We start from the raw sequence: 56,832 nt of genomic DNA on the forward strand, positions 1-56,832 counted from the left end.
CCCGCGGAGCGGGTACCCCATCGCTGCGCGATGGGCAAACGAACACCCGCGCTGCGCGCGGGTGTTGCGCTCCCGCTCCGCGGGAGCGCTGGCGGGACGCTGCGCTCCCGGAGCTGCTGGGCCTGCGGCCCCGAGGTGGCCTCCGCTGCGCTCCAGCCATCTGGTGGCGCTGCGCGCCACAAAGGCCGGACCCGCTGCGCGGGCCGGCCAACGGGCCTTCGGCCCGAGCACCTACAGGGAGGGGGGTGCGGTGGTTCGGTAACGGGCTGTCAGCGCGCCGGTTGGCGCGGTCGGGGGCGGCCGGCTCGAGGGAAGGGTGACGGCCCTTCAGGCGTGCGCGTGAGGGCGGATGCTTGGCAGCTTGTGCGGGGCGTGGTGCACAGGCCGGCCCGTCGCGGGAACGGCGAGACGCCGCAGGGCGAGACTCGCGGTGACGAGGAGAGCGGTGAAGACCGCCAGGAGGAGGACGGACACCCACATCTGCGCACTCCCCGGGGCCTGCCAGCCGGTCCAGGCCGCGGACCCCGTCCACAGCAGGATGGCTGCAGCGTAGAAAGCGCGGATGCGGCGCAGTTGCCGCACGGCCCGCAGGAACTGGATGCGTTCGGTCTTCGGTGCCATGCGGCACCGTGTACCCCAATGCGCGACGCCCATCAGGGTTACAGAGATTTTGTGGCAGGGACCGGTCGAGGGTCTCGCAAATCCGTATCTCGATGTGATGCAGCATGTAGCATTGGCGAAAAGCGGGGACACCCGGTAGCGGGGATTGAGGGCGTATCGGCCTCGGCGCGTTACTGAGGTTGAACTCGTGGTGTCGTAGGGGCTGACGGCTCGTCGCTCGTGCGGTATCACCGGGGCATGCGGTATCCACAAGGGGGCGGGCTGACCGCCGAACGGCAGCAGTTCCGCGAGGAGTTACGGCTCAAGGCGGCCGAGAGGTTCGCTCGGGGCGAGACGAGCTCGGTGATTGCCAAGGACCTACGGGTCAGTGTTCGTTCGGTGCAGCGATGGCGGCAGATGTGGGACGAGGGCGGTCCGCGGGCGCTGCGGTCGCAGGGGCCGGCGTCACTGCCGAGGCTGAGCGAGAAGCAGTTCGCCCAACTGGAGGCGGAGCTGGCCAATGGGCCGGCCGCGCACGGCTGGGAAGACCAGCGCTGGACCCTGAGCCGGGTGAAGACGGTGATCGGCCGGCGCTTCCACCTGACCTACACGATCCAAGGTGTGCGCAAGCTCCTGGTCCGTAATGGCTGGTCATGTCAGGTGCCGGCCCGACGTGCGATCGAGCGGGACGACGAGTCGGTGGCCGGATGGATCAAGGAGGTGTGGCCCTGCGCGGAAGACTCGCGGCGGTGAGTGGAGCCTGGCTCGTCTTCGAGGACGAGGCCGGATTCTCCATGACGCCGCCGCAGGCGAAGACCTGGTCACAGCGCGGTCGAACCCCGGTGGTGCGGGTCCGCGGCCGCTCCCGCAGACGCATCTCCATCGCGGCGCTGACCTGCTACAAACCCGGCCACCGCTCAAAACTGATCTACCGGCCGCGCCGGGACGACGGCAACCGCGACGGACGTGAGAGCTTCTCCTGGCGCGACTACCGGGACCTGCTGATCGCCGCCCACCAGCAGCTCGGCGGCCCGATCGTGCTCATCTGGGACAACCTCAACGTCCACAAGGCCGCCGACCTGAAGAAGTTAGCCGAATCACGGGACTGGCTGACCATCTACTACTTGCCGCCCTACGCACCCGACCTCAACCCCGTCGAAGGAATATGGTCCCTCCTGCGACGCGGCTGGCTCTCCAACGTCGCCTTCTCCACCCCCGAACACCTCGTCCAGCGCATCCGACGCGGCCTACGGCACATCCAGTACCGCAGTCACCTCATCGACGGCTGCCTCGCCGAGACCGGCCTGACCATCAGGCCCGCCTGAGCAACCCCACGACATCACGAGTTCAACCTCAGTAGGTCCGTGGCCCGTCTGCTATCTGACAGCCACGGCCCAGTGAGGCCGGTGGAGAGGGGAAGGGCGCCATGGGTTCCGATGCGCTGAGGCCGAGCTCCTGGCCTGAGGTGGAGCCGTGGACACCGGCGCATCAGGCCGTGGAGATCAGTGAGTACGAGACCCTCTCCATGCCTGGATGCTGGGGCGGATCCGAACGAGGTGTGCTTCGGGCACACGCTGCTCACTCACGCGATCGACCTGGAAGGCCAAGGCCACGTCCAGGCGAACTACCCGCTGAACACGGCCTCCACAGCGATCCTGCTGGCCTACGGTGCCGACCCACGCCTGCCGGGCATCGACGGCGAGACTCCCCTGCAGATCGCCGAGTACTACCACCACGAGCCGATCAAACGGCTGCTCCAGCGCTTCCTCGTCCTCACACCGGCGGAGACTCCAGGGAGTGCGCATGGCAGATGATCGCGAGTCTTCGCCCCTCGCGCCGGACTCCGCTTACAGCGACGCCTCGATCTACGTGGACGCCGTAACCGCCCCGCGGGTTGTAGCCCGGCTCCAAAACGCCCTCGGCCTCGTCGAGGACGACGGTGCGGAGCTGACCGTCGGGCCGCTGCGCGTGGAAGGCGAGCACAACGACTACGCCACCGGCCGGCACGCCCACCCCCTCGACTTCATTCAGTGGCCGACCGTGCTGGAGTGCGAGGCCCCCGAGGGGACGCCGGACGAGGTGGTGCAGGCTGTCACGGTCGTGCTCGAAGCGCTGTGGCGTGGCGGCTTCAAGGCCGTAGCCACCTGCGACTTCGAGGACGAGCTGCCCGCGCGCGGCGGGATCGAGAGGTACCCCCATCCCTGCTCTGTCTCTGGCGTGTCCGCAGCTTCGTCGGGGTCGTGGTGGAGGAACCTGATGTCACCCGGGAAAAGAAAAGGATGAGTTCTGTGATCAGCCTCCGGGAACATCAGGTGACCCAGAAAACGGCCATTCGGGAATGGGTCAAATCCTTTGCAAGATATTCTGTGTCCGGGCAGGGGGCCCGAGGCACGCTGGTGTCCGCCACCGGATCAGGCAAGACGATCACGGCTGCAGCAAGCGCGCTGGAGTGCTTCCCGGGCGGACGGATCCTCGTCACCGTGCCGACCCTGGACCTGCTCGTGCAGACCGCCCAGGCGTGGCGCCTGGTGGGCCATAGGGCGCCGATGGTGGCGGTGTGCTCGCTGGAGAACGACCCGGTGCTGGGCGCGCTGGGGGTGCGCACCACCACGAATGCGATCCAGCTCGCGCTGTGGGCTGGAACCGGGCCTGTGGTCGTGTTCGCCACCTACGCCTCCCTGGTGGACCGCGAGGATCCGGAGGACCAGACCGGCCAGCAGACGGTCCGCGGGCCGCTTGAAGCCGCCCTCGCGGGCGGGGAGCGGCTCTACGGGCAGCAGATGGCCCCGTTCGACCTCGCCATCATCGACGAAGCCCACTCAACCGCGGGTGATCTTGGTCGGCCGTGGGCGGCGATCCACGACAACGCCCGCATTCCCGCTGGCTTCCGGCTCTACCTCACCGCCACCCCGCGCATTCTCGCCTCCCCCCGCCCGCAGAAGGGCGCGGGCGGGACGGAGGTGGAGCTAGCGAGCATGGCCGACAATCCGGACGGCACCTTCGGGGCGTGGCTTCCCGGCGCCGAGCTGGGGCTTTTCGGAGGCGATCGAGCGGGGCATCCTCGCCGGGTTCGAGATCGACGTTCTCGAGATCCGTGACCCCTCCCCCATCGTCGGGGAGTCGGAGGAGGCGCAGCGGGGCCGGCGTCTGGCGCTCCTGCAGACCGCGCTCCTGGAACACGCTGCGGCGTACAACCTGCGTACGGTCATGACGTTCCACCAGAGGGTCGAGGAAGCTGCGGCCTTCGCGGAGAAGCTGCCGAAGACCGCAGCGGCGCTGTATGCACGCGATGCCTCGGACGGGGACCTGGCGGCCGCCGAGAAGCTGCCCGCGTCGTCGATCGGCGCGGAGCTGTACGAGCTCGAGGCTGGTCGGCACGTGCCGCCGGAGCGGGTGTGGTCAACGTGGCTGTGCGGCGACCACCTCGTCACCGAACGACGCGAAGCCCTCCGTCAGTTCGCCAACGGCATCGACGCGGCAGGGCGCCGGGTCCACCGCGCGTTTCTCGCCAGCTGCCGCGTCCTCGGCGAAGGCGTCGACATCACCGGCGAACGCGGAGTCGAAGCCATCTGCTTCGCCGACACGCGTGGCTCGCAGGTCGAAATCGTGCAGAACATCGGCCGCGCGCGGGCGGACCGCGCGAAACAGCTGACCGCGATCGACCCGGATTGGAACTGCCCCTGGCCGCTGGACTGGCAACGCCATTACGCCGTACTACGCGACCTCGCCGCCGACGAACCCCACGGCGTCCTGCCCGATATCAAGGCCGGCGTGCTCATGGACGGCGACGACATCGGGCGATGGCTCCAGCGGCATAAGAAACCGGGTACGTGGGCGTCACTTTCGGCCGCGCAACAGGAACGGCTGTCCGAGCTGGGCATCAGGCCCGCCGAGGCGCCGTCTCCCGCCCCGACGGCCAAGCGCGCGACCAAGGCGCAGCAGGCGTTCCAGCGGGGCCTGACGGCCCTGACGCAGTGGGTGGAACGGGAAGGCCAACGGCCAGTACCAAGGGGCCACAGTGAGGAGATCGCCGTCCAGGGCGAGGCGGAGCCGGTGGTGGTCAAGCTGGGCGTATGGGTATCGAACACTCGCGCGAGGCGGGACAAGCTCACCCAAGAGCAACTGGAGACGCTACGGAAACTGGGAATGGGCTGGGCATGATCTGGCCCGTGCGTGAGGAGCGCACGGGCCCAGCACGTTCTTCCCTCACGGCTTGCCCGCGCTGCTGGCTATCAGTCGGTGACTGAGGGCGGTAGCAGAATGTCGTAGCGCTGGAAGAGTTCCCGGAAGAAGCCTGCGACTATGCGCGGGCCGTTGTTTCGGTCCAGTTCATGGCCGCCAAAGCGGTAGACGTCGTTGCCGGAAAGGCTCAGCTGCCGGTCCTCCGACACCATCTGGGCGTAGAGCTGTGGTGTCGCTTTGCCGTCGACTGAGTAGTGCTGTTGGCCATCGACCTCCAGGACCACGCGCACTCGGTTCGGCAGCAACAGGAGGAAGTCCATGCGCTGCCGAGCGAGAGGGCCCGGCTCGGCACGGCGCTTCGCCGTGTAGGGGTCGTAGTGGAGGCACACCTGCGGGATCAGGGCGGGCAGTGTATGTCCTTCCTCCCGGAAGTACAACGCCGCGTGGGTGTGGAAGAGGACTTCTTCCGGCGGGGACTCAAGCGACTCCGCAAGTCGTGCACACAACGCCTGGGAGGCAGACGGCTGATCCTTCTGCCCCGTCGGATGCGTCCGCTGCCACCAGTTGACGAGGGCTTCCCACGACAGGCCGGCGGCGTCGAGAGGTCGGGGGTACGTCAGGCAGTATTCGGCGTTGCGGACGATCTCCAGGCGGTTACTGACGGCGTCGCGCAGAACGATGTCGGGCTTGGGGCCGTTGGCCGCGACGCGAAGATCAGGTTCTTGAACTCGCCGTCGACTCCGGTCATACCCAGCGACGCGAGAATCTGCTCCAGCGCTGGAACGTCGTACTCGTCCACCACCTTGCGGGCCACGGTGGTCAGTTCCGGCACGGCCAGCGGACGCAGGCGCGTGAGAACGTAGCGGAACTTGCTCCTGAAGGCTTCGTCTTCTTCACCCGGCGCGAGCCCCAGACGCACGCACTCAGCCGGAACCTCGTAGGACTTCAACTCGCCTACAGCGCTGGCTATAGCGGTGCGCAGCATTTCCGGTTTGACCGCATCTCCCATGGCCGGAGACTACTGGCCCGCGTCCCGACGATCGACCGCCTTGAACGCTCACACAGCCGGAGCCCCGGGCACCATGCCTGATCTCCCGGGACTCCGTCCTGTGGCGCAAGGCGCTACACGAGCGTGCCCAGGGCCTGCTCAGCCATCTGAATGCCGACCTGAGCGGCCGCCGTCGCTCCGGCTCCCACCAGCATGTCCTTGACCTGGGTCGCGAACTGCCTCATCCGGCCCGGCTCGGGGGCCGGCGACGTCGCTTCGGCATGGAGGTCCTGGGCGACGCGCTCCAGTTCCACGCCGGTCCGTCTCGGGCATGCCCAGGGTGTTGCTGATCTGGCCGACGTAACCGGCCAGCCGAATGAACTCGCTCGGGTCGATGTCGGCGGTGTTGTTCTGGGTGACGTTCTGCTGCTCGCCGATGATGACGCCCTGCGCGTTCGGCAGGAAGTTGTTGTAAGTGGCGCCGGGGTGCTGCCGGTTGACGTGGTCCTGCACGCTTCCTCCTGCCAGGGCGCAGCTGACGCCCTGAGGTGTGATGGCGACGGTGACGGGTTCGTTTTCGATGTACTGGATCAGCTGGTGCTCAGACAGGTAGCCGAGCGCTTCGTGCAGCTCGGATTCGGTGGTCACGGCCCCGGCGAAGAACGACCAAGGTGTGTCAAGGAACAGCACCGGGTTGATGGGCTCGCGGTCGCCTGCGGTGTCGAACAGCCACCGGTGGAAGGCGTCCATGGTGTGCCGCAAGCGGGCAGCACGGTTCTTCTGCAGCTCCTTCAGCCGGTGCACCTCGGCCAGGCCCTCATCGCTGAGGTGGATGGCATAGAGGCCGGACCCGGCCCGCAAGGCCCTCACCAGGCCTCGCTGTTCCAACTGAAGTGCGAGGGGAGCCAGGTCCTCCTGAAATTCCTGCTCGATCTGCGACAGGCTGGCGCCACGCCCGCTCCGGGTGTCCAGCAAGAGCAGCAACCGGGCCAGAAAGCCGCTGCTCTCGGTCAGCTCACCACCGGAGACCGCGCTGACGTTGACATCGAGCTGTGCAGACATACGAGCAGGGTGCCGTCGTTGGGCGCGCTCCAGGCTCTTCTTGGTCTCCTTGGCAAGGTTGTCCGTGAGCTTGTTCAGCGCCGTCAGTGAGAATGCGGCGACGGTGCGGGCACGGCCCGTGCCGGGCAGGACGACCAAGAGCATCGAAGGGCTGGTCCACAATCGCGGTGCGGGCCAGCCCTGTCGCGTCAGTTCCTGCGGGAGGGACGGGCGTCCAGCGCCTTGCGCAGGCGCCCCGCGATGGGCTGGTACCGCTGGACGAAGCTGAGGTCCTTCAGCCGGCCGGGCTCGGGGAGCTCCCGGTGCGAGGAAGGCCAGCGCTCGGAGATTGCCCAGCCAAGGGGGCATAGCCCGGCGCGGTTCATGTCCCGGTCGACGCCCGCCAGGTAGTCCTCATCGACGGGCAACTCCCCGTTCGACTGCCAGATCACTCCGTCCAGACGGATGGGCAGATGCGGAGATCCGAAGAGGAAGCCCGGGCACCGTGCACGCAGAACCGCCGCGCTCTGCTCGGGGCTCAGCGGGACACCCATCTCTTCGCCCCCGGGACCCGGGAGCGCGGTCCTGCAGTCGGTGTGCGGAAAGATGCGATCTCCCCAAGAACGACGTGCGCTGTCGCGCTCTCCCGGTCGGGGTAGGACCAGTACCTCGGCAGCAGGACGATCACGTCGTAGGCGTCGAGGGCATCGGCCACCGCCGCCGCGAGCGGACTGCGGTCCGTGCGGGGCAAGCCGCGGTCACTCTCCCGCGCGAGGGGTGGTGGACCTCCCACATGCAGGTGTGGTGCACCAAGACGCCGGGGCCGTCCGGCGAGGCCCGCAGCGTGCTAACGAAAAACTCAGTAATCACTCGTCCGGTCACAGGCCCAGGACCGTCGCCACCAGTTCGCTGCGGCTGCGGACACCGGTCTTCGCGAACACACTCTTCAGATGGTCCTGCACGGTCGCCGGGGTGATGTGCAGTTCCACGGCGATGGTCCGCGACGGCAGACCGGCGACGACTCGCGCCAGCACGTCCCGCTCGCGCGGTGTAAGCCCGTACGCGAGCAGCAGTATCTCGGCCACGTCGGCGGCCGGCGCCGGATGTACCGTCACGGCGATGGCTGCCGGGTGCGGGCCACCACTCAGCGGCGAGGCCTGGACGGAGAGCCACCGGCCCGAGCGGCCGCGGATGCGTCCGTACGCCGGCAGCTCAGCGCCTCTTCCCCGGGCGGCCACCTCCAGGATCGCGGACGGCAGTTCCGCCTGCGACGGGCCCAGCTCGTCCCGCCAGAGTTTCGCGGCCAGGTTCTCCGAAAACAGCCGCAAGTCCTGGTCGAGCAGGAGCACTCCGGCCTCGGACGGGCCCGCAGCGGTGTCGTCGGGTGCCCGGTGGGCGGCCCGGCGCAGGGCCGCACCGACCGGGGCGGACAGCCGCCACAGGACACCGACGTCGGCCGGGGTGAAGTCGGGCCGCCGGCCGCCGCGGAAGAGGGCGACGACGCCCCAGCAGCGGCCGTCCACCACGAAGCCCGCCCGCAGCTCGTGCCGTGCGTCGATCATCGGCAGTACGGTCCGGTAGCGGTGGCTGGATTCCGGATCACCGCCGGTGGCCGCACCGAGCGTGCCCGCGGACACCTCGGAGCGGGCCAGCGCCGCGAACTTCAGGACGTCGTCCACCAGGTACTCGTTGTGCGCGGCGGCCGCGGCCGCCTCCGGTACGAGCCCGGCGCTGACTTGGTCGGCGGTCAGCAGCGTCATCGGGTCGATCGTGCTGAAGCAGTAGGAGTCGGCCGGGATGAGGCGTGTCAGCCGGTCGGCGATCCGGCGGCGCAGTATTCGGGAGTCGAGGTCAAGACGGCAGATCGCCTCGATGTCGCGCACGGTCTCGCGCCGGACCATCGGGGAACTCACCCTTGCCACGGTATCCCAGAAATGCGGGAGGGCCGCCCGACCTTCAGGCGCCTACCGTGGGTCCGAGAAACCCCAGGTCACCGGAGGTACACCGACATGTCCCCGTCCATGCTCAACGTCGGACTGGATCCAGCGCTGGTGGACGACGCGCCCTCGTCACGGGCGGCGTTCCCTGAAATCGACGCCGAGGCGGTCCGGGCCGGAATGGCCGCGGGCCGGGCTCGGCTCGAGGAGCTCGGCCTCAGTGTCGATGTCTGCCTGCTCGACTACGGCCGCACGGCCGAGGCGGTCTTTCGCGCCGCGTTGACCGCCAAGGACTACGACATCGTGCTGATCGGCGCCGGCGTCCGGCTGGACCCGGAGCTGACCCCGCTGTTGGAGGTGCTGGTCAACACCACCCACGAGCTGGCACCCGGCGCGAAGCTCTGCTTCAACGTCAGCCCGACGACGGCTGTCGAAGCCGTCCAGCGGTGGTGGCCCGAACACAAGCCGCTGGTCTAGGCGCTCCATAGCACTCAAGAGACGATTCGATGAACGGGAGGCGGTCTTCCGCCATGTCTGCAAGAGCACTCGAGGACAAGGTCGCACTGGTCACCGGCGGCAGCCGGGGCATCGGCCGGGCGATCGCGGAGCGGCTCGCCCAGGACGGCGCCGCCGTCGGCGTCACCTACGCCCGCGACGAGACGGCGGCGGGCGAGACCGTCGAAAACATCCGCAAGAACGGAGGTCGGGCCTTCGCATTCCAGGCGGGGCTGGGCGAACGCGGCGACGCGGCCCGCCTCTGGGCCGCCTTCGACGCCGCGGGCACGGAGCACGTGCCCGACGGGAAGCTCGACATCATCGTCAACAACGTCGGCATCGGGGATTTCGCATCCCTGGAGTCGTTGACCGAGGACGCCTTCGACAAGGTCTTCGCCGTGAACGTGCGTGCACCGTTCTTCGTCACGCAGCAAGGACTGCCGCGCCTGCGCGACGGGGGCCGGATCATCAACATCTCCAGCTCCGTGGCCCGCCTGGCCACGCCGGGAATGATCGCCTACGGCGCCACCAAGGGAGCCCTGGACAACTTCAGTCTCGCCCTCTCCAAGGAGCTGGGCCCCCGGGGCATCACGGTCAACTCGGTGGCCCCCGGAACCGTCCTCACCGATGCCAGCGCGGCCACCCTGCTGGGCGATCCGCATGCCGAGGCGCAAGCGGCGTCTCTTGCCGCCCTCGGCCGGATCGGGCGGCCGGAAGACATGGCCGACATCGTGGCCTTCCTCGCCTCCGACGACGCACGCTGGGTAACCGGCCAGGTCATCGACGCAACGGGAGGCATGGCCCTCTGACGTGCTAAGGAGAGGAACACCGTCAAACGGCTGATCAACAAGATGAAGGCCTGGCGTGGCATCGCCACCCGGTACGACCCGGTACGACCCGGTACGACAAGTCTCCCGACAGCTACCTCGCCGGCCTCCACCTACGCGCCTCGATGATCTGGCTCAAGGACCTCACCCGAGCCACCCATTGATCGGAACTCAATACGATCCCTAGGCACTGTCTGATAATTGATCTTGTGGTGGGTCGGGGTGAGTTGACGGATGCGGCATGGGAGCGGATAGCGCCCCTGCTGCCTGGTGTTGACGGTCGTGGTCGTCCTTGGCGGGATCACCGGCAGGTGATCAACGGGGTGTTGTGGCGGTTGCGGACCGGTGCTCCGTGGCGTGACCTGCCGGAACGCTACGGGCCGTGGCAGACGGTCTATGAACGGTTCGCCCGCTGGGAGGCGGACGGAACCTGGGCTCGCCTGCTTGAGCAGGCCCAGGTTCGCGACGACTCCGTCGGAGCCGTGGAGTGGACCGTGTCGGTCGACTCCACGATCAGCCGGGCCTATCAGCACGCCGCCGGTGCCCGCAAAAAGGGGCGGCGGCGGGGGACGAACTGGAAGATCCGGCACGCCCGTCGGCTGGCCAGGCGCTGGGCCGGTCCCGAGGCGGGCTGACCACCAAGCTCCACCTCGCCTGCGACGGCCGGGGCCTGCCCCTGGCTGTCGTCGTCACGCCAGGCAACGTCAACGACTCCACCGTCTTCGACACGGTCATGGACGAGCTGAGGGTGCCCCGGACCGGCGCCGGGCGCCCCCGCCTCAGGCCCGATGCGGTCGTCGCGGACAAGGCGTACTCGTCCCGGGCGATCCGCCAGTCCCTGCGACGCAGAGGCATCCGGGCAGTGATCCCTGAGCGGGCGGACCAGAAGGCCAACCGTCTGCGGCGAGGGAAGGCCGGCGGCAGACCCCCGGCCTTCGACCGCGAGCTTTACAAGGCCCGCAACGTGGTCGAACGCTGCTTCAACCGCCTCAAGCAGTTTCGCGCGATCGCCACCCGCTTCGACAAACTCGCCACCCGCTACACGGCCGGAGTCCACCTCGCCGCACTCATCCTCTGGCTCCGCGAACCCAACCAAGATCCTTTGTCAGACAGGACCTAGCGCCCGGCACCGGGCCCTGCCGCTCAGCGGAGACGTCCAGCTTCTCGAGGGGCTGGACACGGGCCGAGCTCAAGGAGCGCTTTCCGTAGCCCCGCTGACTCCGCAGCAGGTGTACGACGTGATGGGCAGGATCGCCGGTACGCCATAGCAGGTGCGGACTTTTCAGGGACGGAATGGACGTCTCACCCCCATCCCTTCAGGCTGCCTGCCCGTCGCCTCGCGAGCCGGTGCCCGACGGTCCGAGGCGTTGGCCCTGCCGAGGTGGGCGACCGCGCTGGTGCGGGCCCTGCTGGTGCTGACCGCGGGAAGTCGCCCGCTGACTGACGGATGACCTTGTCGGTGGACCGGCTGGCAGCGCGCGGCGTCGGTCAGGCACCGCCTGGTACGGCCTCACGCAAGGTGTTCCACAGCCTTCGCCGGTCCGCGGCAGGATCCTCGAGCACGACAGATGCAGCACCATCGTCCAGCCGCATGACGGACCGCCGTTCGGCGTAAGCCGGCCAGTGCGGCAGCCCGCCGCCAGGAGGACGGGCAGCAGTGGGGCGTCCAGTACGGGCGAAGGAGCTCCAGGCTTCCCGTATGCGATCGGATAGTCCTCGGGGAGCGTCGGGCCCGGCAAGCGGATGGGCAAGATTGCCGAAGACAAAGCCGATCTCCGCCATGTGGCAGGCGCCGAGGGCACCATCAGAAGCGGGCGATGGCCACGCGAATTCGTATACGAACGTTTCCGCTCCGTGCGCGGCGCGAGCCTCGGCCGCCCGGAGAGCAGGGATCCGGTAGGCGTAGTCGGTCATGACCCCCGACAGCAGGTCGCCCGGGGTCGCCCCCGGATACGCGTATGCCTTGCAGGCCTCGACGGGGTCGAGGCCGAAGCCGGCGAGGAAGCCGTGAAGCACCTGGTCCGTGATCCGCGGGCCGATCCCCAGCGGAACGAGGAAGAGGCGGAACTCGTCACTCGTCGTGCCGGTGAGCAGATCGATGTCCCGGCTCGCCCCGTCGGCAAGCGCATCGATCGGACGCTGCGGCAGGGTGACTCCGTCCACGACGGGCAGCACCGTAGTGCCGCCGCCGCCCGACTCACCCCACTGTCCGGGATCGGTCGCCTGCGCGATCTCCTGGCCCAGGGCAGCGTCGGCGGCGATGAGCCGCTCGAAGGGCACCGCGGCCAGACTCTCGCGTGTCGGCTCCGCGCCGGCAAGGGCGGCCAGCCGCTCGGTGACGCGTCGGGCGATGTGCTCGGGGTGGCTGTGGTGGCCGGCGCCGCTCTGCGTGATAGCCCGGCGGAACAGGCCCTGAGCCTGCGGCATGGTCATGAGCGCGGTGATGCTGATAGCGCCGGCGGACTGACCGAAGACGGTGACATTGTCCGGGTCGCCGCCGAAGCCGACGATGTTGTCGCGGACCCATTTTATCGCGGCGATCTGGTCAAGAAGACCGAGGTTGGAGGAGCTGTCCGGCAACAGGAGGAAACCCTCCGCGCCGAGGCGGTAGTTCAGCGTGACGCAGACGACGCCGTCGGCGGCGAGCCGCGCGCCGTCGTAGGAAGGCAAGGCGCCAGATCCGTTGCGGAACGCGCCGCCGTGGATCCACACCATGACCGGAAGCCGTCCTCCGGTGCGGCCCGGAGCGGGCGTCCACACGTTGAGGTTCAGGCAGTCCTCATCTGGCGCCACCGCTTCTTCCAGCAGGCCGGTCATCGCCGGGAGGTAGCCGGGCTGGGGCGCGCTGGGGCCGGGGACGAACGCGTCGCGTACTCCGGTCCATGGCTGCGGCGGCTCGGGAGGCAACAAGCGTCGCGGACCGAACGGCGGCGCCGCGTAGGGAACGCCCATGAACGCTGCCACTTCCCCCTTCCAGTGTCCGCGAATGCGGCCTGCAGAGGTGGGGACGGTGATGTGCATGGAGCCTCTCCGCGTGGTGCTCGTACCCGACCATGCTCACCTGCCTCCGAACGGCAGAACAACTCAATTGTCGAGCGGCGGTTCACAGTCGGCAGCAATCAGCGGGCCCGCCCACGGCCAGTTCACCAGACAGCCGAGCGGGGCTGAGGTCGTCAGTCCGCACAGCGTGTGCCTCTGTGCGACCCTTCTCCTTGGGCGGGTCACTGCCGCCTGCGAGGGGCGCCGTACCAGCGCCAGGTCGTGCGCCGGGGCCGCTCAGGGCTGCCGATGCGTCCGGTGGCCCACAGCAGGGTTGACGAGGCGTCGTCGATAATGGGCACCTCAGGAAACAGCCGGACGAGGGCCCGGCGGCTCAGGTCCTCCGTCGGCTTCCCGTCACGTTGGGCCCCCTGGGCGATGTCGTAGGTGTGGACGAGTGTTTCGACGACTCCCATCGCCGCGAAGCCCTCCGGGTCGGAGGCGCCGAAGACGTGCGGGGCCAGCACCGTGGGGGCAGTGCTGTCCACCATCGCAGCGAGCACGCCGCCGCACGCCTCGACGACGGTCAGGAGCCCCTCGGCCCCCGCCGCCGCGTCCCCGAATATGACGTTGACGGGCCCGTCGGCGCGGTCGCTGGACAGGCGCAGGGGCACGCGCCGGACGTCCATGGGATGTCCGAGCCCGAAGCGCAGCGCGTAGGTGAGCAGATCGTCCGCGAGATGCTCCAGGGTTTCCCAGCACGTCCAGTCCAGGTCACCGGCTGGAGCACTCCATCGGGAGGGGGGAACATCGGACAGGACCGCGACGCAGTGAGCGACGGCCTCGCGCACGTGCTTTCCGCTCACCAGCGCATCAGTTACTTCGGAATGTGACATTCAGGCAGGCTACCGGGCACGGTGCCAAGCGGCAGGCTGCAGGACCCGCTGATCCGGCTCGACCGCTCACCGGCCACTCTGCGCAGTCGTCTTGGACAATGAACACATGGACATTCGATCCCCGCGTGTGAACGAGTTGCCTGTTCTGCAGGACATCGAGAGGGCAGCGGGTCAGCGCTTCCGCGACATCGGTATGCGGGAGATCGCCGACGACGATCCGCTCCCCCTCGGCGAACTCGTCCGGTACCAGCAGAGCGGGCTGGCCTGGGTGGCGGTCGATGCGGCCGACGTCCCGATTGCCTATCTGATCGCCGATCGTGTCGACGGCGGCATCCATGTTGAGCAGGTTTCGGTGCTCCCCGACAGCGCGCGCCGCGGGGTCGGCAAATCTCTTCTGGACCACCTGGCCGATCACGCTCAGAGTGAGCAGGCACTCGCCCTGACCCTCACCACCTTCAGCGAGGTGCCGTGGAACGCCCCTTACTACTCGCGTTGTGGCTTCCGGGTCCTGGCCGACAGCATGCTGACACCTGGCCTGCGGAAGATCCGCGAGCGTGAGGCGGCAGACGGTCTGGACCGCTGGCCGCGCGTGTGCATGCGGCGGCAGCTGTGACGCGGCTCGCTGCCGTGGCGAGCAGCGTCTCAGATCCTCAGCTTGTGGTCGCATGCCGCGCTCAAGAGGGAGGACCAGGCTCCGCAGCGCGCGCATGGTCCAGTTGGGATCTGAGCGTAACGCCCGCTTTCGATGCCCGACGACACGAAACGGTGCCGGCACCGCCGCCTGCGACGGTGGTCGCAGGCGGCGGTCCGGTCGGAACATGTGGGTACTGGGGTGAACGGTCGGCGGGGGCTGCCGCTCTACTTGCGCACTGCAGGCGCGAAACGTCGGCCTTCGCCCGTGCCCCGCACTACGGGGCTGTTCCCGCCTCGCTCAACTCTCGTAGGCGAGGAGGAGGTCCGCCCTCGTCGGGGTTCCGACTTCGGGCACAGGAGGCAGTGGGGCGCCGGAAGCGGCGGCCATGCGTGGACGAGGGTGCCGTCCACGGAATGCAGAACCGACAGGCATCATCGCGGGGGTGGGCGGTGAGCGGGCGGCACGGTGGGAGAGCAGTGCTCAAGGTCGGTGCGCACGTCCGCTTTTGCGACCGCACCTGGCAGGTCGTGGCCATGACCGGGCAGCAGGTTGACCTGGCCGGTGAGACCGCGGAGGACGAGACCGTGCTGACCTTCGAAAAGTCGTCGGCAGGCTCACTCCTTCGGGTCCGCGGATGCGGGCCGCGTGCCGTACTTCTCGACTGCTTCCGGGTCGAGGGACACTCCGAGTCCGGGGTCGGAGGGGATGTCGAGGTATCCGTCGGCGTCGAGTCGCCACTCTCCCGCGACCAGGTCTTCGACATAGGCCGACCCGGTCTTGTACTCGACGGGGTCGGTGGACGCGAGTGCGGACGAGAGCTGCAGATCGGCGGCGAGACCGATAGCCGTGTTCCATCCGTGCGGAATCAGGCGGATGCCGAGGTCCTGGGCCTCCCAGCCGATTCGGCGCGACTCGCTCAGACCGCCGCCCTTCGTGGTGTCGGGCTGAACTATGTCGAAGGCGCGGCGTCGCAGGTACGGGGCGAAGCTCTGCCTGCGGGTGAGTACCTCGCCCCCGCTGATGGGGACGGGTGAACCCGCGCGCAGCTCTGCGAAACCTCCGAGGTCGTCCGGTGCGAGGGCCTCCTCGAACCAGGCGATGTCGTAGTCGGCGAGCATCCGCGCGGTTCGCTTCGCCCATGCCAGACCACCGGGGAAGAAGCCTTCGGAGCCGCCGGCGTCGACGGCGAGCAACCGGTCGCCTATCGCGGCGCGGGCGGTGGCGACGGTGTGTTCGTCGGTGGCGGCGTCCACCCGTCCGAATTTCCACCAGCCGATCTTGAACGCGGTGAATCCCTGCTCCACGAGTTGGGTGAGGTTGTCCGTCATGGGGCCGGCGTCGTCCATGAGTACCGACGCGTAGGGGCGCACCCGGGTGCGGTGGCGCCCGCCGAGCAGTCGGCCGACCGGCTGCCCGAGCGCCTGGCCGGCGATGTCCCACAGGGCGATGTCGATGGCGCTCGTCGCGTGGGTGAGCGCGCCGCCCGGCCCATCCAGAACGCGGTCTGGTGCAGCGTTTCCGTGATCCGCTCGACTTCCACCGGGTCCTGTCCGACGAGGTGCGGGAGCAGGAGGTCGAGCGCTCCCCGGACGAGGTTCTCGGTGGTGAACGCGCTTCCGATACCTGTGATGCCTTCGTCGGTGTGGACGGCTATGAGCGTGTGCACGACATCGTTCGGGCCCGGAAGCACCGGGTCGGTTGTACACGCCTCGGGCAAGGTTGTCATCAAGGTGACATGAGAAGTACCGGCCGTCCGACGCTATCGGCCGTCCACTGCGGACTGACGAGAACCCGTGGGGCAGCGCATCATCGACTGAGAAGCCGTATATCAACCGATCATGGAACGTGCGGGCCGAACGGGTTTCTCGCCGGGGTGCTCTTCCCGTTGTGCGCGCATGAAGACAGGGCCTCTAGGTAGCTCGGGGATGCGAATCCCAACCGAGCAGTGCCGGGAGGCCCTGGTGTCGTTGTTGTACGCGTCCGAGCCCGTCCAGTTCGGGGTCAGGAGACGCGTGCGTTGACCCCCTTGCGCATGGCGTCGGCCTGGTTCTGGTGGCCGCGGAGTCGGTAGGAGGGTCCGTCGATGCCGGCGACGGCCGCCCGGTGCAGGAGCCGGTCGAGCATGGCGGCGGCGACGGTGGCGTCGCCGAAGGTGCCGGCCCAGTCGGCGATCCCGACATGGGTCGTCAGGATCGTGCTGGACTTGAGATACCTCTGGTTGATCACCTGGAACAGGGCTGAGGCGCCGTCTTCGGGCAGCGGCAGGTAGCCGAGCTCGTCGATGATCGCAAGCTTCGGGCCTGCGAAGAAGCGCATGCAGGTTTTCCAGCGGCCTTCGAGGGCGGCCTCGTGGCACTTGGCTGCGAGTTCGGCGGCGGTGGTGAAGTGGACGCGGTGGCCGGCGTCAACGGCCGCTCGTCCGAGGACGACGGACAGCATGGTTCTGTCCACGCCGGGAGGGCCGACGAACAGTCCTTGCTGCGGCACCCAGTTATTTGACCGGACGTTCTGAATAGGCTTATGGTTCTCGACGTGGCCAGGACCAAGGAATTCGATCCGGACGCCGCGCTGCAGTCGGCCCTCGAGCTGTTCTGGCGGCGCGGCTACGAAGCGACGTCGGTGGCGGACCTCGTCGAGCACCTCGGCATCGGCCGCGCCAGCATCTACGCGACCTTCGGCAGCAAGCACGAGTTGTACCTGAAGGCCATGGACCGGTACGTCGAATCGCGCGACCCGCTTCTTCTCGCGGAGCTGTCCCAGCCGGGTCCCGCACTCCCCGCGGTGCGGGCCGTGGTGCGCCGCTTCGCCGCGGAGGCCGCCTCCCCGAAAGGGCGGCTGAACGGCTGCTTCGTCACCAACACCGCGGCCGAACTGGCCCCGCACGACACCGCGGCGGCCCGCCGGGTCGAGATGAGCTGGGAGCACGTCGAAACCCTGCTGCACTCCTCGCTCGTACGGGCCCGGGCCCAGGGCGAGCTTCCCGAGGACCGCGATCCGCGTGCGCTGGCCCGCATGCTGCTCGTCCTGCTGCAAGGCGTACGGATCGTCGGCAAGGCGTCGGACGATCCCGCCCGGGTGCGGGACGCGGCCGAGCAGGCGCTGGCCCTGCTGGACTGAATCACACCTACCGTCAGTCACCGGGCTCCCTTTCGTGTGTCCGCGTGCCCGCGTGTCAGTGCACCCAAATAATGAACCGATCGGTCAAAGATCTGGGGGCTGCATGACCGCCACAGCCGCTGCCCGGGTCGCCACCGTGCGACACCGACGCGTCTTCGTCCTCCTCAGCAGCGTCCAGACCACGCTGATCTTCACGCTCGCCGCGCTCGCCGTACCGCTGCCCCGCATCGGGCGCGAGTTCGGCCTGGAGCGTGCCGACCTGATCCTGCTCAGCGCCGCCTACGGACTGACCTTCGGCGCACTGGTGCTCTTCGGCGGACGTCTCGCCGACCGTTACGGCGGGCGACGCGCGCTCACCGCGGGCCTCGTCCTGTTCGCCACCGCCTCTGCCGCCGCCCCGCTCGCCCCCGGCATCGGGGCACTGCTCGCGGCACGCTTCGCCCAGGGCGCGGGCGCGGCCCTCGCCGCGCCCGCCGCCATGGCCGTACTGCGCGCCGTCTTCCCCTCCCCCACCGCGTACGGCCGGGCGATGGCCACCTGGGGCGGACTCTCGGTGCTCGGCGCGACCGCGGGCAATCTGCTCTCCGGCGTCATCTCGGAACTGTTCTCCTGGCGTTGGAGCTTCGCCGTACCGCTCGTGGTGGCGGTCGCAGCGCTCGCCCTCACGCCCCGGCTGCTGCCGACAACCGCGCCGAACCGGCAGCGGAGACTCGATGTGCCCGGCGCCCTGCTCGCCACCGGGGGGATCGTCCTCGCCAGTTACGGCCTCGTCGTCACCGATGCCCGCCCGTGGTCGTCGGCCGGCGTGCTCGTGCCCCTGCTCGGCGGGGCCGCTCTGCTGGCCGCGTTCTGGTTCGCCGAGCGCCTCGCCCGCGATCCGCTGCTGCCACCCCGCTTCCTGCTCGACCGGCGGCGGGCCCTCGCCCTCACGGCCATCGCACTGAGCGCCTGCGGGACCGCGATGACCTTCGTGGTTCTCTCACTCCACCTCCAGCAGGGGCGCGACTGGTCACAGACGCAGACCTCGGCCGCCTTCGTGCCGTTCGCCGTCGCGCTGATCGCCTCGGGCCGGGCGGCGGGACCGCTCATCGGCCGGTACGGGGCCCGAGCCGTCACCTCCGCCGGGCTGGGCACGGGCGCGGCCGGGCTCGTCCTCCTCGCGTCCACCGGGCTCGACGCGCACACCTGGTACGCGTACGGACTGCTGCCGGGCCTCGTGCTGCTGCCTGCCGGCGCCGCGGCCTCCTTCGCCGGAGCCGCCGTGCTCGCCACCGAAGGTGTGCCGCGGGAGCGGACCGGGCTCGCGGGCGGCGTGCTGAACACCGCGATGGAGGTCGGCCCGACCGTCCTCTTCGCCGTCCTGCTCACGCTCGGCAGCGACGCCTCGTCCCTGGCCGCGACGGGTGCCGCCCTCGCCGTCGTGGCCCTCCTCAACCACCGCACCACGTAATCCATCGCTCACAGGAGTCAACGAAATGAACCGCTTCACGGGCAAGACCGTCCTCGTCACCGGCGCGGGCTCCGGCCTCGGCCGCGCGATCGCGCTCGCCTTCGCCTCCGAGGGCGCCTCCGTGGTCGCCGCTGGACGCACCGCGGCCTCTCTGGAGGAGACGGTCGGCCTCATCGAGGCAGCCGGTGGCACGGCCGTCGCCGTCACCGCCGATGTCACCGACTCCGGCCGGCTCCAGGACCTCGTACGCGAGAGCGTCACCCGTTTCGGCAGACTGGACATCGCGGTCAACAACGCCGGGATACTCCGCGGGGCCGTCCCCGTCGGCGAGGTGAGCGAGGAGGACTGGGACGCGGTGCTGCGAACCAATGTCACCGGCGTCTGGCTGGCCATGAAGCACGAGATCGCGCACATGAAGGAGAACGGCGGCGGCACCATCGTCAACATCTCCTCCAACCTCGGCGCACACCTGCGGATCCCGAACGCCGCCGCGTACATCACCTCGAAGGCAGCGGTCTCAGCGCTGACCCGTGCCGCCGCTCTCGACCACATCCACCAGGGCATTCGCATCAACGCGGTCAGCCCGGGCGCTGCCGCCGGACCCATGTCGCTGCTGCCCGGCGAGACCGAGGGCGACCGTGCCGAGCGAGTGAAGACAGAGAACCCGCTCGGCAGGATCGCGGAGGCCGAGGAAGTGGCGGCCGCGGTGCTCTACCTCGCCTCGCCCGCGGCCGGCGCGGTCGTGGGCACCGACCTGGTCATCGACAGCGGATCCTCGGCCTGACGGCTCGCAGGCCCCGGCCCCCTCGTCGGCACGGAACTCCGCCACGACGGGCCGGAACGCGAGCCACATCCCGGCCAACAGAGCGGCGGCACCCGCGAGATCGTGGATGCCAGGCGGGGACCCGGCGAGCGTCTCCGGGACCGGGCCGTGCGAGGTGAGGTGGCCGGCGACGCGGTGAGTTCGGCGGCGTCGCAGCCGAACCGTTTCATCGGCCGGCGCTCGGAGCCGAGGCCCGCTCTTGACCCTCACGTGGCGTGAGGCTCCATAGTCGGTGCCGTGGAGGATCACTGGACCGTGGGACGCGTGGCCGGGCTCGCCGGCGTGAGCGTCCGCACGCTGCATCACTATGACGAGATCGGGCTGGTGCGTCCGTCGGCGCGCACCGCGTCCGGGTACCGGGCCTATTCGGCGGGCGACGTGGAGCGACTGCGCGAGGTGCTGGCCTACCGGCGCCTGGGCTTCGGGTTGCGGCAGGTCGCCGAACTGGTCGGCGACCCGTCCACCGACGCGGTCGCGCACCTGCGCCGCCTGCGCGGCCTGCTGCTGGAGCGGCGTGACCGCGCGGACGCCATGGTGGCAGCCATCGACACGGAACTCGACGCACGGGCGAAGGGACTGCGGGTGACACCGGATGAGCAACTGGAGATGCTCGGTGCACGGCTGTACGACGCGATCGGCGGCGCCTACACCGCGACACGGCGTACCGATCCGCGGATCGCCGCGCAGATCTGGGACGCGCTCGGGGACGCGCAGACGGTGCTGAACGTCGGGGCCGGCACCGGTTCCTACGAGCCCGCCGATCGCGACGTGAGAGCGGTGGAGCCATCGGCGGTCATGCGCGAACAGCGCCCCGCCGGCGCGGCGCCGTGCGTGGCCGCTGCCGCGGAGAACCTGCCGTTCGAGGACCGTTCCTTCGACGTCGCGATGGCCGTCTCCACCGTTCACCACTGGGGGGACCCGGTAGCGGGGCTGCGCGAGATGCGGCGCGTGGCCCGTCGCGTGGTGGTGCTCACCTTCGACACCGACGAGCACGGATGGCAGGACCGGTTCTGGCTCACTCGCGACTATTTGCCGGAGTTCGCCACCGTCCTCGCGGACTTTCCCTCGCTCGCCGGGATGGCCGACGCGATCGGCGCCCGCTCCGAACCGGTACCCGTCCCGTGGGACTGCACCGACGGCCTGTTCGAGGCGTACTGGCGCCGGCCGCGGGCGTATCTGGAGGACCACGTACGCCGTGCGATGTCGGTGTGGACGAGGGTCGGGCCGCAGGCCGAGCAGCGGGCGGTACGAAGTCTCAGCAACGATCTCGACTCCGGCCGGTGGGCCGAGGGCAACCGCCACCTCACCGACCTCGACGCGGCAGATCTCGGCCTCCGCCTGCTCATCGCCTGAACCTCGGCGCGTCGCTCCCGCGGCGCGGGAGCCGCCGGGAACGCCCCGCGACGCGTTCGAGACGATCCGCGAGTACCTCGTCTCAGCCCAGCCCTGACCGCCTGGGCGGTCACTGCCGGTCGAGGACGGTGACGTCCTGGTCCATGACGTGCTGCCAGTGGGCCCGTTGCCGTTCGCGCTCTTCGGCGCTCGCCAGGTGCTCCTGGTGGAAGCGGAGCGTCGTCCGGGCGCCGTCCGCTGCGGTGGTGAGGGCGACCTGGACCGTGGTGGTGCCGTGGGTGACGCGGACGCGGTCCGCGCGGTAGCCGCGCACCTCGCCCGTCACTTCTTCGGTCGTCCGGTAGAAGGTGCCGCGTTGCGGGGTGAGGACCGCGCCGGGGCCGAGCCAGAGGGCAACGCCTTCGGGAGCACTGATGAAAGCCCAGACGATGGCTGCGGGCTGGGGCAGGGTGCGGGACACGCCGATCTGCCAGCCGACGTCCTTGGTGAGTCCTGTGGGCATGAGGTCACATTTCCTCAGTGTGGCGGGCACGCAGCGCCCTGACCTTGTGGCGGTTGCCGCAGTGCTCCAGGAGCACCAGCGGCGGCCGGGGCGTGAGGTGTCAACGCGGACGAGGTGGCAAAGTCCTCAGCGGCGCGGGTGCGGATGCGGTGCGCGAAGGGGCCGGTCAGCAGCTCGACGGCGTCGCGGGCGACGGTGGCCGCCAGGCGCGTTCCGTTCGAGGGTTCCGGCCCATGTCGCTTCCCGGTCGGCGTGAAGGCGGGGCCATGGCCGGACAGGCGGCTGCTTCGTTGACGGCCTCCGGGTCGCGGGGCGGGTGAGGCTCGCCGCACGTGTGGGCGATGATCACCCGGATCAGAGCGTCGCGCAGTTCTCGTATGCCGGCCACGTCCGCTTCGGAGACGTCCAGTGCGGGCGTCGGAGTCAGGCGCGACCGGTCCACCCAGGCGGCCAGGTCGGCGGGCTGGTGCAGGACCTCATACCGGCGGTAGGGGCCGGAGCCGCCGGTGATCAGCAGTTCCAGGCAGAGCGCCGGGGCCGAACCGGTAGGTGACGCCGGTGTGGGAGTGCAACGTCAGCCTCTTGGCTGCGGAGGAGTCCATGCAACCAATAAGAACGGTTACCGGTTGCACGGCATGGAGTCGGGCGCTGCGTCGACAGCACGAACGCCGTCCGCGGCGGACTTCTGGGGCCGGGCCCAAGTCTGGGGCAAGGTTCCCCGCCTGGGCCCGCGGGCCACTGGGATGCCCCGAGTCCTGTAGAGTCCGGTGATCTTGTTTCAGGCGGACTGCGGGGTCTGCTCCTGGCTCCGCCAGAAGGCTTCCTCGTACTCGGCGGGCGGTATGTAGTCGAGCGCGGAGTGGAAGCGTTCTTCGTTGTACCAGGTGATCCACTGGAAGATCGACCAAAAAACACCAAAGCGGCCCTGAGGGATCTCGTTCGCCCGCCTCAACTCCGCTACTGCCTTGCGGAGTTGCTTCAGCTCGTGATGCCCGTCGGTGGTCAGCCGGTCGTCGCGTTCGCCGTGGTCGGCCTCGGCCTGGCGGACCCAGCCGCGCAGGGCTTCCTTGTGGATGCCCAGATCCTTGGCGCCGTGGGCGATGGGGCGGCCGGTGGCGCGGACCTCACGGATCGCGCGCTCGCGGAGCTCGTCGGGGTATTTACGGGAGTGCTGCCATGGTGCTGGTAGTTCTCCTTCGCCAGGACGGTAACCCTGGCATCAGGGACTCCACAAATCTCAGTACAGCTCACCCTCGTCGTAGATGGGCATATCAGTTCCCTTCCTCTTGCCCCGGTCCTCTTTCGCGGGCGCGTAACCAGCACTGACACAAGGCGAGACAAGGACCCAACGTGGTCCCACGGCGGACGCGGACCCGGGTGCTTTCGACGGTTGGTGCTGGTGCGCGGGCCGGTCGAAGCCCGGTCCCTCAGCTGTACCATCTCCATGTTCGACGGTACGTCGATAGCTGTCAACGCTCCGTCAAGTTCTGTGCAAGTCCCGTCAGTTTCCGCTCCCGGTCGTAAGCCGCCTCCCCCGGATCGTGGGGACCGTGCGGGGCGTAGTCTCAGCGGCCATGAACAGTCAGTCCGATGAGGCGCGTTCGGCGGATCGACGCCACGCCAAAGTGAGCAAAGGTGATCTGCGGGAGCAGGCGCTGCTCGACGCGGCGGAAGAGATGCTCCGTCGGTCGTCGGTCGCCAGGCTGACGATGGAGGCTGTCGCGAAGCGGGCGGGGATCACCCGTTCCGCTGCGTACTTCTACTTCGCCTCCAAGGAGGAGGTGGTGTGCGCCGTCATCGAACGAGCCACCCGGCGCATCTACACCGGCCTCGAGGCATCCGGCGACGCGGTGGACACCACCAGCCTGGAACGGGCCGTCGACGTTCAGGTCGACAACTGGCGCCGCCACGGCCACATCTTCCGCGTCGGTGTCGAACTGTCCGCCCGTGCCGAGTACCGGCAGGTGTGGGTCTCTCTGATGGAGCACGGCATCGACCTGGCCTGCCGGGCGGTCGCCCACGACCGCGCCCGCGGACTGGTCGGGGGCGATCCCGCGCAGGACCGTGCCCGGCTGGAGGCCCTTGCCTGGATGGGTGAACGAACCTGCTACCTGCTCTTCACCCGCGATCACAGTGAAGCCGAGGAGGAGGAGTTGCGCGACACTCTCACCACCTTCGCCCACCGCGGGCTCGGCTACCGCGCTACCGACTGACCCGCTCCTGGGACCGCCACTGTCCCGCTGCCAGCCGGTCAGGCGGCGGGCTCCTCACCGGCCCTGCTCAAGTTCCCCTCGGGAAATCCCGCCTCCTCACTCAAGGACGCGTAGTGCAGGCGACCGTCGTCCCGGAGCGTGACGCGAGCTGTCTCCGTGCTCTCTACGCACAGGTTCAGGGGGTTGGATCCGCCGCTTTCGTTCGGCCGGGTCTCCAGGACCAGGCGGTCGTCCTCGGCCGTCGTCAACAGGACGTCACTGGTGCAGCTGACGCCCTGCATCGAGACCGCCGCGTCGGTCGAGACGACATTACCGACCGTGCCCTGCGCAATCGTGATGCGCAGGGTGCCGCCCGGCAGGTCACGTCTGGTCGTGAGCTGCCCTTCCCAGGTACCCAGAAACGCCCCAGGGACGTCACCGCCATCGCCGCCGTCACCTCCTGCCTGCACCGCGACGAACACCGTCGCCGACGCGGCGAGCGCGGCGGCGGCAGCGAGGAGAAGCGGCCCCTTGCGTCGGCGCGGTGGGCCGGCGGGTTCAGTGCGCACGGTGTCGGCAGGGGCGGGCAGATTGACCAGTTCCCGCATCAGAACCTGGATGTCCGCCACGACCGGCGAGGGCAACCAACCCGCTCCGGCCAGGGACGCGGTTCCCTCAGGCGCCAGCGTACGGGCTATCTCCCCGGCCGCGGGGCGTGCCGCCGGGTCCTTGGCCAGACAGGCGGCGGCGATCTCCCGCAACCGACCCGACAGGCCGCCCAGATCCGGTTCCTCGTGCACCACCTTGTACATCAGGCTGGCCGCCCCGTCCCCGGGGAAGGGGCCATGGCCCGTCGCGGCGAACACCAGCACCGCGCCCAGCGTGAAGACGTCCGTCGGTGAGCAGACTTCGCCGCCGATGACCTGTTCGGGAGACATGTAGCCCGGTGAACCGACGACCACTCCGGTGCGGGTCAGCGCCGCCGAGGCGTCCGTGGCCCGGGCGATTCCGAAGTCGATCAGCCGGGGACCGTCCAGTGCGAGCAGCACATTGGCGGGCTTGACATCGCGGTGCACCAGTTCCCGGCTGTGCACACCGTCGAGGGCCTCGGCCAGACCGGCCACCAGCAACCGTACCGAGGCTTCCGGCAGCGGCCCGTGCCGCTGTACGGCCCGGTCCAGGGACAGCCCCTGCACGAAGGCGGTGGCCACCCACGGCCGGGAGGACTCGGTGTCGGCGTCCAGCACAGGCGTGGTCCACGCCCCGCCCGCCCTGCGAGCCAGGCTCACCTCGCGTCGGAAGCGTTCACGGAACTCCCCGTCCTGTGCGAATTCCGCCCGCACCAGTTTCACCGCGACCCACGGTGCCTCGTTCCGCCTGCGGGCGAGGTAGACACGACCCATTCCACCCGAGCCCACCCGAGCCAGCAGCCGGTAATCTCCCGCCCACCCCGGGTCGTCCGCCTGCAGTCGCTCCACAGCGCATCCCCTCTTCACGTCCCCGTGATCAGCCGTCAGCCTAGGTGTAAGTGGACCGAAACTCGACACACCGTCAATTCTGTTACGGCACACTGGACTCATGGCAGACACGGGAGCGCTCTACGGACTGGTCGGCGCGGTCGTCGGGGCAGTACTGGGCGCGGTGGCCATGGTGAGCGTGCCGGTCCTGGAACGGTGGTGGCGGCGTTCGGACACCGAGGCCGAACGCACTCGGCAGGCCGTCGACACCGAGATCGCACGACTGACGAGCCTGCGGGTCACCGGACGGCACTGGATCGACGTCCTCAAACGCGCCGAACAGGACCTCGCGGCGGGCCGGGCCCCGACTCTGGACACGTTCGACGCGGAGATCAAGGCGGTCGGCGTCCCGGCGATCGACGCCCACTACCTCCACCCCCTCTTCGCCCAGCGCTCACCCGCAACCCAGCAGGCCGCTGCCCACGCCTTCGCCCGTCTGGAGGAAGCCACCCAGCTCCTCCGCCGCGACCTGCTCGGCAGCGTCGCCCAGGGCGTCTCCCGGGAGCGCGCTCTGGAAGCCTCCCTCGCCGTGGCCCGCGCCGAGCACGCCCGCGACCAGCTCAATGAACAGCTCCTCGACCAGATCGCCAGGATCCAGCAGACCCTGCCCGACCCACCCTCGCCCGTCACCGTCTCCCAACCCGGATCCCCCGGACGCGCCGGGTCGAACCGGGGCCACTGAACGAGCCCTGGGTCAGGGCGTGTCGAGGGGCTTGCTCTGCCACTCGGCCATGCCCTCGAGGACCTTGTCGGTGATGGTGGAGATAGTCTGGCGGGAGACGTCGGCGCCATAGACCTCGGTCAGGTGGGCCTAGGCAGTTTCGTTTGGATCAGTCGGTCGTTGGTCTGAGTGTGCCGTTGACTGACGCGCAGTGGGCGCGGATCGAGCCGTTACTTCCGGACCGGACACCGAAGCGGGGTGGCCGCTGGCGCGATCATCGTGAGGTGATCGACGCGATCGCCTACAAGTTCCAGACCGGCACGCAGTGGGTCCATTTACCGGAGAGGTACGGCAACTGGAGAGGTGTCTACAACCGGCTGCGCATGTGGGCCGTCGACGGCACCTGGGAGCGGGTGTTCACCGCCCTGGTGGCCCAGGCCGACGCGGACGAGGACCTCAACTGGGCGGTCTCGGTCGACTCCACGATCGTGCGGGCCCATCAGCACGCGGCCGGGGCCCGCAAAAAGTGCCCCTATGGCTTTCGTCAAGCGGTGTCTTGGGCGGTGCGTAGAAGGTGCCGTCGCGGAGCATGGCGAAGAGGACGTCGATGCGGCGTCGGGCCAGACAGACAATCGCGGCGACGTGGTGTTTCCCCTCCCGTCGTTTCCTGTCGTAATAGGCCCGGGAGTCGGGCTGGGACAGTGAAGGAAGGCGGCGAGGTAGAAGGCTCGCTTGAGCTGTTTGTTGCCTCGCCGGGCCGGGTGCTCGCCGCGGATCGAGGAGCCGGACCGGCGGGTGGCGGGTGCCAGGCCGGCGTAGGAGGCGAGGTGGCCTGCGGTGGCGAAGCCGCTGCCGTCACCGACGTCGATCAGGATGCGGGCTGCGGTCCTGACCCCGATGCCGGGCATCGAGGTCAGGACCTGGGAAAGAGGGTGTGCCTCCAGAAGTTCCTCGATCCTGGCGGCGAGGAGTCGGCGCTGGTCGAGCACGGCGGTGAGCGCATTGCGGGGCCACGAAAAAGGTAACGGGGCCCCGGCCGGCGAACCCGGCGACCATGCCATCGGCCGCTCCCGCGGCGGACTGACCACAAAGATCCACCTCGCGGCCGACGCCCGCTGCCGTCCCCTCGCGTTCGTTCTCACCGCCGGACAAGCCGGTGATGCACCTGCCTTCACCGAGGTCATGGCCCGCCTACGCGTTCCCCGTCGGCGAGGACGGCCTCGCACCAGGCCGGATGTGGTCCTGGCCGACAAGGCGTACTCCTCCCGCGCGATCCGCGAGCACCTGCGCAAGCGCGGCATCCGGGCAGTGATCCCCGTCCCCGCAGACCAGCGCAGGCACCGGCTCCGTCGGGGCAGCCGAGGCGGCAGGCCAGCGGCCTTCGACCGCGAGACCTACAAGCAGCGCAACACCGTCGAGCGGTGCATCAACCGACTGAAGCAGTGGCGAGGAATCGCCACCCCCCGCTACGAGAAGACCGCCACCATCTACCTGGCCGGACTCCACATCGCGGGCATCTTCCTCTGGTCCACCCGGTGATCCAAACGAAACTGCCTAGGCCTCGCCGGTGGTCAGGCTATTCGCGGCCAGCGAGATGACCATCTCGTCGACGCCGGTCAGGCGCTTCTGCCGCTTCTTGACGATCTTCGGTTCGAAGGAGCCGTCGCGGTCGCGGGGCACGGTGATTCCCACCGGCCCGACGTCGGTCAGGACCGTTTTGGAGCGTTTGCCGTTGCGGGAGTTGCCGCCGTTCTTGCCTGCCGGATCGTGTTTGTCATAGCCGAGATGGTCGGTGATCTCGCCTTCCCGGGCGGACCCCAGCAGCCGCTTGGTCAGCTGCTGGAGCAGCCCACCCTCGCCGGTCAGCTGCAGGCCCTCGGCCTGGGCCCGGCCCACCAGCTCATCGATCAGCTGGTCGTCCACAGCCTCGGGCAGCGCAGCCGCTGCCGCCTCGCCGGCCTCGTACTCGGCCACGTTCTCACTGGTCATCGATGCATCCTCCATGATCGGGAGTTACACCGAACGATGCACAGTCCCCCCTTGGTGGGGTTCGGCACCGGAAGGACAGCACCGGGGCGCCGGTAACTTCGGGTCCAGCTCCGCCGCCGGGCCGACGGCGGCGAGGCGCGGCGGGCCCGGCCGACGCGCAACCGGCTGAGCGCGCGCCGGTCCCCGGCCGCGCCGCCCATCCCGCCCGTCCCTTCCTCCTTCACTCCGGCCAAGGGACACGGGCAGAGCGGCCGGACCTCTTCAACCGCCTGTATAGAGGCAGTCACTTCGCTCATCAGGTGCTCTTCCACGATCACGCCGAAGACCGTACAGACCCGCTCGACGCGATCATCGCGCCGAGCGGCCGGCCGACGTTTCCTCGCCGTCCTGCGCTCTATGACCAGGGCAGAACGAGGGCACCCCAGGCGACGACGGGGCCGAGGGCGACGATGCCGCCGGTGTAGCTGATGACCTGACGGTAGAAACGACGGGCGTCGACGCCACGGGCGTTGGCCAGGACCAGCGCACCATTCGTGGAGAAGGGGGAGGTGTCGACGATCGTGGTGGACACCGCCAGGGCGGCGATCAGCCCGGCTGCGTTGAGGTGGCTGGAGAGCAGCAGTGGCACGGCGATGGGGATGATCGCCGTGAGGATCGCGGTGGACGAGGCGAGCGCCGAGGTGATGGCCACGGTGAAGCACAGCAGCAGGGCCACGGCGATCGGGGCGCCCAGGCCCGCGGCGTGCTCGGAGATCTCCTCGATGATGCCGGCTTTCTCGAGCATCGCGATGTACGTCATCATGCCGGCGACCAGCAGCAGCGTGGACCAGCTGATGCCCTCGACCGCCTTTTCCTGTCGCTTCATGTCCACCAGGGCCAGTAGGGCTCCCGCGACCAGGGCCAGGAAACCGATCTCCAGGTGGAAGCCGAGCGCCCCGACGACGAGGGCGAGCAGGCAGCCCAGAGTCAGCCACTGACGCCAGTCGGGCCTGCCGGAGACGGCGAGATCCTCGTCGTCTGCGGTCGTGTCGTCTCTTTCGGCGAGGGGAACAGGACGCTTGGCCAGCAGCGCGTAGGTGAGCAGTGACAGCATCAGGTTGATCACGAAGCTGGCAGTGAACAGCGCGACGGGAGACACGTGCAGTTCAGTCTTGTCGACCAGGCCGAGGACCAGCGCACCGGAGACGGCGAGCGGGGAGAACGCGCCCGCGTGGCCGCCGCTGATCACCATCATGCCGACCACCAGCGGGTTCAGTTTGTAGCGGTAGGCGAAGTTCATGCCGATCGGCGCGAGGATCGCGACGGCGGCCGGGGTGAACGTGCCGAACGCCGTCAGCAGGGCGGCAACCAGGAACAGCACCCACGGGATGAGCGCGACCTTCCCGCGCACCAGCCGCACGCCCGCCGCGACGAGCAGGTCGATGGTGCCGTTGCGGCGGGCGACGGAGAACAGATACGTGACCCCCACGATCGTCACGAACAGCTTCACCGGAAAGCCTTCGAAGATTTCGTCCTCGGTGAGGCCAAGCGAGGCGGTGCCGACCGCGAAGGTCGCGACGAAGGCAAGAACGCCCAGGTTGATCGGCAGTACGGTGCCGATCACGAACATCACCAGCAGCGCGCCTATGGAGATCACTTCAGGAGACATCTTTGTTCCTTGGTGCGGGAGGGGACGGGAGTGCGCGCCCTGAGGGCGCGAGGCTACCCCGGTGTGGACGGCTGGGGACCGGCCGCCCGAGGTGAGGTGCGTCCCGGTCAGGAAGCCTTGCGTGCTCCCGGTTCCGGTACGTAGATGCGTGCGTCGGCGAGCAGCCGGGCGGCCCGCTGCACGGTGACCCGCTCCGGGACGCCGTCGCGGACGTCCGGGCAGCGGACTGCCACGACGCCGGCGGGGGTGCCCAGGCGCAGCCATTCACCGCGCTCTTTAGCGGCGGCCCGGGAAACCACGGAGTCCTCCAGCAGGGCCGCGGCCGCGACGGCGACGGCGGAGGTAAGACCGATCGCCGGGTGGGGGGCGTTCATGGTGAGCATGCGTACCGAGACGTCGTAGTCCTCGGCGGCGACGGGTTCGCCCAGGGTGGTGGTGTACGGCACCGGAGGGCCGATCAGGCCCACCTTGGGTACGGCGTCGCCGGGCTCCTGCCCCGGCTCGAGGAGTCCCATCAGCGGTGCGGCCGCGTGCCGGACCGCGCGCAGCCACGGCACGTCGGCGCGCATCTGGTACAGGGTCTCGGCGCCGGTGCGACCGGCGCCTAGCGCGTCCACGAGAACCACCGGAGCGCCCGCGTCCACCATGCTCACCCATTGCGGCGCCGCGGTGCCGAGCCGCAGGTCGTCGGCCGCCCGCCCGGTGGGCAGCAGCGAGCCCGTCGTGCCGCCGGCCGGGCGGAGGAAGGTGAGGCCGACCGCCACGCCGCCGGCCCGGGTGCCCGGCACGGTCTGATCGCCGAACTCGTGCACCACGCCGCCCGTGGTGTCCACCACGCCTTCCAGCAGGGCGCCGGTGTTGCTGTTCCGCATCACCACGCGGGTGCGGTCACCGGTGACGGGCACCAGCCCTTTCGCTACTGCGTACAGGGCGATGGCGGTGGCGCAGTTGCCGCAGTTGCTGGTCCATTCCACCGTGCCGGTGCCGATGCCGACCTGCGCGAAGAGGTAGTCGACATCCACGGCGGGCTCGGGTGAGACGCCGACGACGGCGGCCTTGGAGGTGGTCGGTGTCGCTCCGCCCACCCCGTCCAGCTCCACCGGGTCGGTGGAGCCATAGGCGGCGACCAGCAGCTTCTCCAAATCGCTGCGGTCGGTGGGGACGTGGACCTGGCTGAACAACCAGCACTTGCTGGTGCCGCCACGTACCAGGGTCGCGGGAGTGTGCACGGCTTCGGGCTCTTCCTGTGTCTCATGGGGAAGGAGAGCGCCGGGCGGACGGTTACGGGCATGTTGCGATCCGGTGAACCGCTCGGCGGATGCGACGACCTTCGCAGAGGCGCGACTTGGGCACAATGGCAGATTTCTTCACTATGGTTTAGCTCAACTAAACTCGCCGCATGCTGAACGTGCGCCGTCTGCTGCTGCTCACCGAGGCCGCCGAGCGCGGCTCGCTCACCGCCGCCGCGGAGGCGATGGGAATGACCACCTCCGCCGCCTCCCAGCAGATGTCCCTGCTGGAACGGGAGGCCGGACAACCCTTGATCGAACGGCTGCCGCGCGGCATCCGCACCACCCCCGCGGGCGCCGCCCTGGCCGAGCGCGGCCGGGTCATCCGCCGGGAACTGGGCGCAGCCGAAGCCGATCTGGAGTCCTTCGCCGACCTCGACCAGGGCACTCTCAGGCTCGGCTCCTTCCCCACCGCCAGCGCCTCACTGCTGCCGCTAGCCCTCACCCGGTTCAGCCACCGTCACCCCGCCGTGCGGATCGTGGTACGTGCCGGAGTCCTCGACCAGCTGCGCGAGATGCTGCACACGGGCGAGGTCGAGCAGGCACTGCTGTGGGACTACGAGTGGAACCGTGTCGACGACGACGCCCTCACCGTCACGCACCTCCTCGACGACCCGACCGTGCTGGTCGTGCCCGCCGACTCCCCGCTGCGCACCCGGCCGGCACTGCGCCTCGGCGACCTCGCCGATCAGGAGTGGATCATCCGCGCCGACAACCATCCCGTCGCCGACGTTCTGCGCCGCAGCTGCCGCCGGGCCGGGTTCGAGCCGCGTATCGCCTATGCCTCACACGACTACCAGGAGGCACAGGCCATGGTCGCGGCCGGACTCGGCATCGCCCTCGCTCCCCGACTCGCCCTCACCAGCCGCCGCAGCGACGTCCGCCTGCTGCCCTTCGGCTCCGACGTGCCCGCTCCCACCCGCCGCATCCTGCTCGCCCGCGCCGCGACCCGCGCCGCGACCCCACCCGCCCAGGCCATGGCCCGCGTACTGCGCGCGGTGGCACAGAAGTTCACCGACGCCGGCCTCGACCGCACTCAGCTCGGCGCTGTGCGACGAGGCGGACCCGGACGCGTCTGAGAACCACTGCGGAAGAAAAGCGAGGGCGCGTCGCTTGCCCTTTGCGCTGGAGATGGCGTGCGTGCCCACGCCGTCCGACATCGCCACCCTGCGTGCTGCCCCACCGCAGGCGCCGCCTCCGCCGCCAACGGTGCGGCATGTGACCTCGGGCTCGATCGAGGGTCGTCGCCATGCTGCACGAGGTGGGGCCAGGAAGCGGGCCGCGGGAGCAGGCGCCCGCCACCAGCTGGTCTTTCGTCGACCGGTTGGTGGCCACGCTGATCCATCTGCGGCATGACCTGCCGCACTCGGTACTGGGGCCGCTGTTCGGCGTCGACCGCTCGACCATCACCCGCGCTATGGCAGAGATACGTACGCTCCTGGCCGAGCGGGGGTGCGCGGTTCCCGACCGTCCCGGCCTGCGGTTGCGGACGTTGGCGGACCTCTTCGCCTACGCTCAGGCCGAGGGCATCGAGCTGCGGCTGCATGCCACCGAGATCCAGGTCCGCCGACCGCATCACCGTCGAACACGCCCTCGCGTCTTTCGTAGGCGTTGTGGCGGCGGCTACGTAGCCGGGCTGACCATGTCACGGTCGCTTCGGATTGCCAGTAGCACGCCCGACCGTCATGCGCCTTCAGGCGAAGGGAGCACAGAAGTGGAACTGCAGAAGGACGCGCAAGCGGGGAAGCTGCGGACGCAGGAGGACGCCTACCGGGAAGCTTTCACACGGTTCCTCGCCGGAACGGACGAGAAGACCGTCACTCACGCCTACCTGCGGGGCCTTGTGGAACAGCTGCCCGCCCGGCGGGTGCTGCTGGACGTGGGCCCCGCCGACGGCACCACGACCCGGCAACTCGCCCCGCACTTCGAGCGGACCATCTGTATCGAACCGAGCGAGCCGATGCGGCGCGCCCTGGCACTGGCGTGCCCGCAGGCGCAGGTGCTGGCCGAACCCGTTCTGGAGGCGACGGTCGACGCGCGGGCCGATCTGGCCCTCCTCTCCCATGTGCTGTATTACGTCCCGCGCGCCCAGTGGGTGGCGACGGTGTCGCGCATCATGGAATGGCTGGCGCCAGGCGGTCTCCTGCTCGTCCTGCTGCAGAACCCCGACGGACCCTGTATGCGCATGGTGCACCACTTCACGGGGCTCCGCTACGACCTGCGGCAACTGGCCGACGAACTGGCCGCCCTTCCGTCCGGCCTGGTCGGCGGCATCGAGCTGGACACCGTACCCGCCCGCTACCGCAGTGGCGATCTGGACGAGACCGTCACCGTCGCGGACTTCCATCTCAGCCTCCCCGGCGGCACCTCCCCCACCCGGGGTGCCGTCACGGCATACGTCCACCAGCACCTACAGGACGGCGACGGTGGATACGTCCTCCGCCACGACCAGCACGTCCTACGCGTCAAACGACCCGTCTCGTAGCCTCCACGATTCGCCACGAACACCCGCCTGTCCCCGCCTGCCGTCCAGTCAGGAGCAGGGGTGGCAGGGCGTCAGTAGTTCACGCTGATCGGGTAGTCCGCCAGATGCCCAACGACCGGGATGCACTCGGCCAGCCCGATGGGGGCGTTGCACACGGCGACAAGGATCGCTGTCCTCGTCTTGACGGGGACAGCACCCACCTGCGCCGGGGTCTGTGACGCGTGCAGGGGAACGCGGGATCCGGCCTGCACTTCCTTCGGCCCTGGGCTTGGGGAAAGGGGGAAGGGAAGGGTGGCAGCAGCACTGCCCGGAGGTGGGTCGGCACCACCTCCGGGCAGTCGGACACGAACGCCGTTCGCACATCCGCGACAGCGGCCGCAGCTACGCCGCGCCTGGCACACAGGTCCGGCGAACTACCGGCCGGGGTCGCCTGTGGCGGGCGTCCGGTGGATCAGGCGGAGCGCGAGGTCCGGTTGTCCGCGGTGTCCGCCATGTCGGTCAAGGTGGTGACCGCGTGTGCCGCGGAGGCCAGGGTGATGTGCCGGTGCCAGCCGCGGAACGTGCGGCCCTCGTAGTCCTTGAGTCCGGCGCTCTTGCCGGCCGCAGCCGATTCCCGTTCGACTCGGCAGCCCAGCTTTGTCAGCCGCAGCAGGGCGCTGGCCGGCACCGATGTCATGTTGGTCACCCACAGCGCCCCCGGACAGTGTTGCGGATGTCGCCATTCTCCCAGGAGCACGAGGTGGCGCGCACCGTCCGCGGAAGGTGTGCGCGAGTTACCCGGGTCCGTGCAGCCGACCCGCACCGCAACCGCCAGTGAACTGCGTCGGACGTCCAGTTGTCCCGTCTTCTCGGTCCACTCGACGGGTCTGCGCAGCTTCTTGGCCGAGTCCAGGATCTCGAGGGCTTCCAGCACACCGCCGACGCGGGCGGAGAGTTCGGGGTCGTCCACCGCGAGCTGGGATGCTCCGCTGATCCGCGCGATCACCGGCACGCCCGCGTCCGTGAACTGGCCGAGCGTGTGCTGGACGCGGCGGACATCCGTGTTGAGCACGACCGGCCGGGGTGGTAATCCCCAGGAGCTAGCGGTCGTCAGGAAGGCCGCGGCGGCGCAGTCCTCCAGGGTCTGCTCGTCGGCCGTGTCGGGTATGTCGGCCCGGCGTCTTCTGGTGTCGTCCCGCACCCATGAACCGGGGAGGTACAGGCGCCAGTTGACCGGGACGTTCAGTTCTCCGGTGGCGTGCCACACACCGAACGCGCGCTGCCCGCGAAAGGACCCCAGACGTGGGTCCAGCCCGCGGTGGACGCCGACGGAGTGTTCTCCGGCTTTCGGGATCGATATCGGCTGCACCACCCATGCCCGTGCCGCTTCGACGTGCGCGAGGTAATGGGCCAGCGCCTGGCGCACCGGCATCCAGTCCCAGGTGGAGCTGCTGATGAAGTGGTGCAGGCCCTGTTCCACGGTGGGGCCGCCGACGTTGGCCGCGATGTTGCGGATGGACTTCCGGCCTTGTGCCTGCAGCAGTCCGCGCAGGTACTGTTCACCCTTGCTCCGCTGGTCCCGCCGTGCGAGGGAGGCGAACAGCACGGCGGCCAGTTGCCGTGTGACGGTCTCCTTCGTGTCCTGCGGCATGTGTGCCGTAGGACAGGGCAGGGAACGGAAGTTCCTGTACGTTTCTCGACTAGTTCCGTCCTCGCTGAATGGCACGATCACGAACTCCCCCATGCTGTGACGGCTGTGCGCCGCTCTGTTCAAGACGTGCCCAGGGCTTGGCTGCCTCCTGGCCGCGTACCGGACGTCCGCCGGGCAGCGGCCGCGGGAGCGTCTGGTACAGGTGGTCCTTCAACGCAGGTGGTCCATCAACGGCCGAGGGGCTGCCGCTTGGGCGAATGCCGGAAAGCGTGTCTTGTCGCGGTCTCAGTGCGACGGAAGCCGGGCCCGCACCCGGCTGCGGAACAGAACCGTTTCGGCGAGGTGGCAGGAGCACGCCCTCGCCCATGGTTCCTTCGGCACGTTAACGGATGATCAGACGTCGCTCAACACCCTCTGTGCGAGTACCGCTCCAGGCAGGCGGGGCGGCTTAGATGATGGCCAGAAGTGATCGATCATCGATCGTAACTTCGGAATCTCGTTGACCTTCGATTCCCTGGCTCATAGGTTCGCTCCGGAATCTGATTCCGCTTGCCGGAAAGTCATGTGTCTCCGGGGGACGTCTTGTCATCCCGCCTCCGGCCGGGTAAACCCGCACGCCCGGTCGCTCATGAGCCATTGCCGGACCGCTTCAACAAGAAGGGTTCTGCGATGGCTCCCGGAACGAGAAAGGCACCGCCATGTCCCAGCAAGCGAAGGATCCGGACACGCAGCTCTTCTGCCGGTCCTGGTGCATTCCGCCGCCGAGCGCTCCGGCACCCGCCGGCTGAGGTCGCTCGGCGGCACCGCCGAGACCGGGATTCCGGTGCCCGAGTCGGCCCCGCCGGGTCGGGCACCGTCGCCTGCCTCGGCACCGACGTCGACGGAATCGCCGGGCCACGGCGGAGTTGGTGGGCAAGGTCCGCGCCGACGACATCACCCGGGAGGAGATGTCCGGCACGGACTTCACCGTCCCCACCGCCGGGTCGCGCCGTGCGCTGTTCGGCACGGGCATCGTGCCGCCCGGCCGGGAGGCGATCCCCGGCCCGGGACGGAAGCATCCGTTCAGGCCGCGGCGTATCCGCCGTCCACGGGGTAGAAGCCGCCGTAGGCGAACGACGCCCGGTCCGAGAGCAGGAACGCGGTCAGTTCGGCGACCTCCTCCGGGGTGCCGAACCGGCCCGCCGGGTGCAGGTCCCTGAAGTAGCGCTTGGCCTCGTCGTCGAAGTCCACGAGGAACTCGGTGTCCACGAATCCCGGACCGATCGCGTTGATCCGTACCCCCAGGGGTGCGTATTCGAGGGCGGAGGTCTTGGTGAGGCCGATCAGGCCGTGCTTGGCGGTGGTGTACGCCGGCGAGCCGGGCAGCACCTTCACGCTCAGGATGGACCCGACGTTGACGACGGCGCCGCCGCCGGACGCGACGATGGCGGGCAGTTCGTGGTGGAGGCAGTTGAAGACGCCGGTCAGGTTCGTGGCGATGACCCGCGCGAACTCCTCGGGCGGGAACTCCCCGGTGATGCCCTTGGGCCCGGGCACCGCGGCGTTGTTGACCGCCAGGTGCAGCCCGCCGAAGGTGTCCACGGCGGCCCGGACGGAGGCCGCCACGGCGTCCGGGGAGGTGACGTCCGCCGCGAAGGCGAGCGCGCGGCCTCCCTCGGCGGTGATCTCGGCAGCCGTCTTCTCCAGCTTCCGCGGGTCGCGGCCGGTGACCACGACGGCCGCCCCGGCCCGGGCGAGCCGGAGGGCGACGGCCCGGCCGATGCCGGAGCCTCCGCCGGTGATCAGGGCGGTCCGGCCGGCGAACCCCTCCGGCGCGGTCGCGCCGCTTCCCGCTGCGGGGGGCTCGGGAGCGGTGAAGTTCTCGGACATGGTTCGGCTTCCTTCTGCTCAGGTGTGCTGGGTGGTGGACAGGGCCGGAGAGCGACGGGACGCCGTCAGCGCGCGCAAGGCCGTGCGGGGCCGGAGCACGGCGGTCGGCGGTACGAGGAGCTGCTGGACGTCCATGAGGGTGCGGTTGACCGGCGCGGAGACGTGACTGGCCAGCAGGACCCGCCCGGTGTACCAGTTGAGGAACCGGGTGCCGCGCGGCCGCGGGCCGGTGGTCTCCGGGTGTGTGAAGTCATTGCCGGCCGCCATCTGCCAGGGGCCGTCGATGGCGCGTGCGGCGGTGGCGAAGTACGTACGGGCCATGGCGGCGCCCGTGCCGCCGTGTTGGTCCAAAGTACGGCCCAGAGCCGCCGCTTGCAGGGCGGCGAGGGTCATGCCCTGCCCGTACAGCGGGTTGAGGCTGCACAGGGCGTCGCCGATGACGGCGTACCCGGACGGCGGCGTACGCAGCCGCTCGTACCGGCGCCTGCGCGCGGCGGGGAAGGTGAACTTGCGAGCCGGGGATGCGGCCAGCGGTTCGGCGTCCCGCACGATGTCGCGGACCGCCCGGCTGGGCAGCGCGGCGGCGAACTCGGTGAAGCCGGCCGGGTCGACGGGGGCGTGGGTGCGGTGCCAGCCGCCCAGGGTTACCATCCACCGGTCGTCCTCCACCGCGAACACGGCCGCGGCCCGCTTGTCGCCACGGGCGCCCGCCATCAGGTGCAGCAGTCCGCCGTCGGCGAGGCGTTCGCCGGAGCGGCGGTGGTAGAGGCGGGTGGTGTAGCCGACGTCGACCTTGACGGCGTCGACCTCGGGAGCCTGGCAGCCGAGGCCGCTCAGCAAGGGGTCGGCCGGGGCCCCGCCGCGTCCCGAGGCGTTGACGACGAGATCGGCGCGGAGCGTCTCGCCGGTGTGCAGCTCCACCCCGGTGACGTGGTCGGGGGTGCCGGCGAGGGCCCGTACGGTGGTCCGGTCGCGGATCTCCAGGCCGGCCAGGGCCGCCGTCCTGGACCGGACGGTGGCCTCCAGCAGGGCGCGGGTGAGGCTGATTCCCCGGCCGGTGCTGCGGAAGCGGCGTCGCAGTGCTCCCATCTGGTGCATGAGGAGGTCGTGGCCGGGGTCGAAGGGCACCGCGCCTGCTCGGAGCAGGTCGGCCTCGAGCCCCGGGAACAGCTCTTCCAGCTGCTGTTTGCCCCGTAGCAGCAGGGCGTGCCCGTGGTCGCCGTGCGGCACTCCGCGCCGGGGCTCGGCCCGGCCGGGCAGGGTGTCGCGGTCGAGGACCGTCACCCTGCCGAACCGCTCGGCGAGCACGCGGGCCGCCGCCAGCCCGCCCATCGACGCTCCGATCACGACCGCGTGACCGCTGTCGCCCCTCATCCGTTCCTCTCCTCCTGTGTCGCCATGTGTCGGCCGGCGTGCTCCGGCCGGCGGCTCAGAGCCGTACGAGGGTCTTGCCGACGTTGTCGCCGCGGAAGAGGCCGAGGAAGGCCCGCACAGCGCTGTCGATGCCGTCGGCGTGGGTCTCCCGCCAGGTGAGTTCACCGGAGCGGACCCAGGGGGTGACCTCCTCGGTGAAGCGCGGCAGGAGGTCCTGGAAGTCGGTGACGATCATGCCGCGGAGGGTCAGCCGCTTGCCGATGGCCTGGGCGAGGTTGCGGGGCCCGGGCGGTGCCTCGACGTCGTTGTACTGGGCGATGGCCCCGCACAGCGCGATCCTGCCGTGTTCGTTCATGGCGTGGATCGCGGCTTCGAGATGGTCGCCTCCCACGGTGTCGACGTAGAGGTCGATGCCGTCGGGCGCGGCCTGGGCGAGCTGCTCGGCGACCGGTGCGGTGCGGTAGTTGAAGGCGGCGTCGAAGCCGAGTTCCTCGACGAGCAGCCGGACCTTCTCGTCGCTGCCCGCGGAGCCGATGACCCGGGTCGCTCCCTTGAGCCGGGCCATCTGGCCCGCCTGGCTGCCGACCGCTCCGGCGGCGCCGGACACGAAGACGGTGTCGCCCTTGCGGAAGGACGCGACGTGGAAGAGAGCGGCGTAGGCGGAGAGCCCGGTCATGCCGAGCACGCTCAGGTAGGCGGTGAGCGGGGCGGCCTCGGGGTCGACGCGGGTGGCCTCGGCGGCCGGGACGACGGCGTGCTCACGCCAGCCCGCGAAGTGCAGCACGTGGTCACCGGGGGTGAATCCCTCGGCCGTTGAGGCGACGACCTCGCCCACGGCGTGGCCGGCGAGCGGCTCGTCGAGCGCGTAGGGCGGGAAGTAGGCGTAGCCGGGGGTGTCGCCCATGCGGCCGCGCATGTAGGGGTCGACGGAGAAGTAGGCGTTGCGGACGAGGAGCCGGCCGTCCTCGAGCGGGGCGAGGGGGGTCTCGCGCAGGGCGAAGTCCTGCGGGGACGGTTCGCCGACGGGGCGGGCCACGAGGTGCCAGGCGCGGGTGGTGGCGGGCGGTTCGAGCATCTGTGGTGTCCTTCGGGGTCAGGGGGCCGGGTGGTGCGGGGGCCGGCGCAGGTCGACGGGGTCTACGGGGTGCGGTTGGTTCAGCAGCCGGTCGAAGACCCGGTACTTGACGGGCAGTGCGTCGAGGGTGCGCATGCGGGCCCGGCGCAGGAAGGTCTGCCACGGGGTGTGCAGGGCGAGGGACGCCTCCTGGCGGCGCTGGAAGGCGGTCACGAACTCCTTGTGCTTGCGGCGGGCGGTGATGAACGCGGCGAAGACCTCTGCCCGTACGACGCCGTCCCGCGCCCCGTCGGCGAGGGCGGAGGCGATCAGCGGGGTGAGGCCCACCACGTCCTGGATGGCGAGGTTGACGCCCTGGCCGAGGGTGGGCGTCGCGGTGTGGGAGGCGTCGCCGACGAGGATCAGCCCGTCGCGGGCCCACTGGCTCACCGAGGCGTTGAAGACCTCCAGGAAACTGGTGTCCTCCCAGGAGTGCAGGTGGGTGCGGACCAGCGGTGCGAGGCGGGGGTCGATGGCCGCCACCCGTTCCCGGAAGGCGTCGAATCCCTCCGCGCGCAGGGCGCCGAGCCCTCGTTTGGGCAGGTTGTGGCTGACCCGGAGGGCGTCCGGGTAGGTCGGCAGAACGGCGAGGTGCCGGTCGCGGTCGACGACGAGTTCGGAGCGCAGCTCCCACCCGTCCGGGCGGGGCAGCCGGAAGGAGAGCAGGTCGCGTTCGGCTTGCAGTACCGACGGGTCCAGGCCCGCTGCCTTGCGGACCTTGGAGAAGCGCCCGTCGGCGCCGACGACGAGGCGGGCGCGCACCTCGGTGGTCGTGCCGTCCGGCCCGCGCAGTACCGCGCCGCGCACGGCGCCGTCGTGTTCGATCAGCGAGGTGAAACGGGTGCCCGCGGCGAAGGTGTGCTGCGGCAGGCCGGTGGCCGCCTCGTGGAGCATGCGGATCAGCGGCGGCTGCGGGAACTCGATCGGGAGGGTGCCGATGGCGAAGCGCCGGTAGTCGACGTGGAAGACCTGGCGGCCCTCCAGCCACATTGCGACACCGGTGCTGCTCAGGTACCCGTGGGCTTCGAGTGCGTCGCCGAAGCCGAGGGCGCGCAGTGCCAGTACGGAGGGGGCGGCGAGGCTCTCGCCGCGGAAGTCGCGTTCGAAGTCGGGCTGTTTGTCGACGACGAGGACGTCGACGCCGCGGCGGGCGAGCAACGTGCCCAGCAGCGCGCCGGCCGGTCCGCTGCCCACGATCAGTACGTCGGTCTCGTTGGGGATTCCCATGTCAGCGGCTCCCTGGCTGCTGTCGTGGGCCGCCGCGGCCGGCGCCGTGGACGACGCGGACGAGGCGGACCAGGGCGTCCATGGTCCGGTCGGATCTGCGGAAGGAAAGCGGCTGGACGGGTGGCCGCAGCCACTGCCGGGCCACCGAGTGGGTGCGCGTGAACTCGCGCAGGCCCTCGGGGCCGTGGACACGGCCGAAGCCGGAGGCGCCGGTGCCGCCGAACGGCAGGGCGGGGATGCCCGCGAAGGCGAGGACGGAGTTGACGGAGACCATGCCGACGCGCAGCCGGCGTGCGATGGCCGTGGCTTGCGTGCGGGAGAACACCGCGGCGCCGAGCCCGTACGCGCAGGCGTTGGCCCGTTCCACGGCCTCGGCCGCGGAACGCACTCGGTTGATCACGAGCACCGGGCCGAAGGTCTCCCGGGTGAGCACGTCCGCGTCTTCCGGGACGTCGGCGAGGATCACCGGCGACACGTAGGGGGCGCGGACCGATTCCGGGCCGCCGAGCAGGGCGCGTCCGCCACGGCTCAGGGCGTCGCGGATGTGGTCCAGGACGATGCCGGGTTGCCCGGGGGTGGCCATCGGGCCGATGTGGGCGTCCGGTCCGGGCCCGGTGCGCAGGGCCGCCGCCCGGTCGACGACGGTTTCGGTGAAGCGGTCGGCCACGTCCTGGTGCACGTAGACGCGTTCGACTCCGATGCAGGTCTGGCCGGCGTTGGCCAGGCCGCCCCAGACGACGGCGTCCGCGGCCGAGTCGAGGTCGGCGTCCCGGTCGACGATGACGGCGTCCTTGCCGCCGCACTCCAGGAGGACGGGGGTCAGGTTCTCGGCGCAGGCTGCCATGACCCGTTTTCCGGTCTCGGTGGATCCGGTGAAGGCGATCTTGTCGACACCGGAGCGGCACAGTGCCGCACCGGTGTCGCCACGGCCGAAGACCGCTTGGAGCACGTCGGGCCGGCCGGTGGCTTCGGCGAAGGTGGCGACCAGCCAGGCGCCGACGGCCGGCGTGTACTCGCTGGGTTTGAACACCACGGTGTTTCCCGCGGCCAGGGCGTGGGCGACCGGCCCGACGGGGATGAACGCCGGGTAGTTCCACGGTCCGATGACTCCGACGACGCCGAGCGGATGGTGCTCGACGGTGGCGGTGTGGTGGAACATCAGCACGCCGGTGGGAACCCGGCGGGGCCGCAGCACCCGGCCGGCGTGGGCGGCCGCCCAGCGCAGGTGGTCGGCGACCAGGATCACCTCCAGCTGGGCGTCGGCTCTGGTCTTGCCGGTCTCCGCGGAGATCAGCCGGACCAGTTCGCCGACGCGGCGCAGGATCAGGCGTCGCCAGGCGTCGAGGTCCCGGGCGCGGCCGGCGTGGCCGAGCCGGGCCCAGGCGGGAGCGGCGGCCCGCGCGGCGGCGACGCGTTCAAACACCTCGGCGGTGCCGTGCACAGGGTACCGGCCCAGGGTGCGGCCGTCGCGCGGGTCGGCCGACACCAGCTGGTCGGGGGCGGTGACGGTCATGCGCCCACCGCCACGGACGGCGCCTGGCCGTGGCGGCCGTCCAGGTCCCGGGGGTGCAGGCGTACGAGGACCTCGCTCATCGGCCGCAGGGAGACGGAGGTGTCGCCGTACCGGATGAAGTTGCCCGGCAGCAGGCTCAGCCGGAAACGCTGGCTGATCATGGCGACGGCGATGCGGAGTTCCAGCAGCGCCATGAAGTTCCCGATGCACATGCGGGCGCCCGCGCCGAACGGGAAGTACGTCATGCGGGGCCGCTCCTTGACGCGTTCCGGGTCGAAGCGGTGCGGGTCGAAGGCCTCGGGGTTGTCCCAGTGGCGCGGGTTGCGGTGCGAGACGAGGGGTGACAGCAGTACGGAGGAACCGGCCGGCACGTGGTAGCCGCCCAGTTCGTCTGCGGCGACGGCGTCGCGCGGGTAGACCCAGATCGGCGGGTACAGGCGCAGGCTCTCGTCGATGACCTGCCGGGTGTAGGGGAGTTCCTCCACGTCGTCGGGACCGGGCTCCCGGCCGCCGAGGACGCGTGCGATCTCGTCGTCCATCTCTGTCTGGACGGCCGGATTGTTGGCGACCGACAGCAGCGTCCACAGCAGGGACACGGCGGTGGTCTCGTGTCCGGCGAGGTAGATGGTCAGCATCTCGTCGCGGACCTCGTCGTCCGTCCACCGCTGTCCCGTCACCGGGTCCGTGGCGGCCTCGATCAGCTCCATGAGCCGGCCTTCGCCCGTCGCCGCGTGGTGCTCGCGGATCTCGGTGACCAGACGAGTGAAGATCCTGCGGTCGCGTGCGATGGTCCGGTTGCGCTTGGTCGGTACCCAGGACGGCAGCATCTCGGTGACCGAGCCGTGCTTGAACATGACCTCGATGACGTTGTCCACCACGTCCTTCAGGACGGGGACCGCGGGCCGGACGTCGTAGCCGAACAGGGAGCGGCTGAGGGTGACGAGGGTGAGCCGCAGGGTTTCGGTGACCAGGTCGACGGGCTCGCCGCGGCGCGCCCGCTCCTCCCACTCGTCCAGCATCTCGCGCGTGGCGTCCACGACGTAGGGTGCGACCGCGTTCACCGCCTTGCGCAGGAACACCGGCTGGACGGCTCTGCGGTGCGCCTTCCAGAAGTCGCCGTCCGTGGTCAGCAGTCCGTCGCCCATGACGATGCGGAACTGCTCGTAGAGGGTGCCGCGGACGTAGTTGCCGTTGTTGTCCTTCAGGACGCGGCCGACGGCCTCCGGATCGGAGACCAGGTACACCTCCTGGGGGCCGAGCTTGATGCGGCTGATCTCGCCGTGGTCGCGCTGGACCCGCAGCAGGAACTCGGCGGTGGACTTCTTCCACTGCGGAAGGCTGCCCAGGACGGGGATGCCGCGGGGGCCCGGTACCGGGCGTGCGGTGGATGTGCGCGGCGTGCTGGTCATGGTGTGGTCACCTCGTGGGTCGGCCGGTACACGGCGCCGGGTCGGGGGGCGGACGGTTCACGGCGCCGGGTCGGGGGGGACGTTTCACGGCGCCGGGTCGGGGGGCGGACGTTTCACGGCACCGGGAACTGCCTGCGGATGAACGCGTGGTCGAAGACGGAGTCGGGCACCATGCGGCGCAGCGCGAGGGTGCTCGCGGCGAGGAAGCCGACGGGGTAGCGGGCGCGTGGCCGCCGGGCGCGGACCGCCTTGTGGATGGTGGCGGCCACCTGGTCCGCCTCGATGGCGAACGTTCCGGCGAGGGTCCGTTCGGTGCGGTCGTAGATGGCCTCGTAGTAGGCGGCGGTGCGCTCGTGGAAGCGCTGGTACGGAGAGCCGGGGCGGCCGGTGGGCAGATGGTCCAGGAAGGTGCGGCCCCAGGCGGTGCGCACGGGGCCGGGCTCGACGACACAGACCCGGACGCCGAACGCGGCGGTCTCCAGGCGCAGGGCGTCGCTGAGAGCCTCCACGGCGTGCTTGGCGGCGGCGTAGAAGCCGCTGCCGGGGACCGCGTAGCGGCCGAAGATGGACGAGACGTTGACGACGGTGCCCCGGCCGCGCTCCCGCATCCCGGGCAGTACGAGCTGGGTGAGGCGGATCAGGCCGAACACGTTGGTCTCGAACTGGTCGCGCACCCGGTCGAGGTCGGTCTCCTCGAAGGTGCCGGACAGGCCGTAGCCCGCGTTGTTGACCAGGACGTCGATCCGGCCGTGCCGTTCGGTGGCGTCCCGGACCGCGGCGCGGGCGGAGCCGGGGTCGGTGACGTCCAGGGCGAGCGTGGTCATGCCGAGGCCGGCCAGGTCCGCCAGGGTGTCCGGTTTGCGCGCGGTGGCGACGACCGTCAGGCCGGCCTGGTGCATGCGCAGTGCGGTGGCCCGGCCGATCCCGGAGGAGCAGCCGGTGATGAGGGCGACTTCCGCGGTCATCCGAACACTCCGAGCTGCCGGGCGAGTTCCATGCCGTCCATCGAGAACCAGCTTTCGACGATCTTGCCGTTCTCGAAGTGGTCGATGACGATGCCCCAGATCTCGAAGGGGCGGCCGGATGCCGGGATGCCGTGGTAGTCCTCGCCGGTGTGGGTGCCCCGGGCCGTGAAGCGCTGGACGACCTTGTCGCCTTCCTCGATCCACTCGTCCACGGTGACGTGCAGGTCGGGGAAGGAGGCCCGCTGGATGCGCACCCATTCGCGCAGGTGCTCGGCGCCTTCGAAGCCCTCGGCGACGGTGCCGTGGCTGATGTGTCCGGGGACGGCCTTGTCGTAGACGGCGTCGAGTTCGCCCTTGTTCAGGCAGGCCTCGTAGTAGTGCTCCAGGAGGCGGCGGTGGTCGCTGGTCATGGTGGTCTCCTCGGTTTGTCGGCGGGTGGGTCTATCGGCCGGTGGGGTGGGCGGGACGGTGGACGACGGCCACCGGGGCGCCGGTTCGGGCGTCGGTGATGCGCCAGACGCCGAGCGCGGTGTCGGCGATGACACGGGTGCGCTCGGGAGCGGGTCCGTGCAGGACCACGCGGCTGAGGGTGAGCGGGTCGGGGGTGCTGGGCAGGCCGGGGAGGCGGGTGCTCACGGCGCGTACGACGTTCTCGATCTCGGCGACGGGCACCGCGCACGTGGGTGGCCGGGGCACCGCCCACAGATCGGCCGGGCGGCAGCGGGGCACGTCGGCGACGAGCCGCCCGGGACTCTCCGCGCGCCAGGTGGCCATGGGGACGGCGAGGCCGCGCCAGTTCAGGACGGGGTCGCTCGTGAACAGGGTGCCCTCGCGTACGGGCCGGGCGGCGGCGGCCGGTCGTGCCGGGTCCGCGAGGGCGGTGTCGCCGTCGGTGTACACCAGGCGCATCCGGGCCACCGGTCCGTCCGCCGGGGCGGTCACGGCGCGGAAGGTGACGTCGACGGTCCACCGGCCCTCGCGTTCCGTGCCGCGCACGTCCCGGCGGAGCCGGACGGTCCCGTCGGCGCCGCGGCGCAGCAGGTTCCAGGGCACCGACACGTCCTCGACGGCGGCCAGGCGGCGCGGGCCGGGCTGTTCCGGGACGACCCATTCGGCGCCGCGTACCGCGCTCTCCAGGAGCAGCCCGACCGGCAGGGCCGGGTCTCCGTGCACGGTGAAGTCCCCGACGGCGCACGTGGTGGCCGGGTCGAACTCCAGCCGGGAGACGAGGCGCCGGTGCGGCCGGTACCGTTCGGGCGTGCCGAGGTGGAAGGCCTTCGGCCAGGTGGCGGCGAATCCGGGCAGGGCCGGGGTCAGCGGATGGCCCACGGCCTGGGTGAGACCGAGCGCGGGTCCCAGCGGCCCGACGAAGGAGACCTCTCCGCTGGTGCCGGCGAGCAGTTCGGCCCGCCAGTGCCCGAGTCCTTCGGCCACGTCCATGGCGGCCATGTAGCGCAGGCTCGCGCGGAAGTTGGCGATGAGTCCGAGGCGTGCCCAGGTCGGCCAGGCGAGGGTCATCACCGGGAAGCGCACCTGCCGCTGGGCCCAGTAGCCGAGGCGTGCCAGGCACTCGTTGGCGGCCGCGTAGTCGAACTGGCCGACCATGCCGCCGAGTCTGCCGGTCAGGGAGCCCACCGTGCAGAACACCTTCAGGTCCCGGTCGCGCACCGCCTGGAAGAGATGCCCGAACGCGTCGACCTTGGTGGCCACCACGTCGGCGATGTCGTTGTCGGACTTGCCGGGCAGCCGGGTGGGCCGGTCCACCCCCGCGTTGTGCACCACCCCGGTCAGCTGGGGCAGTCCGGCGACGAGTTCCCGCACCTGCTCGGGGTCGGTGAAGTCGCAGCGGCGGTACTCGACGCGCAGTCCGTGTGCGCGCGCGTCCCTGAGGTTCGCCACGACGTCCCAGGTCTGTTCCGCGCGGGCGATGTCGGCGCGGATCGCGGTGACGGTCCGGCCGTCGCCGCGCCGGGCCCACAGGGCGGTGCGGTGCGCGTCGAGGGCTTCGGGGGTGAGCTCGGGCCAGGTCTCCTCGGGCGGCAGAGCGGCGCGTCCGGTGACGACGACGCGGGCGCCCGATTCCCGCGCGATCTGCCGGGCCAGTGCCATGCCGATGCCCCGGCCACCGCCGCTGATCAGCACGGTGTCGGTGGGGCCCCAGTGCAGGTCGGGGGTTCCGGGTTCGGTGGCGTACGGGGTGAGCGTCCAGCGGCGCCCGTCGCGGTGACCGATCTCGATGAGCCCCGACGTCGCGAGTTCCGCGGCCACCAGGTCGGGGAGCCGGCCCCTGTCGCCGAGCGCGATGTCCACCACGCGTGCGGCGCAGGCGGGGAACTCGCGATGCAGCGTTTTGGCGAGCCCGGCCCACAGTCCGCCGAGCGGCTGGGCCAGGTCGTCGTCCGGGTGGCGGCCCATGCCTCCGCCGAGGTAGGTGACGGCCAGGTAGCACAGCCGTCCGGCTGTCTCCTCCTCGCTCCACTGCCGGTAGCAGCGGCGCAGCAGGGCGAAGGTGCGCAGCAGCGCGTGCCGCCACTGGCCTGCGGTGTCGGGTGCGTAGGGTTCGGCGAGGGTGAGGTCCACGATGGTGTCGGGGACCTGGTCCGGGTGCGGTGGTGTCCGGTGGCCGTCCTCGACGTCGGCGCCCAGCCGGCGCAGGCCCGCCCGCACCCGCTCGGCGTCCTGGGCCGTGCCGCCGATCACGGCGATGCGGCGGCCGGCGAGGGGCCGGGCGGCGGGCTGCTGTGCGGCGGGCGTCAGGTGCCACAGCACGCGCCGCACCGGCCGGGTCGTGCTGTCTCCGGCGGCATCGGGTGTGTCCGGCCGGGTGGGCGGCGGCACATCGGTGAGCAGGCTCATCGCGCACCCTCGCCGGCCGGGGCCGGGGTCGCGCCGGGCTGGTGCACCACTCCGGTCGCCGGGTCCAGGTGGCCGATCACCACGGCGTCCAGGCCCTTCATCTGCGCCACGACGTGACCGCCCGGTGCGACCGCCACGAAGCGGTTCTCGGGTGCCTCTTCGCCGTCGGTGCCGCGGAAGCCGGGGTTGGTCACGTACAGGTCCAGGTGGCCGTGTGCTTCGGTGAGTTCCCTGTCGTCGGCCTGCTGGTAGAGGTCGATGCGCCGGATGGACAGGGGGGCGGCCACCGGGACGAGGCCGTCGACGGGGTCGAGCACGCCGGTGCGGGCCATCGCGTCGAGCAGCAGGGTCGGCATCAGGAACGGTGGCCAGGGCCTGTCGTCCGAGAGCCGTGCCCGGAACACCGACCGGGCGCCCTCCGGGTGCCGGACGGTGTCGCCGGTGACCCTGAAGGGTCCGGTGAGCAGTACGGGCGCGGTCGGCACGTGGTAGGGGTCGGTGACCGGCACCTCTCCCTCCCGGTCCCAGCCGGCCCACTTGGGTGCGTCGGGGAAGCGGCTGCTGACCAGGACGCGGGCCGTGAAGTGCGGCCGGTCGGCCACGAGGAGCACCCCGGAGGGGGAGATCACGTCGTGGGTGATCTCCACGGCGACCGTCGTGAGGTCACCGGCCTGCTGGACGACGCGCGCGGTGATCCGCTTCGGCGGCTGCTGTACGCCGGGGCGGACCTGAAGGAAGTGCAGGAAGCGCACGTCCTCGAAGCCGGCCACCGCCCCGCCGGGCACCAGTGCGAGGGCGGCCTCGGCCGCCATCTCGGTGACGAAGGTGCCGGGGAGCGTGGGGACGCCGCGGACCAGGTGGTGGTTCAGGTAGGCGTCGGTGGTCAGGTCGAAGGGGCACGCGAACCGCACGGTACGCCCCTCCTCCCCGGTGGGCGTCTCGAGGGCCCGGCGCAGGTAGAACCGGCCGCGGTCCACGGCCGTGGCGCCCTGGTGCGGCTGGTCGAGGAAGCCGGGGTGGAACCGCTCCACGGTGGCCCGTTCGGCGTCGCCCAGGTGGACGGAGAGGGGGACGCGCCGTGTGGCGGACAGCTCGGCGAAGAAGTGCCGGATGCCCTCGGCGACCGGCATGTGGCTGTACGAGCCGGCCTTCTTGAAGTACTCCCGGGTGAGCTCGTCGGCGCCCATGCCGACTTCGTCCCAGAGCGTCCAGCCGATCACGAACTCCTCGATGCCGGTGGCGGCCGCCGCGTAGCCGGCGGCGGTGGCCAGGTAGTCGTTTCCGGAGGCGTAGTCCGCCTCGCCGCGCTGCCCGAAGTAGCCGAGCAGCGAGCCGAAGTCGCACCACAGCCGGGGCGGGCGTCCGGACAGCGCGCGGTGCAGGTTGCGGTGGGCTTCGACCTTGAGGTCGCGGATGCGGCGGAACTCCTCGAAGTCCTTGTCGCGTATGAGCGCGGACCGGTTGAGGCCGGGCGCGTTGATCACGAGGTCGATGCGGCCGTGCTCGGCGGTGACCGCGTCCACGGCGGCGCGCACCGATGCCTCGTCGCGGGCGTCACAGGCGTGGTAGGTGACGTCGGCCGCGCGGCCCGCTGCGGCCATCCGGGCGAGGTTGCGGCGGGCCGCGCGGGCGTCGGCCATCCTGTCGTAGCGGCGGCTGATCTCGGCGACGGTGCCGCCGCCCGCCTTGAGCTGTGCGGAGATGTAGGCGGCGCGGCCGGCCGCGAACTCCTCGTCCGTGCTCGCGAACACGTCGGCCGGGTAGTCGTCCAGCGGATTGCTGCCGAGGACGTGGATGCGGCCGCCGTAGCGTCCGGCGAGCGCGACGAGCAGTTCGGCGGTGATGCCGCGGGCCCCGCCGAGGGCGAGGATCACGGAGTCGGGGCCGAGGGCGGTCGTGGCCGGAGTGCCGGGTGGGCCGGCGTCCGCCTCACCGGCCGAGGGAAGGCCGCCGGGTCGGCCGGGGGCCCCGGGGGCGTCCGTCGGGACGGCCCGGGGGGTGTGCGCGGTGTCCGTCCCTTCCGGGGCCTGAGCCGGGCCGGGGCCGGCCTGGTCTGGTCGCTGTGCGTCGAGCACGGGGACGAGGCGCCGGGTGCCGTCGTGGTGGACGACGGGGAAGACCCGGCGGGTGGCCCGCTCACGGGCGACGAGTGCGGCGGCCTGTCCGGGGTCGCGGGTGGCGGCCACCAGGGCGAAGCAATCGGCGTGCTCCAGTTCCAGGGCCGCGCATTTCGCCAGGCCGGTGAAGAGTCCGGCGAAGGGGTGCGTCACTCCGCCGGGGGCGGCGCCGAGCAGGGCGAACACCACGGAGGCGGCCGGGGCGTCGAGTTCCTCCCCGCGTTCTTTCAGCGCCAGGAACGCCAGGTCGTGCAGGGCGGTCACGGGCGAGGCGTCGCACGTGAGAGCGGTGGCGGCGGGCGTCGTGGCGGTCAGGTCGGTGACGATCAGCAGGTGGCGCACCGGCCGGCCGACGTCGACGAGGGCCGCGCGCACCGACTCGGGCGTGGGCTCGACGTGTCGCCACCCGGCCGGCCGGCCGTCGAAGGCCCGTGTGCTCAGCACGGTGGTGCCGGCGGCCGCGCCGGCGAACCGCCGGGCCGCCTCCGGCGCGTCGGTGAGCAGCACCGTTCCGTCGGGTACGGCCACCGGCAGGGGGCCGTCCGGCTCTCCCGGCTCGGGGCGCAGTGCGGGGACGTACCGGCGCACGAGGTCACCGGTCTCGGACGGGTCCGGGGCCGGGGCGTCGGGTCCGCTGACCAGCAGGCCGACGGTGGCGCTGTTGCCCGGTTCCCGGCAGCGCAGTTCGGTGGTGGTGCCGGCACGGCGCAGTGCGCGCAGGATCTCGGCGGCGCCCGCTGCGCCGAGGTAGCGGCTGTAGTCGCCGTCGGGACCGCAGTCGACCACCTCGGCGTCGTCGCCGCGGCCACCGGTCAGGGGCATCTCGTCGACGTACCCGAGGACGGTGAGTCCGGCCCGGCGGGCCCTGCTCTCGGTGGTCAGGCCGAACAGGAAGGCGCCCTCGGCGAGTTCGGGGGCCGGCCGGCCGAACACCTCGGTGAGCAGCTGCCGGTACTCGGGCAGGCTGTTGCCGTTGATGCCGCCGGCGAGCACGAAGTCGAGCTCCCCGCCGCGCAGGTAACGGGCAGCGGTGGCGAACGCGGACAGCGCGGAGGCCAGGCCCGCGTCGACCGTGATGTTGGGGCCGTGCAGGTCGAAGTAGTTGGCCACGCGCGCGGAGATGACGTTGGGCATCATGCCGGGGAAGGAGTCCTCCGTGGAGGGCGGCACGAGCGCGCGGACCTGCTCGCGCAGCCTTCCCAGGACGGCGGTGAGGCCGGGCTCGGCGGCGACCTCGGGGTCGGCGTGCAGGGCCCGCTCGATGTCGTCGAGGTAGCAGCGGGCGGCGTAGAGCATCGCGGCCCGGGTGGGGCCCATGTGTCCGATCACCACGCCGGTGCGTGAGGCGTGCTCGTGCCAGAACTCGGGCAGCCGGTCGCGCAGGGCGTGGGCGCACTGGAGGATCATCAGCTGGCAGCGGTCGATGGTCCGTACCGTCGCGGGCGGCATCCGCACCTGCTGGAACGGCGGTGCGGGGTAGGTGTCGCCGAATCCGGACGGCAGGTCGCGTGTGCCGGTGAGCCATGCCTCGACGTCGTCGGCGCCGTCCGCGCCGGGCAGCTTGGCGGACCAGCCGACCACGGCGATCCGCTCGTCGGCGGCCCGGCGGCCGGGGGCACGCGTTCGGGGGCCGGTGTCGCCGCCCGCCGCGGTGGCGGTCGCGGCGTCGTCCCCGGCCGGCCGGCCGCGCCCGGGCTTCGGCAGCGCCTGGGCCTGCGGAGCCGTCTCGGTCCTCGGCCGCACGACGGCCTCCTCCCCTGTCGCCGCCGCCTCTGCGTCTCGCTCCGGCTCCGGCTCCGGCTCCGGCTCCGGCTCCGGCTCCGGCTCGGTCAGGATCAGGTGCGCGTTGGTGCCGCCGAAACCGAACCCGGAGATCGCCGCCGTGCGGCGGCGGCCGGGAACGGCGGCCCAGGAGCGCGGCTCACCGGATATCTCCAGCCCGGTCGTGCCGAGTTCGAACGCCTCGGGCGCCTGGCGGAAGCGGTACTGGCCCGGGATGGTCTCGTGCTGGAGCGCCAGCACGGACTCGATCAGGGAGACCACACCGGCCGCCCATCCGGTGTGCCCGATCAGCGACTTGTTGGAGGTGACGCACGTGGTACGGCCGACGCCGTAGTGCCGGCGCAGCGTGGAGAACTCCGCGAGGTCGCCGGCGGGGGTGCCGGTGGCATGCGCGTTGACCCAGTCGACGGCGTCGCCGGTGAGCCCGCCCGCGGCCAGGGCGCGCTCCACGGCCAGGCTCTGTCCCTCGGAACTCGGGGCGTAGATCGCCTTGCCCTTGCCGTCGGAGGACGAGCCGAAGGCCTTCAGCACGCCGAGCACCCGGTCGCCGTCGGCCCTGGCCCGGCTCAGCCGCTTCAGGACGACGACGCCGGCGCCGTCGGCGAAGATCACCCCGTCCGCCCCGGCGTCCAGTGCGCGCACCCGGCCCCGCTCGGACAGTCCCTTCAGCTTGGAGAACAGGACGGTGCCGCGCGGGGCGAGCCCGAACGCGCCGCCGCACACCGCGATGTCCTGCCGGCCCGCCAGGAGCCCCTTGATGCCGATGTCGATGGCGTACAGGGAGGAGGAGCAGGCGGTGTCCACCATCTGCACCTGGGTGTCGTCCGGCAGCACACCCGCCATGGCCTCCCGGCCGACCTGGTGGGGCAGGAAGCGCGGGGCAGGGGCGGCGCCCCGGTGGTAGCGCGCCGAGAGCACCCGGTCCATCCCGGTGAGCAGACGCTGGGGGTCGGCGACCTGGAGCTCCTCCGCCGCCCGGGCGGCGAGATGCGAGACCGTGGCGAGCACACCGGCCTCCTCCAGGTGCTGGCTGCCGTCGGCGGTGTAGCCGACGTGGAAGGAGAACCGGTCGGAAGGTGCGCGCCGGACCCCGTCGAGTGCCTGCACCAGCGAGTGGCGCAGCCACAGGGTGGTCAGCTCGGTGTCGTCCGGGTCTGCGGACAGGCCCTGCAGAGCACCGGGCTCGGGAGCGAAGTCGGTGATGAAGACGCAGGTGTCCTGGTAGGACTTGTCCTCGGCGGTGCGGTCGGGCGAGGAGAAGGCGGAGCGCTCCCAGCGGTCCTCGGGCACCTCGATGAACAGTTCGCGCCCGGTCGTGCGCAGCTGCCAGAACTCCTCGGGGCTGCTGGCTCCGGCGACGGCCAGTCCCATGCCGACGACGGCGATGTCCTCGGTGTCGTCGTCCGGGAGGGCCGGGGTGCCGCCGTCCGGGAGGGCCGGTGCCTCCTCGAGCCGTCGTTCCTCGGCGCGCGCAGGCAGCTCGGCGGTGTGTGGCGGCGGTGGCGGGGCCGTGGGGGCGGGCTCCTGGCGGGGGCGCGGGGGCGACAGCAGCGTGGCCCCCAGGCTCAGGCCTCCGTCGGCGAGGATGGTCTGCCCGGTGATCCAGGCCGCCCGGTCGGAGGCGAGGAACGCCACGACCTCGGCCAGCTCCTGCGGAGTGCCGAGGCGTCCCAGCGGTGTGGCCGAGACGATCGCGTTCTGCATGGCGTCCGCGTCGGGGAAGGCGTCGGCGACCTCGCTGGTGAGCATGGCGGCGGAGGCGGTGTTGACCCGGATGTTCTTCGGGGCGAACTCGACGGCGAGGTGGCGGGTGACGGCCTCGACGGCCGCCTTCGCCGGGGCGCAGGCCAGGTAGTTGGCCATCACCAGCTGGGAGCTGCCGAGCGCGGACAGGTTGACGATGGAGCCGCCCCCGGCCCGTTCCATCAGGGGTGCCGCGGCGCGGGCGCAGCGCAGGCCGCCCTTGAGGTTGGTGTCCAGCGCCTTGTCGAGGTGCTCGTCGGTGAGTTCGTCCAGGGGGACGAGTGCGCCGTTGGCGGCGTTGTTGACGAGGATGTCGAGCCGGCCGTACCGGCGGTCGATCTCCGCGAACATTCGCTCGACCTGTTCGGGTCGTGCCACCGAGGCCCGCAGCAGGTCCACCCGGGCGCCCCGCCCGCGCAGTTCCTCCTGGGTCCGCTTGGCCTGCTCGTGGGAGTGGAAGTAGTTGACGAGGACGTGTGCGCCCCGGTCGGCGAGCGTGGTGGCGATCGCCTTGCCGACGTTCTTCGCCCCGCCGGTCACCAGTGCGATCCGGCCGGTCAGATCCTGGGGGCCGGTCATACCGCGGCACCTTCGGCGCTGTGGCGGGACAGCTCGTCGTGCAGCAGGTCGACGATCTTGTCGAGGCAGTCGTAGTCGGCGAGACGGAAGTCCGAGCCGCGTGCGGGCAGACCGTAGAGCTGGGAGGCGCGGGCGAGGAGTTCCACCTGTTTGACGGAGTCCACGCCGAGTTCGGCCTCCAGCAGGGCGTCCGGGGTGAACACGTCCTCGGGGTATTCGAGCGCCTCGGCGTACAGCGTCCGCACGGCCTCGAAGAGTTCGGACCGAGTGGGCGGTGCGGTGGCCGGCGTGGCCGCGGCGTCCGCCGGGGCGGCGGGTGCGTTCCGGGCGGGTGCCGGCTCCCCGGAGGGGGACGGGCGGGCGGGCTGCGCGGGGGCGGGCGCGGTGCCGTGGGCCGTGGTCGTGACAGGGTCCTGCCCGTCGGGGGATCCGTCGGCCGCGGGGCCGCCGCGGAAGGCGTCGGCCATCCGGGTCACGAGCGCGACGACGTCGGTGCCCTCGGCCGCCCAGAACGCCTCGAACTCCTCGTCGGTCAGAGTGGGGGCGAGCCGGCGGCGCAGCTCGGGGAGCACGTCCGCCTCGGCCTGGCCGCGCTCGTGCAGCGTCCGCAGGGTGGCGGCGAGGGCGGGGGCGCCGTCGTGGCCGGCCGTGAGGGTGGCGAGTACGGTCACCTCGGCGGGGGCCCCGCCGCCGGCCGCCAGGGTCTTGGTGACCAGGGAGGTGAGCGCCGCCCGCCCGCCGGACTCGATGAAGAGGCGTTCGCCCGCGTCGTACAGGTCACGCACGGCGGCGGAGAATCGCACCGGCCGGGTGAAGTGGGCGGCCAGTGGCCCGGCGAGGTCCTCCTCGGGGGCGTAGAAGCGCTGGAGGATCGGCGAGAGGACCGGGACGGTCAGCGGGTGCCGGGCAATGCCGCGGACGAACTCGGCGAAGCGGGCGCCGGAGTCGGCCAGGGCGGGGTTGTGGAAGGCGAAGGGGGTGTCGAGTTCGACGACGCCGATGCCCAGCCGTCCGCCGATGACCCGCACGTGCTCGATGGCCTCGCGGGGGCCGCTCAGCACTGTCTGGCCGTCGTGGTTCTCCGCCGCGACGGCCAGGCGGGAATCGGCCAGGAGGCCGAGCAGGTGCAGGCAGCGCTCTGCGGATGCGGCGACCGCGGCCATGGCGCCGTCCTGGAAGGCTCCCTCCGCGACGATGCCGGTGCGGCGGGCCACGATCCTCGCCCCGTTCTCCACGCTGAACGCCCCGGCCGCGACGAGTGCGGTGATCTCTCCGAGACTGTGGCCGATGAGGGCGGCGGGGGTCACGCCGCGGCCGGTGAGGATCCGGTGGGCGGCGAGTCCCGAGCCGTAGACGGCGAGCTGGGAGATCCAGGGGTCCTGCTCCAGCAGGCGGGGCAGCTCGACCGGCCCGTCGCCGAACAGGACGTCGGACAGACGCCTGCCGAACAGTTCCACGGTGACGGTGTCGATCCTGCCGAAGACGTCCTCGACCTCGGGGTGCCGGGCCCGGGCCTGGTGCAGTGCGGCACCGTCGTAGCCGCCCTGGCCGGGGAAGAGCAGTACGGGTCGCAAGTCCTTCTCCGTGGTGTTCATCGGTGGTTTCCCTCCGTGCGTGGCGTGCGGGCGGGGCGGGCGCTGCGCAGCAGGAGCCGGCCCATGGGCCCCAGGCGGGCGGCGATCAACCGGTCCGCGAGCGCCCGCGGGGCGGCGGCCAGCGGTTCGGGAGCGCCGTGCAGCAGCAGGCGCAGGGCCCGGATACCGAGCGGCAGCCCCGCCGCGTCGTTCAGGTAGTCGAACAGCTCCCGGAAGCCGGCCCGGGTGTAGAAGTCGGCGGGCGGCACGGCCGTCGCGAAGACTCCGACCATGGCGCGCGCGTGGTGCGGGCTGCGGCTCATGGCCTCGATGAGGGCTCGTTCCTCGGCCGAGTGGGCCGCGATCCTGGCGTAGTCGCGGGTGTAGTCGTAATGGTCGCGGACGAGGTCGTCGCGGCGCCGCCCGTAGGCGGCCAGGGCCTGCGGCAGCGGCACGTCGCCGGTCAGGCCGGCGTCGACGGCGTCGGCGAGGAGTTCGGCGCTCAGCAGGGCGTGGGTGATGCCGGAAGCAGTGATGGGGTCGCGGGTCGCCCCGGCGTCGCCGACCAGGGCCCAGCCCGGGCCGTGGGGGCGGCGCAGGAAGTTGGGCACGGCCCCGGTGAGCCATCGGCCGGCCCGCGCCGTGCCGGCGAGCCGGGCCGCGAGGCCGGGATCGACCTCGGCGAAGGCGTCGATAACCAGCCGGTCGATGTCGTCCCCGGCGGCCGCGGCCGGGAATGTGGCGGACGGCCAGGCCACGCCGACGATGGTGAGACCGTCGTGCGTGGGCCAGGTGAAGGGGTGAATTCCAGGCGCCCGGTAGGTGCGCACCACGGATTCCTGCGGCAGCCCTTCCCAATAGGTCCAGTAGCTCTTGCTGAGAACCGGCTCCGCCCGATAAGTGGCCGCCCCGACCAACTGGGCCGTCTTGGAGTTCTTTCCGTCGGCACCGATGACCACGGCGGCCTTTTCCGTGAAGGCACCGGCGCTCTTGGAGACACCTCGGACCCCGACGACCGTGCCGTCCGCGTCGCGCAGCAGTTCCTGGACGGAAGCCTCCTCGCGCACCTGGGCACCGGCGTCGGCGGCACACCGCACCAGGGCGTGGTCAAGCGCCGTCCGGGGTGGGGACAGCGCGTAGGAGACACCGTTCACCTCGGGCAGCGGCGCCTCGAGGCGTACCGGGCCGCTCTGCAGTCCGTACCGGGTGATCCGCGGAACCCGGGTTTCCGCGAGCCGTTCCAGTACGCCCCATTCGCGCAGCCGGGCCACCCCCGGAGGGTGGATCAGATTCGTGGCGGACGCCGTCGGGCTCGGAAATGTGGCTCGGTCGAGCAGCAGCACCCGGTGTCCGCGTCGGGCCAGAAGAAATGCCACGGCCGCCCCCGAAATCCGGGCGCCCACGACTATTGCGTCATACATTCGGCTCCCCATCGGCCAGGAGACGAGGACTGTAGCCAGGCGTGCCGGAGCGCG

At 70.8% G+C, this 56,832-nt stretch carries 45 protein-coding genes and 11 pseudogenes; 20 read left to right on the forward strand and 36 right to left on the reverse strand.

Going from position 1 to position 56,832, the window contains the following annotated elements:
• Window positions 1–327: 327 nt before the first annotated feature.
• Window positions 328–621 carry a hypothetical protein gene (locus IE142_RS31595; RefSeq protein ID WP_191888907.1) on the reverse strand — a complete coding sequence of 98 codons (294 nt, stop codon included), beginning with the start codon at window positions 619–621 and terminating at the stop codon, window positions 328–330.
• A gap of 237 nt (window positions 622–858) precedes the next feature.
• Here IE142_RS31595 and IE142_RS39385 point away from each other — a divergent pair.
• The 5 genes and pseudogenes from IE142_RS39385 to IE142_RS39390 all read left to right on the forward strand — a co-directional run bounded on the left by IE142_RS39385 (window position 859) and on the right by IE142_RS39390 (window position 4,761).
• A protein-coding gene (locus tag IE142_RS39385; protein WP_440862275.1) for an IS630 family transposase occupies window positions 859–1,925 on the forward strand; the annotation gives its coding sequence in 2 pieces (ribosomal slippage) (window positions 859–1,302 and window positions 1,305–1,925; 1,065 coding nt in all).
• Between the two features lie 180 nt (window positions 1,926–2,105).
• On the forward strand, window positions 2,106–2,414 hold the full coding sequence (locus IE142_RS31610) for an ankyrin repeat domain-containing protein (protein WP_229831039.1): 309 nt from the start codon (window positions 2,106–2,108) through the stop codon (window positions 2,412–2,414).
• On the forward strand, window positions 2,404–2,883 hold the full coding sequence (locus IE142_RS31615; RefSeq protein WP_191888910.1) for a hypothetical protein: 480 nt from the start codon (window positions 2,404–2,406) through the stop codon (window positions 2,881–2,883). Before IE142_RS31610 ends, IE142_RS31615 begins: the two co-directional genes overlap by 11 nt.
• Window positions 2,880–4,227: pseudogene (locus IE142_RS31620) on the forward strand (DEAD/DEAH box helicase family protein); the annotation flags it as partial. The gene IE142_RS31615 and the pseudogene IE142_RS31620, both read left to right, overlap by 4 nt.
• A 150-nt stretch (window positions 4,228–4,377) precedes the next feature.
• Entirely contained in the window at window positions 4,378–4,761 is a 384-nt protein-coding gene (locus IE142_RS39390) for a helicase associated domain-containing protein (protein ID WP_502266901.1), read from the forward strand.
• A 71-nt stretch (window positions 4,762–4,832) separates the two neighbouring features.
• On the opposite strand, the gene IE142_RS31625 is transcribed toward IE142_RS39390, so the two are convergent.
• The 6 genes from IE142_RS31625 to IE142_RS31650 form a co-directional block, all read right to left on the reverse strand.
• Window positions 4,833–5,219 (reverse strand): hypothetical protein, encoded by a 387-nt coding sequence (locus tag IE142_RS31625; protein WP_191888911.1) that lies wholly within the window; start codon window positions 5,217–5,219, stop codon window positions 4,833–4,835.
• A 179-nt stretch (window positions 5,220–5,398) separates the two neighbouring features.
• Entirely contained in the window at window positions 5,399–5,791 is a 393-nt protein-coding gene (locus IE142_RS31630; RefSeq protein WP_191888912.1) for a hypothetical protein, read from the reverse strand.
• 138 nt (window positions 5,792–5,929) lie between these two features.
• Entirely contained in the window at window positions 5,930–6,976 is a 1,047-nt protein-coding gene (locus IE142_RS31635; RefSeq protein WP_191888913.1) for a hypothetical protein, read from the reverse strand.
• 44 nt (window positions 6,977–7,020) lie between these two features.
• Window positions 7,021–7,365: a hypothetical protein gene (locus tag IE142_RS31640; RefSeq protein ID WP_191888914.1), complete on the reverse strand. Its 345-nt coding sequence runs from the start codon at window positions 7,363–7,365 to the stop codon at window positions 7,021–7,023.
• Window positions 7,350–7,562, reverse strand: a complete 213-nt coding sequence (locus IE142_RS31645; protein ID WP_191888915.1) for a hypothetical protein — start codon at window positions 7,560–7,562, stop codon at window positions 7,350–7,352. Before IE142_RS31645 ends, IE142_RS31640 begins: the two co-directional genes overlap by 16 nt.
• A 127-nt stretch (window positions 7,563–7,689) precedes the next feature.
• Window positions 7,690–8,724 carry a helix-turn-helix transcriptional regulator gene (locus IE142_RS31650; protein WP_191888916.1) on the reverse strand — a complete coding sequence of 345 codons (1,035 nt, stop codon included), beginning with the start codon at window positions 8,722–8,724 and terminating at the stop codon, window positions 7,690–7,692.
• Window positions 8,725–8,820: 96 nt separating this feature from the next.
• Between IE142_RS31650 and IE142_RS31655 the strand changes: the two genes are divergently transcribed.
• From IE142_RS31655 to IE142_RS31665, 3 genes are all read left to right on the forward strand, one after another.
• Entirely contained in the window at window positions 8,821–9,225 is a 405-nt protein-coding gene (locus tag IE142_RS31655) for a hypothetical protein (protein WP_056792618.1), read from the forward strand.
• Between the two features lie 53 nt (window positions 9,226–9,278).
• Window positions 9,279–10,052 (forward strand): SDR family oxidoreductase, encoded by a 774-nt coding sequence (locus IE142_RS31660; RefSeq protein ID WP_191888917.1) that lies wholly within the window; start codon window positions 9,279–9,281, stop codon window positions 10,050–10,052.
• A 227-nt stretch (window positions 10,053–10,279) separates the two neighbouring features.
• Window positions 10,280–11,190 (forward strand): IS5 family transposase gene (locus IE142_RS31665; RefSeq protein WP_268252994.1). Its coding sequence is split into 2 segments (ribosomal slippage): window positions 10,280–10,628 and window positions 10,628–11,190, totalling 912 coding nucleotides; the frame shifts between segments, so codons are not numbered across the junction.
• Between the two features lie 368 nt (window positions 11,191–11,558).
• On the opposite strand, the gene IE142_RS31670 is transcribed toward IE142_RS31665, so the two are convergent.
• Together IE142_RS31670 and IE142_RS31675 are read right to left on the reverse strand one after the other, a co-directional pair.
• Window positions 11,559–13,091, reverse strand: coding sequence for a carboxylesterase/lipase family protein (locus IE142_RS31670; RefSeq protein WP_191888918.1), 1,533 nt, complete (start codon window positions 13,089–13,091; stop codon window positions 11,559–11,561).
• Window positions 13,092–13,291: 200 nt separating this feature from the next.
• Window positions 13,292–13,945 carry a maleylpyruvate isomerase N-terminal domain-containing protein gene (locus IE142_RS31675; protein WP_191888919.1) on the reverse strand — a complete coding sequence of 218 codons (654 nt, stop codon included), beginning with the start codon at window positions 13,943–13,945 and terminating at the stop codon, window positions 13,292–13,294.
• Between the two features lie 106 nt (window positions 13,946–14,051).
• Here IE142_RS31675 and IE142_RS31680 point away from each other — a divergent pair, with 106 nt between their 5' ends.
• Complete coding sequence (locus tag IE142_RS31680) at window positions 14,052–14,558, forward strand: GNAT family N-acetyltransferase (protein ID WP_191888920.1); 507 nt, start codon at window positions 14,052–14,054, stop codon at window positions 14,556–14,558.
• Window positions 14,559–15,193: 635 nt separating this feature from the next.
• Here the strand turns inward: IE142_RS31680 and IE142_RS31685 are convergent.
• From IE142_RS31685 to IE142_RS31690, 4 genes and pseudogenes are all read right to left on the reverse strand, one after another.
• Complete coding sequence (locus tag IE142_RS31685; RefSeq protein WP_229831043.1) at window positions 15,194–15,907, reverse strand: enolase C-terminal domain-like protein; 714 nt, start codon at window positions 15,905–15,907, stop codon at window positions 15,194–15,196.
• A gap of 93 nt (window positions 15,908–16,000) precedes the next feature.
• A pseudogene (locus IE142_RS37710) lies at window positions 16,001–16,075 on the reverse strand (hypothetical protein); the annotation flags it as partial.
• 41 nt (window positions 16,076–16,116) lie between these two features.
• Window positions 16,117–16,305 (reverse strand): annotated as a pseudogene (locus IE142_RS37715) (hypothetical protein); the annotation flags it as partial.
• 275 nt (window positions 16,306–16,580) lie between these two features.
• On the reverse strand, window positions 16,581–17,219 hold the full coding sequence (locus tag IE142_RS31690) for an ATP-binding protein (RefSeq protein WP_306432627.1): 639 nt from the start codon (window positions 17,217–17,219) through the stop codon (window positions 16,581–16,583).
• Here IE142_RS31690 and IE142_RS31695 point away from each other — a divergent pair.
• From IE142_RS31695 to IE142_RS31710, 4 genes are all read left to right on the forward strand, one after another.
• Complete coding sequence (locus tag IE142_RS31695) at window positions 17,112–17,696, forward strand: TetR/AcrR family transcriptional regulator (protein ID WP_191888921.1); 585 nt, start codon at window positions 17,112–17,114, stop codon at window positions 17,694–17,696. The two genes, IE142_RS31690 and IE142_RS31695, sit on opposite strands and share 108 nt — an antisense overlap.
• Before the next feature lie 103 nt (window positions 17,697–17,799).
• On the forward strand, window positions 17,800–19,146 hold the full coding sequence (locus IE142_RS31700) for an MFS transporter (protein ID WP_191888922.1): 1,347 nt from the start codon (window positions 17,800–17,802) through the stop codon (window positions 19,144–19,146).
• A 25-nt stretch (window positions 19,147–19,171) separates the two neighbouring features.
• Window positions 19,172–19,930 (forward strand): SDR family NAD(P)-dependent oxidoreductase, encoded by a 759-nt coding sequence (locus IE142_RS31705; RefSeq protein ID WP_191888923.1) that lies wholly within the window; start codon window positions 19,172–19,174, stop codon window positions 19,928–19,930.
• 294 nt (window positions 19,931–20,224) lie between these two features.
• Entirely contained in the window at window positions 20,225–21,322 is a 1,098-nt protein-coding gene (locus IE142_RS31710) for a MerR family transcriptional regulator (protein WP_191888946.1), read from the forward strand.
• A gap of 109 nt (window positions 21,323–21,431) precedes the next feature.
• Here IE142_RS31710 and IE142_RS31715 read toward each other — a convergent pair whose 3' ends face one another.
• The 4 genes and pseudogenes from IE142_RS31715 to IE142_RS37720 form a co-directional block, all read right to left on the reverse strand.
• Window positions 21,432–21,824 (reverse strand): SRPBCC family protein, encoded by a 393-nt coding sequence (locus IE142_RS31715; RefSeq protein ID WP_191888924.1) that lies wholly within the window; start codon window positions 21,822–21,824, stop codon window positions 21,432–21,434.
• 4 nt (window positions 21,825–21,828) lie between these two features.
• A pseudogene (locus tag IE142_RS31720) lies at window positions 21,829–22,426 on the reverse strand (CGNR zinc finger domain-containing protein).
• A gap of 176 nt (window positions 22,427–22,602) precedes the next feature.
• Window positions 22,603–22,776 carry an integrase core domain-containing protein gene (locus IE142_RS37090; RefSeq protein WP_229831049.1) on the reverse strand — a complete coding sequence of 58 codons (174 nt, stop codon included), beginning with the start codon at window positions 22,774–22,776 and terminating at the stop codon, window positions 22,603–22,605.
• Window positions 22,777–22,839: 63 nt separating this feature from the next.
• Window positions 22,840–22,956, reverse strand: a pseudogene (locus IE142_RS37720) (transposase); the annotation flags it as partial.
• Between the two features lie 493 nt (window positions 22,957–23,449).
• On the opposite strand from IE142_RS37720, the gene IE142_RS31730 reads away from it, so the two are divergent.
• Window positions 23,450–24,037 carry a TetR/AcrR family transcriptional regulator gene (locus tag IE142_RS31730; protein ID WP_191888925.1) on the forward strand — a complete coding sequence of 196 codons (588 nt, stop codon included), beginning with the start codon at window positions 23,450–23,452 and terminating at the stop codon, window positions 24,035–24,037.
• Window positions 24,038–24,075: 38 nt separating this feature from the next.
• On the opposite strand, the gene IE142_RS31735 is transcribed toward IE142_RS31730, so the two are convergent.
• Window positions 24,076–25,494: a serine/threonine-protein kinase gene (locus IE142_RS31735; protein WP_191888926.1), complete on the reverse strand. Its 1,419-nt coding sequence runs from the start codon at window positions 25,492–25,494 to the stop codon at window positions 24,076–24,078.
• Between the two features lie 100 nt (window positions 25,495–25,594).
• On the opposite strand from IE142_RS31735, the gene IE142_RS31740 reads away from it, so the two are divergent.
• Window positions 25,595–26,215 carry a hypothetical protein gene (locus IE142_RS31740; protein ID WP_191888927.1) on the forward strand — a complete coding sequence of 207 codons (621 nt, stop codon included), beginning with the start codon at window positions 25,595–25,597 and terminating at the stop codon, window positions 26,213–26,215.
• Window positions 26,216–26,236: 21 nt separating this feature from the next.
• On the opposite strand, the pseudogene IE142_RS31745 reads toward IE142_RS31740, so the two are convergent.
• Window positions 26,237–26,344 (reverse strand): annotated as a pseudogene (locus IE142_RS31745) (transposase); the annotation flags it as partial.
• Window positions 26,345–26,385: 41 nt separating this feature from the next.
• On the opposite strand from IE142_RS31745, the pseudogene IE142_RS31750 reads away from it, so the two are divergent.
• Window positions 26,386–26,715 (forward strand): annotated as a pseudogene (locus tag IE142_RS31750) (IS5 family transposase); the annotation flags it as partial.
• 37 nt (window positions 26,716–26,752) lie between these two features.
• Here the strand turns inward: IE142_RS31750 and IE142_RS31755 are convergent.
• Window positions 26,753–27,198: pseudogene (locus IE142_RS31755) on the reverse strand (transposase); the annotation flags it as partial.
• On the opposite strand from IE142_RS31755, the pseudogene IE142_RS31760 reads away from it, so the two are divergent.
• Window positions 27,194–27,733: pseudogene (locus tag IE142_RS31760) on the forward strand (IS5 family transposase); the annotation flags it as partial. The pseudogenes IE142_RS31755 and IE142_RS31760 overlap by 5 nt on opposite strands.
• Before the next feature lie 21 nt (window positions 27,734–27,754).
• Here the strand turns inward: IE142_RS31760 and IE142_RS31765 are convergent.
• The 3 genes and pseudogenes from IE142_RS31765 to IE142_RS31775 all read right to left on the reverse strand — a co-directional run.
• Window positions 27,755–28,183 (reverse strand): annotated as a pseudogene (locus tag IE142_RS31765) (transposase); the annotation flags it as partial.
• Between the two features lie 394 nt (window positions 28,184–28,577).
• Window positions 28,578–29,831, reverse strand: a complete 1,254-nt coding sequence (locus IE142_RS31770; RefSeq protein ID WP_229831053.1) for an SLC13 family permease — start codon at window positions 29,829–29,831, stop codon at window positions 28,578–28,580.
• Window positions 29,832–29,938: 107 nt separating this feature from the next.
• Window positions 29,939–31,060, reverse strand: coding sequence for a PrpF domain-containing protein (locus IE142_RS31775; RefSeq protein WP_191888928.1), 1,122 nt, complete (start codon window positions 31,058–31,060; stop codon window positions 29,939–29,941).
• A gap of 170 nt (window positions 31,061–31,230) precedes the next feature.
• Between IE142_RS31775 and IE142_RS31780 the strand changes: the two genes are divergently transcribed.
• The 3 genes and pseudogenes from IE142_RS31780 (at window position 31,231) to IE142_RS31790 (ending at window position 33,605) form a co-directional block, all read left to right on the forward strand.
• Entirely contained in the window at window positions 31,231–32,199 is a 969-nt protein-coding gene (locus tag IE142_RS31780; RefSeq protein WP_191888929.1) for a LysR family transcriptional regulator, read from the forward strand.
• 154 nt (window positions 32,200–32,353) lie between these two features.
• Window positions 32,354–32,723, forward strand: a pseudogene (locus IE142_RS31785) (helix-turn-helix domain-containing protein); the annotation flags it as partial.
• 111 nt (window positions 32,724–32,834) lie between these two features.
• Window positions 32,835–33,605, forward strand: coding sequence for a class I SAM-dependent methyltransferase (locus IE142_RS31790; protein WP_229831061.1), 771 nt, complete (start codon window positions 32,835–32,837; stop codon window positions 33,603–33,605).
• Between the two features lie 451 nt (window positions 33,606–34,056).
• On the opposite strand, the gene IE142_RS31795 is transcribed toward IE142_RS31790, so the two are convergent.
• The 13 genes from IE142_RS31795 to IE142_RS31855 all read right to left on the reverse strand — a co-directional run bounded on the left by IE142_RS31795 (window position 34,057) and on the right by IE142_RS31855 (window position 56,790).
• Window positions 34,057–35,235: an IS701 family transposase gene (locus tag IE142_RS31795; RefSeq protein ID WP_191888930.1), complete on the reverse strand. Its 1,179-nt coding sequence runs from the start codon at window positions 35,233–35,235 to the stop codon at window positions 34,057–34,059.
• A gap of 1,062 nt (window positions 35,236–36,297) precedes the next feature.
• Window positions 36,298–37,104: an SDR family NAD(P)-dependent oxidoreductase gene (locus IE142_RS31800; protein ID WP_191888931.1), complete on the reverse strand. Its 807-nt coding sequence runs from the start codon at window positions 37,102–37,104 to the stop codon at window positions 36,298–36,300.
• 18 nt (window positions 37,105–37,122) lie between these two features.
• Complete coding sequence (locus tag IE142_RS31805) at window positions 37,123–38,478, reverse strand: NAD(P)/FAD-dependent oxidoreductase (RefSeq protein WP_191888932.1); 1,356 nt, start codon at window positions 38,476–38,478, stop codon at window positions 37,123–37,125.
• Window positions 38,479–38,533: 55 nt separating this feature from the next.
• Window positions 38,534–39,553, reverse strand: a complete 1,020-nt coding sequence (locus IE142_RS31810; protein ID WP_191888933.1) for an NADP-dependent oxidoreductase — start codon at window positions 39,551–39,553, stop codon at window positions 38,534–38,536.
• 18 nt (window positions 39,554–39,571) lie between these two features.
• Entirely contained in the window at window positions 39,572–40,819 is a 1,248-nt protein-coding gene (locus tag IE142_RS31815) for an FAD-dependent monooxygenase (RefSeq protein ID WP_191888934.1), read from the reverse strand.
• Window position 40,820: 1 nt separating this feature from the next.
• Entirely contained in the window at window positions 40,821–42,332 is a 1,512-nt protein-coding gene (locus tag IE142_RS31820; RefSeq protein WP_191888935.1) for an aldehyde dehydrogenase family protein, read from the reverse strand.
• Window positions 42,329–43,741, reverse strand: coding sequence for a cytochrome P450 (locus IE142_RS31825; RefSeq protein WP_191888936.1), 1,413 nt, complete (start codon window positions 43,739–43,741; stop codon window positions 42,329–42,331). Before IE142_RS31825 ends, IE142_RS31820 begins: the two co-directional genes overlap by 4 nt.
• A gap of 113 nt (window positions 43,742–43,854) precedes the next feature.
• The gene (locus IE142_RS31830) at window positions 43,855–44,706 is read right to left on the reverse strand and encodes an SDR family oxidoreductase (RefSeq protein ID WP_191888937.1); all 852 of its coding nucleotides are present in this window, start codon (window positions 44,704–44,706) and stop codon (window positions 43,855–43,857) included.
• Window positions 44,703–45,116, reverse strand: a complete 414-nt coding sequence (locus tag IE142_RS31835) for an ester cyclase (protein WP_052412444.1) — start codon at window positions 45,114–45,116, stop codon at window positions 44,703–44,705. The genes IE142_RS31830 and IE142_RS31835 overlap by 4 nt, the downstream gene beginning before the upstream one ends.
• A 31-nt stretch (window positions 45,117–45,147) precedes the next feature.
• Window positions 45,148–47,562, reverse strand: a complete 2,415-nt coding sequence (locus tag IE142_RS31840; RefSeq protein WP_191888938.1) for a KR domain-containing protein — start codon at window positions 47,560–47,562, stop codon at window positions 45,148–45,150.
• On the reverse strand, window positions 47,559–53,783 hold the full coding sequence (locus tag IE142_RS31845; protein WP_191888939.1) for an SDR family oxidoreductase: 6,225 nt from the start codon (window positions 53,781–53,783) through the stop codon (window positions 47,559–47,561). Before IE142_RS31845 ends, IE142_RS31840 begins: the two co-directional genes overlap by 4 nt.
• Window positions 53,780–55,378 (reverse strand): acyltransferase domain-containing protein, encoded by a 1,599-nt coding sequence (locus IE142_RS31850; RefSeq protein ID WP_191888940.1) that lies wholly within the window; start codon window positions 55,376–55,378, stop codon window positions 53,780–53,782. The genes IE142_RS31845 and IE142_RS31850 overlap by 4 nt, the downstream gene beginning before the upstream one ends.
• The gene (locus IE142_RS31855; RefSeq protein WP_306432629.1) at window positions 55,375–56,790 is read right to left on the reverse strand and encodes an NAD(P)/FAD-dependent oxidoreductase; all 1,416 of its coding nucleotides are present in this window, start codon (window positions 56,788–56,790) and stop codon (window positions 55,375–55,377) included. The genes IE142_RS31850 and IE142_RS31855 overlap by 4 nt, the downstream gene beginning before the upstream one ends.
• Between the last annotated feature and the right edge of the window lie 42 nt (window positions 56,791–56,832).

This window comes from Streptomyces mutabilis (assembly GCF_014649815.1).
Classification (GTDB): Bacteria; Actinomycetota; Actinomycetes; order Streptomycetales; family Streptomycetaceae; genus Streptomyces; species Streptomyces mutabilis.

Excerpts from the sequence above, each read along its gene's own strand:
- IE142_RS31595 (WP_191888907.1), bottom strand. The coding sequence starts at position 621 with ATGGCACCGAAGACCGAACGCATCCAGTTCCTGCGGGCCGTGCGGCAA.
- IE142_RS31615 (WP_191888910.1), top strand. The coding sequence starts at position 2,404 with ATGGCAGATGATCGCGAGTCTTCGCCCCTCGCGCCGGACTCCGCTTAC.
- IE142_RS39390 (WP_502266901.1), top strand. The coding sequence starts at position 4,378 with ATGGACGGCGACGACATCGGGCGATGGCTCCAGCGGCATAAGAAACCG.
- IE142_RS31630 (WP_191888912.1), bottom strand. The coding sequence starts at position 5,791 with ATGGGAGATGCGGTCAAACCGGAAATGCTGCGCACCGCTATAGCCAGC.
- IE142_RS31635 (WP_191888913.1), bottom strand. The coding sequence starts at position 6,976 with ATGCTCTTGGTCGTCCTGCCCGGCACGGGCCGTGCCCGCACCGTCGCC.
- IE142_RS31640 (WP_191888914.1), bottom strand. The coding sequence starts at position 7,365 with ATGGGTGTCCCGCTGAGCCCCGAGCAGAGCGCGGCGGTTCTGCGTGCA.
- IE142_RS31655 (WP_056792618.1), top strand. The coding sequence starts at position 8,821 with ATGTCCCCGTCCATGCTCAACGTCGGACTGGATCCAGCGCTGGTGGAC.
- IE142_RS31660 (WP_191888917.1), top strand. The coding sequence starts at position 9,279 with ATGTCTGCAAGAGCACTCGAGGACAAGGTCGCACTGGTCACCGGCGGC.
- IE142_RS31670 (WP_191888918.1), bottom strand. The coding sequence starts at position 13,091 with ATGCACATCACCGTCCCCACCTCTGCAGGCCGCATTCGCGGACACTGG.
- IE142_RS31675 (WP_191888919.1), bottom strand. The coding sequence starts at position 13,945 with ATGTCACATTCCGAAGTAACTGATGCGCTGGTGAGCGGAAAGCACGTG.
- IE142_RS31680 (WP_191888920.1), top strand. The coding sequence starts at position 14,052 with ATGGACATTCGATCCCCGCGTGTGAACGAGTTGCCTGTTCTGCAGGAC.
- IE142_RS31685 (WP_229831043.1), bottom strand. The coding sequence starts at position 15,907 with ATGACGGACAACCTCACCCAACTCGTGGAGCAGGGATTCACCGCGTTC.
- IE142_RS31700 (WP_191888922.1), top strand. The coding sequence starts at position 17,800 with ATGACCGCCACAGCCGCTGCCCGGGTCGCCACCGTGCGACACCGACGC.
- IE142_RS31705 (WP_191888923.1), top strand. The coding sequence starts at position 19,172 with ATGAACCGCTTCACGGGCAAGACCGTCCTCGTCACCGGCGCGGGCTCC.
- IE142_RS31715 (WP_191888924.1), bottom strand. The coding sequence starts at position 21,824 with ATGCCCACAGGACTCACCAAGGACGTCGGCTGGCAGATCGGCGTGTCC.
- IE142_RS31740 (WP_191888927.1), top strand. The coding sequence starts at position 25,595 with ATGGCAGACACGGGAGCGCTCTACGGACTGGTCGGCGCGGTCGTCGGG.
- IE142_RS31770 (WP_229831053.1), bottom strand. The coding sequence starts at position 29,831 with ATGTCTCCTGAAGTGATCTCCATAGGCGCGCTGCTGGTGATGTTCGTG.
- IE142_RS31780 (WP_191888929.1), top strand. The coding sequence starts at position 31,231 with ATGCTGAACGTGCGCCGTCTGCTGCTGCTCACCGAGGCCGCCGAGCGC.
- IE142_RS31795 (WP_191888930.1), bottom strand. The coding sequence starts at position 35,235 with ATGCCGCAGGACACGAAGGAGACCGTCACACGGCAACTGGCCGCCGTG.
- IE142_RS31800 (WP_191888931.1), bottom strand. The coding sequence starts at position 37,104 with ATGTCCGAGAACTTCACCGCTCCCGAGCCCCCCGCAGCGGGAAGCGGC.
- IE142_RS31805 (WP_191888932.1), bottom strand. The coding sequence starts at position 38,478 with ATGAGGGGCGACAGCGGTCACGCGGTCGTGATCGGAGCGTCGATGGGC.
- IE142_RS31810 (WP_191888933.1), bottom strand. The coding sequence starts at position 39,553 with ATGCTCGAACCGCCCGCCACCACCCGCGCCTGGCACCTCGTGGCCCGC.
- IE142_RS31815 (WP_191888934.1), bottom strand. The coding sequence starts at position 40,819 with ATGGGAATCCCCAACGAGACCGACGTACTGATCGTGGGCAGCGGACCG.
- IE142_RS31820 (WP_191888935.1), bottom strand. The coding sequence starts at position 42,332 with ATGACCGTCACCGCCCCCGACCAGCTGGTGTCGGCCGACCCGCGCGAC.
- IE142_RS31825 (WP_191888936.1), bottom strand. The coding sequence starts at position 43,741 with ATGACCAGCACGCCGCGCACATCCACCGCACGCCCGGTACCGGGCCCC.
- IE142_RS31830 (WP_191888937.1), bottom strand. The coding sequence starts at position 44,706 with ATGACCGCGGAAGTCGCCCTCATCACCGGCTGCTCCTCCGGGATCGGC.
- IE142_RS31835 (WP_052412444.1), bottom strand. The coding sequence starts at position 45,116 with ATGACCAGCGACCACCGCCGCCTCCTGGAGCACTACTACGAGGCCTGC.
- IE142_RS31840 (WP_191888938.1), bottom strand. The coding sequence starts at position 47,562 with ATGAGCCTGCTCACCGATGTGCCGCCGCCCACCCGGCCGGACACACCC.
- IE142_RS31845 (WP_191888939.1), bottom strand. The coding sequence starts at position 53,783 with ATGACCGGCCCCCAGGATCTGACCGGCCGGATCGCACTGGTGACCGGC.
- IE142_RS31850 (WP_191888940.1), bottom strand. The coding sequence starts at position 55,378 with ATGAACACCACGGAGAAGGACTTGCGACCCGTACTGCTCTTCCCCGGC.
- IE142_RS31855 (WP_306432629.1), bottom strand. The coding sequence starts at position 56,790 with ATGGGGAGCCGAATGTATGACGCAATAGTCGTGGGCGCCCGGATTTCG.